Raw genomic sequence first — 56,056 nt, 5'->3', positions numbered from 1 at the left:
GCTCGGCGCCGGTCGCCGAACGGCCGGGCCACCCCGAACTGAACCGCACGATCTTCAACCTCGTGGCGACCCCTGCTGCCCTGATCGCCATCGGCAGCGGCACGGCGCTGTTTCTACGCGACGGCACCTTCGGTATCTGGCTGGTGGCCAAGCTTTCCACCGTGGCGGTGATGGTCATCTGCCACGCGCTCTGCGGGTTGCTGATCCTGCAGTGCGAACGTCATCCGCGACCGGCTTTCATCGTGGCCTGCGCCACGCTGGGCGCGATCACCACAAGCATGATCGCCACCACGTTGTGGCTGGTGCTTGCCAAACCCTTTTGAATGAAGAGTCACTCATCCATGAATGCAGGCGGGCGCAAGCCGAAATCAATCGACATCCACGCCCACGGCATGCTCGTAAACGAGGCGCCCGCCGAGGTATGCAGCTATCGCGATCAAGCCCGCGGTGAACAACGACAAATAGAACGCCCACATTTCGAAGCCGTCGTCGCCGTGGCGGTAGCGCAGCATCCAGTTCAGCGAGGCCAGGGAGAGCATCATCACAGCGATGATGGCGTGACACCAGGCGCTGATTTTCTGGCGGATACGTTTCACGGTGAGCAAGTCGATCATGCCGGCAATGCTGGCGATCCAGCCACCCGCAGCGCCGACGCCGGCCAACCACAAGCTGGCCCGCGCCCAGAACGGGTCGGTGGTCCAGAAGTAGGCGAAATCGGTCGCCACCAGGCCCAGCAAGGCAGCGACCGGGAAATGGATCATCATCGGATGCAGCGGATGCCCGGCAATGGCCGCGCGACTGATGATGGATTCTTGTTGCTCAGCCATGGCGGCCTCCCTGTCGATTGCAAAAAGAGCCGAGGTGTCTCGGCTCTACTCAAGTTGACCGCACTGGCGTCAGCAGTTCCGCTTATCTCCGCCTGCAGTGGTGACCAATCAATTCTGGCCCCCGCCGGCCCTGTCGCTCGCGATATCGTCCTACTGTGGTGGGCCATGTGCGGTTTCTTCACGCTGGTGCTGGTGGTGGTCAGCGCAATATGGATCTACGCCATATGGCGCAGGCCGCGCGAGTATTCGCTCGCTGACGCCCGGCGAATCCAGAACCGCTGGCTGATTGGTGGCGGTATCGTACTGCCGTCGGTGACCATCGTGCTGCTCCTGCTGTTCGGCATTCCGGTCGGGACGCGCATGATGCAACTGCCGATTCTGGGCGAGCAACCGCTGCAAATCGAGGTGATCGGCCATCAATGGTGGTGGGAGGTGCGCTACCCGGACAGCGGTGTGGTGACGGCCAACCAGTTGCATCTCCCGGCCGGTCGCCCGGTGGATATCACCGTGACCAGCGCAGATGTAATCCACTCGTTCTGGGTACCGCGCCTGGGCGGCAAGATCGACATGATTCCCGGCCGCGAGAACCGCATTCGCCTGCAGGCTGACGCGCCAGGCACCTTTCGCGGGCAGTGCACGGAGTTCTGCGGCACTCAGCACAGCCATATGATTCTCGACGTGCAAGCCCACAGCGACGAAGACTTCGCAGCCTGGATCGACGCTCGCCGCGAACCGCAGATCGAGGCGCTGCAGGGCGAGGCAGGCGCTACGTTCATGGCCCATTGCGGCACCTGCCACCGGGTCGCCGGCGTCAGTGCGGGCAACCGTGCACCAGACCTCACCGATCTGGCCAGCCGCCGCACCCTCGGCGCTGGCCTGCTGCCGAACGAGCCCGGCGCGCCGCTGACCTGGCTGCGCGAACATGGCCGGATCAAGTCTGGTACCGGCATGCCATTGACCGACGATCTCGATGCCGAGCACCTGCAGGCCATCGCCACCTGGCTGGAGGGCCTGGAACCATGAATGACCCGCGCGAAGCACAATGCAAGGACGACGCCGATGCGCTGCACGGGCAGTTCGATGATGTCTGGGGCAACCCGCGCGGCTGGCGCGCACTGACCATCGTCAACCACACCACCCTGGGCCTGAGGTTCATGGTCACGGGGCTGTGCTTCTTCGTGTTCGGCCTCCTGCTGGCGATGCTCATCCGCACGCAACTGGCGCTGCCGGGCAATGCATTCATGGGCCCGGAAACCTTCAACCAGGTGTTCACCATGCACGGCACGGTGATGATGTTCCTGTTCGCCGTACCGATGATGGAGGGCCTGGCGGTCTACCTGATTCCCAAGATGCTCGGCGCCCGCGACCTGGTGTTTCCACGCCTGTCGGCCCTGGGCTACTGGTGCTATCTGTTCGGTGGCTTGATCATCTGCTCCAGCCTGCTGCTCGGCATCGCCCCGAATGCCGGCTGGTTCATGTACACACCGCTGTCCAGCGCCGCCCACTCGCCCGGTATCAATGCCGATATCTGGTTGATCGGCATCACGTTCGTGGAAATTTCCGCGGTGTCCGCTGGCGTCGAACTGGTGGTGTCGATCCTGCGCACCCGCGCCGAGGGCATGGCACTGAACAAGATGCCGATCTACGCCTGGTACATCCTGACCATGGCGATGATGATCGTCATCGGCTTCCCGCCGCTGATCCTCGGCAGCATCCTGCTGGAGCTGGAGCGTGCCGCCGGCCTGCCCTTCTTCGAGGTGGCGCGTGGCGGTGATCCGCTGCTTTGGCAGCACCTGTTCTGGCTGTTCGGCCACCCCGAGGTGTACATCATCTTCCTGCCGGCCGCCGGCATCGTTTCCACCCTGCTGCCGGTATTCTGCGGCCGCCCGCTGGTGGGCTACCGCGCGGTGGTGCTGGGCGTGCTGAGTACCGGCTTCATCAGCTTCGGTCTGTGGGTGCACCACATGTTCACCGTGGGCATCCCGCAGCTGGCCCTGGCGTTCTTCTCGGCGGCGAGCATGCTGGTGGCGATTCCCACCGCCATCCAGGTGTTTTCCTGGATCGCCACGCTGTGGCTCGGCAAGCCGCGCTACAACGTGCCGATGCTCTGGCTGGTGGGCTTTCTGATCATCTTCGTGTGCGGCGGGCTGACCGGGGTGATGCTGGCCCTGGTGCCGTTCGACTGGCAGGTCCACGACACCCAGTTCGTGGTCGCGCATTTCCACTACGTGCTGATCGGCGGCATGCTCTTCCCGCTGATCGCCGGGCTGTATTACTGGCTGCCACACTTTTCCGGGCGCATGGCCTCCGAGCGCCTCGGCAAGTGGGGTTTCTGGCTGGTATTCATCGGCTTCAACATGACGTTCCTGATCATGCATTGGACCGGTCTGCTGGGCATGCCGCGGCGGGTGTACACCTACGAAACCGGTCTGGGCTGGGACATGCCCAACCTGATTTCGTCGATTGGCAGCTTCATCATGGTGATCGGTATTGCCACCCTGCTACTCGATCTGATCCTGCATTACCGCTACGGCAAGCCCGCGGGGCAAAACCCCTGGCAGGCGGACACCCTGGAATGGGCGACCAGCCTGCCGCCCAACCCTTACAACTTCGTGAGCCTGCCGAAAATCACCGATCGCCATCCCCTGTGGCGTGACCCCAACCTGCGCGAAAGCATTGCGCGCGGTGACCATGCCCTGACGGTGATCGATCACGGTCGGCGGGAAACCTGGGGCGTCGACCCGTTGACTGGCAAGGTGCGGGAAATCATCCACTTGCCCGGCAACAGCTGGTTGCCCTTTATCGCCGCCTGCTGCATCGCCGTACTCTGCCTGAGCCTGCTGACCAAGGTCTACCTGCTGGCATTGGTCGCCTGCTTCGCCTCGGTGGTGGTGCTCCTGCGCTGGAGCTGGGAGAACGGCGCCCATCCCAAGGCCGCGCCGGACGCCAAGACCCAACCGCACGAGCCGCCCCTGCATTCACGCACCTGCGATGGCCCGGGGCTGTGGGGCATGGGCGTGACGCTGCTGTCCAATGGTGCGCTGTACCTGTCGCTGCTGTTCGGCTGGTTCTACCTGTGGACAGTGGCGCCCAACTGGCAGGTACCGGACGCCCCGGTGTTCAACCATTGGCTGCTGTTTGCCAGTGCCCTGCTGCTGTCACTGGCAATCCCCTGGCAACGGCGAGTCAACGGCAGGCTGCGCCAGGGTCGTGCACAGGGGTTGCTGGCCTGCCAGGTAAGTTTTGCGGTGATTGGCCTCGTGCAGGCAGCGTTGCTGCTCTGGGCACTGCGCAGCGAGGCCCTCGAACCCACCGTGCGCGCCCATGATGCGGTGATCTTCGTGATGCTCGCCTACAGCTTCGGTCATGCGTTGCTCGCCGGTATCCTCAGCGCGCTACAGGCCCTGCGCGTGCGTATTGGCTACGTGGGTGCCGAGGCGCCGTACGAGCCACTGGTGGTGGCGCAATTCTGGTACTACAGCCTTGGTGTGCTGTGGGTCAGCTACTTCGCCATCGTGTTGTTCCCACCTGCTTTCGGAGTCGCGTGATGCAAAGCCTGCGCAGCGTCTACAACCCGGCGCACATCGTCACCGGCCTGAGCATCTGGAGCCTGTGGTTCATCGCCCTGTATGGCGGCCAGGGCGCTGGCTGCTCGGTGGCGCCCCCGCCCCTCGAAGATGGCCCCTGGACTTGGCTGAACCTGGCCTTGGGCCTCCTGTCCGTGCTCACTGCTAGCCTGCTGCTGGTGCTGGCGCGCGTGTTCCAGCAGGCCGCGCGCCGCCCTCACCGCAGCGACCGCGAGCGCTTCGTGGCCAGCGTGTCCGCCGCGGGCAGCCTGATCGGTGCGATCTGCGTAGTATTCATCGCGTTGCCGCTGATGGCCTTGCCACCGTGCGCCTGAGGTCCGCCAGGCAGTCATTGGGAAACCTGCTGAAACAGCTGCGAAGCCCCTGATAGAGCGCCAGCGGGCATAGTTCTCCCCGAATCTGAAGGAACGAGAACAAAACAATGAGCAAAATAAAACAAACCAATGGCGCACTCGTCGCCGCACGTATCGGCCTGTTCCTCGGGCCTCTTTTACTGCTTGCCTGCGTCGTCAGCGAGCCACCCGCCGGCCTCAGCCAGGAGGCCTGGCTGACCGCCGGCCTCATTGGCCTGATGGCCACCTGGTGGGCAACCGAAGCCATTCCCATCCCTGCTACCGCCCTGCTGCCTATCCCCATGATCCCGCTGCTCGGCATCGGTACCGTTCAGCAGGCTACCTCTCCCTATGCCAACCCGACCATCTTCCTGTTCCTCGGCGGTTTCCTGCTGGGGCTCGGCATGCAGCGCTGGAATCTGCACAAGCGCCTGGCCCTGCGCACGCTGATAGCCGTCGGCAACCAGCCAGCGCGGCAGGTCGGTGGTTTCATGCTGGCCACGGCACTGGTGGCCATGTGGGTCAGCAATACCGCAACCGCCATCATGATGCTGCCAATCGGCCTCTCGGTCATCGCCATGCTCACCCAGCAGGGCGACGAGCGCGAGCATGAACGCTTCGCGACCGCGCTGCTGCTGGGTATCGCCTACGCAGCCAGTATCGGCGGCATTGCCACGCTGATCGGCACGCCGCCCAATGCGCTGCTCGCCGCCTACCTGCGCGAGAACCACGATGTGCATATCGGCTTTGGTCAATGGATGCTCATCGGCGTACCGGTGTCGAGCTGCATGCTGCTGTTCACCTGGTGGTGGCTGACCCGCGGCGGCTTTCAGCTGGAGGGCGGCGATAGCCGCGCGATGCTGCGCCAGGAGCTCGACGAACTCGGCAGCTGGTCGGCGGGTGAAAAGCGCGTGGCCCTGGTGTTCGGCTGCACCGCAATCGCCTGGGTCACCCAACCGCTGCTGTCGCAGTATGTCACCGCTCTCGACGACACTTTGATCGCCATGATCGGTGCCATGGCGCTGTTTCTGATTCCGGCAGAACGGGATGGATCGAAGCGCGTATTCCTGATGGACTGGGACACAGCCAACAAGGTGCCATGGGGCATCCTGCTGCTGTTCGGCGGCGGTTTGTCGCTGGCGAGTACCATCACCTCCACAGGGCTGGCGGGCTGGATCGGCGAAGGTCTGCAAGGCATCGGCGTTCTGCCCCTGGTGCTGATCATCGGCGTCGTGGTGTTGACCATCAACATGCTGACCGAGATCACCTCCAACACCGCCACGGCTGCGGCGTTCCTGCCTCTGGTAGGCGCCCTGGCGGTTTCCCAGGGGCTCCCCCCGGAGCTGCTGGCCATCCCTGCGGCCATCATTGCCAGTTGCGCCTTCATGATGCCGGTGGCGACGCCGCCCAACGCATTGGTGTTCGGCACCGGGCTGATGCGCATCCAGTCGATGATCAAGGCGGGCTTCGTGATCAACATTTACAGCGTGGTGCTGGTGACCATGCTGTGCTACCTGCTGATCGGCATCATCTGGAGCCACTGAGGCCGTGACAGCCACCCTGCCTGGCCGGAACCTCGGCCAGGCGGTATCTGCTCAACCCCGCTCGGCCGGTGCCGAGGTCAGCTCGAAGGGGTTGTTGTTGCGCCGCTGGTTGCGATCCTCGCGCGGCGTAGCGCCGAAGAAGTTGCGGTAGGCGCTGGAGAAATGTGGACCCGAGGAGAAACCACAGGACAGGCCGATCTGAATGATCGATTTGCTGGTCTGCATCAGCAGCTGCCGCGCCTTGTTCAAGCGCAGTTCGAGGTAGTACTGGCTGGGTACGCGATTGAGATACTGCTTGAAGATGCGCTCCAACTGCCGCCGCGACACGCACACGTGCTGGGCGATCTCGTCGGTGGTCAGCGGCTCTTCGATATTGGCCTCCATCAACAGCACGGCCTGGGTGAGCTTCGGATGGCTGGAGCCGAGCCGATTCTGCAGTGGGATACGCTGGCGCTCGCCGCCTTCACGAATACGCTCGACCACCAACTCTTCGGATACTGCACCGGCCAGCTCGGCGCCGTGGTCACGGGCCAGCAGGGCCAGCAGCATGTCCATCACCGCCATACCGCCGCAGGCCGTGAGACGATCACGGTCCCAGTCGAACAGATGGCTGGTGGCGATCACCTTGGGAAAGCGCTCGGCGAAATCATCCTGCCAGCGCCAGTGCACGGCCGCTCGGTAGCCGTCGAGCAGGCCAAGCTGCGCCAGCGGATAAACGCCTGCGGCAATCGCCCCCACGCTGCAACCACTGCGCGCCACTTGCTTGAGCGCGGCGGCCAACGCCGGCGCGACGGTCGCCGGTGGCTCGTCGGCAAGCAGAAACAGCTTGCGGTAGCCCTCCAGGCCGCCGGCCCAGGGGCTGCCCGGCAGGCGCCAGGCACCCTCCATCGGCTCCTCGGCCTGCAGGAACGACACCTCGTAGACCACTTCCGGGTGTACGCGCTGGGCGACACTCAACGCCTCTTCCGCCAGCGCCAGGGTCAGGGGCTTGGTGGAAGGCCAAAGCAGGAAGCCGATTCGGGGAGCAGTCATGATGGGCAGGTCGGGCTCTGGAGGCAGTAAGGGGTAAGGGATGATAACGCCAACTACTTGAGACTACCGCTGAGGAACTGCTGCAGGCGCTGCGATTGCGGATTGGCCAGCACATCGCGCGGGTCGCCCTGCTCCTCGACCAGACCCTGGTGCAGGAACAACAATTGATTGGAAACCTCGCGGGCAAACCCCATCTCGTGGGTCACCACCACCATGGTACGCCCCTCCTCGGCCAGATCACGCATGACCTTCAACACATCGCCGACCAGTTCCGGATCCAGCGCCGAGGTGGGCTCGTCGAAGAGCATCACTTCCGGCTCCATGGCCAGGGCTCGGGCAATCGCCACCCGTTGCTGCTCGCCGCCGGACATGTGCGCCGGATAGGCCTCCTTGCGGTGCGCCACGCCGACCTTGTGCAGGTAATGCTCGGCCTTGTCGCGTGCCTCGGCCTTGCCCATGCCGAGCACGTGCACCGGCGCTTCCATGACGTTCTCCAGGACGTTCATGTGCGACCACAGGTTGAAGTGCTGGAACACCATTGCCAGGCGCGAGCGCAGGCGTTGCAGTTGCCTGGGGTCGGCAGCGCGCAGTGCACCGTCCTTGCCGGGCACCAGCTTGAGCGCTTCGCCATTGAGCAGGATCTGCCCGGCGTGGGGCTGTTCGAGCAGGTTGATGCAGCGCAGGAAGGTACTCTTGCCGGAGCCACTGGAGCCGATGATGCTGATCACGTCACCCGCCCTGGCCGCCAACGACACGCCCTTGAGCACCTCGTGGCTGCCGTAGCGCTTGTGCAGATCCTTCACTTCGAGCTTGTACATGCTTTCCACTCTCTTGAATGCGATGTCGTGCCGCTACTTGTAAACACAGCCTGCTAACTACGCCGCGGTGCCAGATAGGCCAGCCAGCGGCGCTCGGCCAGCTTGAACAGGCGCACCAGGACGAAGGTCAGGCACAGGTAGAACAGGCCCGCGGTGATGAACGCCTCGAACGGCAGGTAATACTGGGAGCTGACGGTACGCGCCGCGCCGGTGATGTCGATCAGGGTGACGATCGACGCCAGGCTGGTGGTGTGCAACATCATGATCACTTCGTTGCTGTACTGCGGCAGCGCGCGGCGCAGCGCCGAGGGCAGCAGGATGCGCCGGTAAAGCTTGGCTCGCGACATGCCCATCGCCCTGGCCGCCTCGATCTCGCCATGGGGCGTGGCCTTGAGGCTGCCAGCAAGGATTTCGGCGCTGTAGGCGCTGGTATTGATGGCGAAGGCCAGGCAGGCGCAGAAAGTCGCGTTGGACAGGTACGGCCACAGCAGGCTGTCGCGCACCGCCTCGAACTGCGCCAGGCCGTAATAGACCAGAAACAGCTGCACCAGCATCGGCGTGCCACGGATCACGTAGGTGTAGAGCCACGCCGGGCCGTTGACCCACGGCGAGCGCGAGGTGCGCATCAGCGCCAGGGGCACGGCGACCAGCAGGCCGAAGAACAGCGCGATGGCCAGCAGCTCGAGGGTCACCAGCATGCCGCCAAGGTACAGCGGCAGGCTGTCCCAGATCACGGTGTAATCGAAGATCATTGCGCGCCCCTCACAGTTCGGCGGCCTTGACGCCGGCCGAATAGCGTTTTTCCAGATAACGCAGGGCCAGCAGCGAGACACTGGTGATCAGCAGGTACAGGCCGGCCACGGCCAGGTAGAACGTGAACGGCTCGCGGGTGGCGTCGGCGGCGCTCTTGGCCTTGAACATCATGTCCTGCAGGCCGACCACGGAGATCAGCGCCGTGGCCTTGGTCAGCACCAGCCAGTTGTTGGTGAAGCCGGGAATGGCGAAGCGGATCATCTGCGGCACCAGAATACGCAGGAACACCTGCAGGCCGCTCAGGCCGTAGGCCATACCCGCCTCTGCCTGGCCCCTGGGAATGGCCATGAAGGCGCCTCGGAAGGTCTCCGACAGGTAGGCCCCGAAGATGAAGCCCATGGTGAACACCCCGGCGATGAAGGGGTTGATGTCGATGTAGTCGTCGTAGCCGAGCATCGGCGCGGCCCGGTTCACCAGGTCCTGCCCACCGTAGAAGATCAGCAGGATCAGCACCAGGTCCGGAATGCCGCGAATCACCGTGGAATAGGTTTCACCCAGCACCGCCAGCCAGCGCACCGGCGACAGGCGAAACGCGGCGCCAATCAGCCCGAGTACGATCGCCACCGCCATCGAGGTCAGGGCCAGAATCAGGGTGAGCCAGGCGCCATCGAGAATGGACGAGCCGTAGCCGTTGAGCATCCGCTTACCTCATGCGGGCGCCATCAGGCGCCGGAAATGCAACGCAAAAGTGGCACACGCCGGTAGATCAGCGTGTGCCACCTCCAACAAGAAATCACGATATCGCGAGCTGGAGCCATGCAAGTGCTCGGCTTGCCCGCGAAAACGGGCGAGGAAGCGGAGTTTACGCATTACTCGCTTCGCTCGCCCCTTCGGGGCCGCACTAAAGTGCGTTAACCGCGAGCGGCTTGCCGACCGGGCTGGCGAGCCAGCCTGCCTTACGCTGCATGGTCGACACGCGGCAGATCGTGGTGTTACTTGCCGTAGACGTCGAAGCTGAAGTACTTGTCCTGGATGCTCTTGTAGGTGCCATTGGCGCGGATCGCCAGGATGGCGGCGCTGATCTTCTCGGCCAGCGCCTTGTCACCCTTGCGCACGGCGATACCCTGACCCTCGCCAAAGTACTTCTCCTCGGTGAAATCCGGGCCCACGAAGGCGAAGCCCTTGCCGGCATCGGTCTTCAGGAAGCCGTCGTCGATGTTGACCGAATCGGCAATGGTGCCATCCAGGCGACCGGCACTGAGGTCCAGGAACACTTCATTCTGCGAGCCATAGCGCACGATCTCGGCGCCCGCCGGGCCAAACACGTCGGTGGCGTAGCGGTCATACACGGAAGAACGCTGCACGCCGATCTTCTTGCCCTTGAGGTCGGTGGCAACGTCGTTCATCACCGCGCCGCTCTTCATTGCCAGCTTGGCGGGCGTGGCGTAGTACTTGCCGGTGAAATCCACGGCACGCTTGCGCTCTTCGGTGATCGACATCGAAGACAGCACGGCGTCGAACTTGCGCACCTTGAGGGCCGGGATCAGGCCGTCGAACTCCTGCTCGATCCACTTGCACTCGACCTTCATTTCTTCACACAGGGCCACACCGATGTCGTAGTCGAAGCCGGTGATGTTGCCGTCGGGAGTCTTGTAGGCGAACGGCGGGTAAGCCGCTTCGATACCGATACGCAGCGCCTTGGCCTCCTGGGCCATGGTCAGCGGTGACAGCAGGGATAATGCCAGCGCGCCGAGCAGTGCGATCTTTTTCATGAAGGAAACTCCTGACAAGGATAGGGTTTCACTGGCCGCAAGCGGTAAGGCCGGGCCATGGAGAAGTGACGTCGCCAGCGTAGCGCAGGGCTGCGGGCGGCGCACGGAAGTGCGGCATTCTAGCGATAGCGTCGCGGTCGATATTTCCCAGATGCGACAACTAATTACAGATGCTAGAAGAGCCCGACACGGGCATCTTGACAGAACGAAAACTTCCGGAACACGGGCGCGATACAGACGCAAACGCCCCGGGCAGCAGAGCGGCCCGGGGCGTTTGCTTCAACGGCGCGGCACAGTCAGGCGCAGGCGCTTTGCATCGACTTGTGAGTATCGATCAGGTGCTGCACCACGCCCGGGTCGGCCAGGGTGGAGATATCTCCGAGGGAATCGTACTCGGCCGTGGCGATCTTGCGCAGGATACGCCGCATGATCTTGCCCGAGCGGGTCTTCGGCAGCCCCGGCGCCCACTGGATCACGTCCGGTGTCGCGATCGGGCCGATTTCCTTGCGCACCCAGGCCTTGAGTTCCTGGCGCAACTGCTCGGACGGCTCCTGCCCCTGGTTCAGGGTCACGTAGACATAAATGCCCTGCCCCTTGAGGTCGTGCGGCACGCCAACCACGGCGGCTTCGGCCACCTTCGGATGGGCGACCATGGCACTTTCCACTTCGGCGGTGCCCATGCGGTGGCCAGAGACGTTGAGCACATCGTCGACACGGCCGGTGATCCACCAGTAGCCGTCTTCGTCGCGGCGCGCGCCGTCACCCGTGAAGTACATGCCCTTGAAGGTCTTGAAGTAGGTATCCACGAAACGGTCGTGGTCGCCATACAGGCTGCGCGACTGGCCAGGCCAGGAATCGAGAATCACCAGGTTGCCTTCGGCAGCGCCCTCGATGATGTTGCCCAGGTTGTCGACCAGCGCCGGCACCACACCGAAGAACGGACGGGTCGCCGAGCCCGGCTTGAGCGCGGTGGCGCCCGGCAGCGGGGTGATCATGAAGCCGCCGGTTTCGGTCTGCCACCAGGTATCGACGATCGGGCAGCGCGACTGCCCGACCTTCTCGTAATACCAGTTCCAGGCTTCCGGGTTGATCGGCTCACCCACCGAACCGAGCAAGCGCAGGCTGGAGCCATCGGCGCCTTCGACGGCGGCGGTGCCCTGGGCCATCATGGCGCGGATCGCCGTCGGCGCGGTGTAGAGGATATTGACCTTGTGCTTGTCGATGATCTTCGACACGCGGGTCACGTCCGGATAGTTGGGAATGCCTTCGAACAGCAGCGTGGTCGCGCCGTTGGCCAGCGGGCCGTAGACGATGTAGCTGTGGCCGGTCACCCAGCCGACGTCGGCGGTGCACCAGTAGATCTCGCCCGGTTTGTAGTCGAACACCCGCTCGTGGGTCAGCGCGGCGTACAGCAGGTAGCCACCGGTGGTGTGCAGTACGCCCTTGGGCTTGCCGGTCGAGCCGGAGGTGTAAAGGATGAACAGCGCTTCCTCGGCGCCCATTTCCTTCGGCGCGCACACGCTGCCGGCCACTTTCATCAGGTCCTCGAACCAGATGTCGCGGTGCTGGTTCCACTTGATCTCGGAGCCTGTGCGCTTGACCACGATGACTTTCTGGATGCTGCGGGTCTCGGGGTTGGTCAGGGCATCGTCGACGTTGGCCTTGAGCGGAATCTTCTTGCCACCCCGCAGGCCTTCATCGGCGGTGATGACGACTTTCGAGGCGCAGTCGATGATGCGCCCGGCCAGGGCCTCCGGCGAGAAGCCACCGAACACCACGGAGTGGATCGCGCCAATACGGGCGCAGGCCAGCATGGCGACCACGGCCTCCGGGATCATCGGCATGTAGATGGTCACCACGTCGCCGCGGTGCACGTCCTGCCCACGCAGGGCGTTGGCGAACTTGCACACCTGCTCGTGCAACTGGCGGTAGGTAATTTCCTTGTGCTCGGACGGATCGTCGCCTTCCCAGATGATCGCGATCTGATCGCCGCGCTCGGCCAGGTGACGATCCAGGCAGTTGTAGGAGACGTTGAGGGTGCCGTCGGCGAACCACTTGATGTCGACATGGTGGTCGTCGAACGAGGTCTGTTTGACCTTGGTGAAGGGCTTGATCCAGTCGAGGCGCTGGGCCTGCTCACGCCAGAAACCGTCCGGGTTGACCACAGACTGCTGGTACATGGCTTTGTAGGTGGCTTCGTCGGTCAATGAATTGTCCGCCACCTCGGGGCTCACGGGATACAGGGACGCAGCACTCATTGAATCACCTCGGTTATTGATGTTGTTCTTCTATACGCTCATTTGTAACCATCCGCCCCGCCCACAACCATTCGACCATGGTCTTACCGCCCGCAGCGCGGCTCGCGCCCCGCTGTCGAGCGCAACACAAACCGAAGAATCGGACGCAATGCCGACCCGCACGAGCAATTCGAGACGCAGCGGACATTCTTGTCGTGCGACTTTCGCTAAGCTCGCCACCGTGATCCGGACCCAGTGACCTCCATGCCCTTTTCCACCCTTCGCTCCCGCGGGCGGGCGCTGCGCCTGTGCACCTCGCTCAGCGTGGCGGCACTGCCCCTGCTGCTCGGCTTTCCGCTGATGTATTGGCAGGCGGCAAGCCTGCTGGAAAGCCGCGCGCAAAGAAGTGCGAGCGATGCCCGCCTGCAACTGGACGTCATGCTCGACGATGCCGCCCGGGCCGCCAGCGCGGTGATCGGCTACGCCGGGCAGCCCTGTGCAGACGTCGAGCAGACACTGCGCAGCCAGGTGGCGGTCAGCCCGTTCTCGCGGTCGGCCAACCTGGTACATGACGGAGTGATCTACTGCACCTCGCTGATGGGCCCCTACGACAACCGGGAAGACCCCGAGACCTACATCCAGGGCCAGTTGCGCCTGATGGCCGGCAACGCCGTGACACCGGATCGCGCCGTGCTGGTCTATCGCCAGGCCGCAGCCGGCCACGGGGTACTGATCGGTATCGACGGCCAGCACCTGATCAACCTGCTGCGCATCAACGGCCAGGAGGTCGCGCTGCAGATCGCGGTGGGCGGAAACTGGATCACCGCCAGCGGCGCCGTGACCACGTCGAACTGGGGCGCGAAAACCGAATACGCCGTCGAGGCCGCCTCCTCGCGCTACCCCTTCCAGGTGTTCGCCGGCTACCCGCCAGGCGCCACGCTGCAGTACATGCAGGCGCACTATCAGCCGCAGTGGCTGCTGTTCGTGATACTTGGCGCGCTGGCGGGCGCCGGAAGCTTTCGCCTCGGCCTGCGCTCGACGTCACCGGGTACCGAACTCAAGCGCGCCCTGGAAGCTGCCGAGTTCATACCCTATTACCAGCCCGTGGTGGATACCGCGAATGGCCGCTGGCATGGCGTCGAAACGCTGATGCGCTGGCAGCACCCGAGCGAGGGGCTGGTGCCGCCGGACCAGTTCATCCCGCTGGCCGAGCGCCTCGGCCTGATCGTAGCGATGACCCGGGCACTGATGCGCCGGATCCGCGAGGATTTCACCGCACGCGTCGAGCAGATTCCCGCCGGCTTTCACCTGAGCATCAATATCACTGCCGCCCATTGCCACGACCTGCAACTGGTCGAGGAATGCCGCGAGTTCCTCGCCGCCTTCCCTGCCGGACACATCGTGCTGATTCTGGAGCTCACCGAACGGCAGATGATCACCCCCACCGAGGTCACCCGTCGGTTGTTCAGCGAGCTGCGCCAGCTCGGCGTACGCATTGCCATCGACGATTTTGGCACCGGCCATTCGAGCCTCGCCTACCTGCGCGAATTTCATGTCGACTTTCTGAAGATCGACCGCAGCTTCATCGCCATGGTCGACTCCCACGCGCTGTCGCGCCACCTGCTCGACAACATCCTCGACCTGTCCATTCGCCTGCAGTTGCCCCTGGTGGCCGAAGGCGTGGAAAGCCATGAACAGAGCCGCTACCTGAGCCAGCGAGGCGTACGCTACCTGCAAGGGTATCTGTTCGCCCTGCCGATGCCGGCGGACGAGCTGTTCAGCGCACTGCAAACCCCACCCGCAGCAAACGGCAGGGTATGAAATCCCGGCCGAAGCCGGGTCGAGGAAGCCTCGCTACCTCAGCTCATGCCTAGCCAGTTCGGCAGCGCCAGCGACACGAACGGCACGTAGGTCACCAGCATCAGGAACGCCAGCATCACCAGCAGCCACGGCGACACCGCGCGGACCACGCGGGTCAGTGGCATGCCGGTGACCGCCGAGGTGACGAACAGGTTGAGGCCGGTCGGCGGGGTGATCAAACCGATTTCCATGTTCACCACCATGATGATGCCCAGGTGGATCGGGTCGATGCCCAGCTGCATGGCGATCGGGAAGAGGATCGGTGCCAGGATCAGGATGATCGCCGACGGCTCCATGAAGGTACCGGCGATCAGCAGCACGATGTTCACCACGATCAGGAACTCGATCGGGCTGAAGCCCTGCTCGACTACCCAGGCGGTGATCGACTGCGGGATCTGCTCGGTGGTCAGCACGTGGGCGAACAGCATGGCGTTGGCGATGATGAACATCAGCACCACGCTCAGCTTGCCGGCCTCGATGATCACCTTCGGGCACTCGCGGACGGTCATGTCCTTGTAGACGAAGATCGCCACGAACGCGGCGTACACCGCGGCTACCGCAGCGGCTTCGGTCGGTGTGAAGGCGCCCGAGTAGATGCCACCAAGGATGATCACGATCAGCAGCAGGCCCCAGCCGGCTTTGCGTCCGGCCACCAGGATCTCTTTCATCGAGGCGCGCGGCAGCGACGGCATGTTCTGCACGCGGGCCATGATGTAGATGACCACCATCAGCACCAAGCCGAGCAGCAGGCCTGGCACCACACCGGCCATGAACAGCTTGCCCACCGAGGTTTCGGTCGCGGTGGCGTACACCACCATGACGATCGACGGCGGGATCAGGATGCCCAGGGTACCGGCGTTACACACGATACCGGCGGCAAAGTCCTGCTTGTAGCCCGAGCGCACCATGCCGGCGATGACGATCGAACCGACCGCTGCCACCGTGGCCGGCGACGAGCCGCTGAGGGCGGCGAAGAGCATGCACGCCATGATCGCGGCGATGGCCAGGCCACCCTTGATGTGACCGACGCAGGCGTTGGCGAAGTCGATCAGACGACGAGCCACGCCGCCGCTGGTCATGAACGCACCGGACAGCAGGAAGAACGGAATCGCCAGCAGGGTGTAGTGCTCGCTGGTTTCGAACAGTTTGATCGCCAGCGAACGCACCGAGTCGTTGCTGAAGAACAGGATGGTCATGGCCCCGGACAACCCCAGGGAAATGGCCACCGGAATGCCGATGAACATCAGCACGAACAGCGCAACGAACAGGAAGACAATAGTCATTTGGTGGTCTCCGCCTTGTCGGTTTCAGCCAGCTTCACGGCGTCGTCCACTTCGCTGTGCAGGCCCAGGCCTTGTTGCTTGCCTTGCAGCACGCGAATGAAGATTTCCAGGAATCGCAGGAACATCAGGGAAAAGCCGATCGGCACGATCATCACGATGTGCCACTGCTGGATGCCGAAACGGTCCAGGTCCTCGGCACCGGTGCCCACGCTGTACAGCACGGCCACCCACTGCTCGCTGGAATAGGCCATCAGCACGCAGTAGCCGAGGCAGATGATCAGCGCCAGGATGGCCATCAGACGCTGGTTGGCGGGGTTGAACTGGCGCACCAGCAGGTCGACACCGATGTGCGCGCCGATGCGCACACCCCAGGCCAGGCCGACAAAGATCAGCCAGCCGAACATGGCCTTGGTCAGGGCCACGCTCCAGGTCATTTCCTGAGCGACATAGAGAATGCCGTCGCCGATGCTGAACATCGCATCGTTGGCGAACGGCAGGGAATCTCCCAGGCTGTAGAAAACGCCGTAAAGGTTGTTGAACACCACATACGAGAAGGTGACCAGGGTCATCGCGGCGAGAAGAAAAGCGATGGCGACTTCTTCGAAGCGATTCCACAGGCGCTGCAAGGCTGTCATCAGCGGTCTCCCAGAGGATTGTTGTAATTGTTTTGGCAAGCCGACTCTAACTCCCGACGTTAGCGGGCAGATATTCACGATTAGTAAACGCGGCCTTCGGTCTTGGCGAATAGCTCACGCCGGACGGCGCTCAGTGCTGTCGAAGCGCCAGGATCGGCAAGATCAAGGCAGAAGCAGACGTTCGGTGATTCATTGTGGGAACGGGCCATGCTCGTGATTATTCGCGGGCACGGCCCGCTCCCACAGTCGTAGGGTGGATGACGCCTCACCTACGCGGCCCGACCCGTCCACCGATCACAATGGTGGATGAAAAGAGCGTCATCCACCCTACGACGGCCCCTATCGCCTTCTAGCAGCCTTCAAACATCGCAAAACTCACACCTGCTCGGAGATTTCGATCAGGTTCAAATCAGGGTCGCGCAGGTACACCGAACGGATCGGCCCCGTAGCGCCGGTGCGCATCACCGGCCCTTCGATGATCGGCCAGCCGACACGCTGCAGGTGCGCGATCACCTGATCCAGAGGCTGGCTGGCGATGAAGCACAGGTCCAGCGCACCGGGTACCGGTAGATGAGCCTTGGGCTCGAACTCCTGGCCGCGCACGTGCAGGTTGATCTTCTGGTTGCCGAAACAGAACGCCCGGCGCCCACTGCCGAAGGTTTCCAGGCGCATGCCCAGTACCTTGGTATAGAAGTGCGTGGCCGCCTCGGCGTCGGTGGCGGTGAGTACCAGATGGTCCAGGTGGTCGAGCATGCCAGCCTCCTCTTTGCGCTCTGCTTACTGGCCGGCAGCGTTGGCGGCCTGAGCGGCCTCGATCAGGTCGCTGCCGATCTTGCCTTCGTACTCTTTCCATATCGGGCGCATCACCTCGCGCCACTGCTGGCGCTCAGCATCGGTGAGCACGATCAGCTCGCGCTTGCCGTCGGCGAGAATCTGCTGCTTGTCCCGTTCGTTCAGCGCCAGCGCCTGCTTGTTCACCTCGGTGGTGACCTCGTCGATGATGGCCTTGAGCTCACCGCGAACATCGTCTGGCAAACCGTTCCAGAACTTCGCATTGGTGATCAGCATGTAGTTGCCGACCGCATGGTTGGATTCGATCATGTACTGCTGCACTTCATAGTGGCGCTGGCTGTAGATGTTCGACCAGGGATTGTCCGAGGCATTGATGACCCCCGTCTGCAGGCCCTGATAGATCTCGGCGAAGGCCATCTTGCGTGGCACCGCCCGCAATGCGCTGATCTGTGCAGCCTGCAGGTCCGATGGCTGCACGCGGAACTTCATGCCGCGGGCATCGCCTGGTACATGCAGCGGCTTGTTCGCGGTGAACTGACGCATGCCGTTGAGCCAATAGGCCAGGCCCAGAATGCCGTTGTTCTCGAAACTGTGCAGCAGCTCCTGCCCCTTGGCCGACTGTTCGAAACGCTGCGACGCAGCTGCGTTGTCGAACAGGAACATCAGGTCGAAGATCTGTACCCGCGGCTGGTACTTTTCCAGTTTTACCGGCGCCGGCGCCAGCAGTTGCACGTCACCGAGCAGCAGGGCTTCCATCTCCTTGCCATCGCCAAACAGCGATGAGTTCGGATAGACCTCCACCCGCGCCTTGCCGGCCAGGCGTTCCTTGACCAGTTTTTGCAGCATCAACGCGCCCTGCCCCTTGGGCGTCTGATCAGAGGCGACATGGGAGAACTTGATGACGATTTCTTCGGCGTGCACGGCGGCACCGAACGCCATGGCGGTGGACAGCAGCACGCAGGACAGGCTGCGACGAAGGACGCGGGACATGAGGCGATCTCCTGTTGTTGTTAGTACGGAGGGCCAACGCCCGTCCGGATGCCTTTGTTCACGACGAACTCTACTGCAGCCTTGAGGCTGACTACATTCTTGATTGGCCAAGCCTGCCTTCGCCATTGCCGAAGGCAAGGTGATCGACCATCTGCCGCGCGATCAGTGACAGGTTGTCGTAATGGCGTACGCAGATGTTCAACTCGCGAATCGCCCAGGGGTCTTCGATTTCCACCGCACGCACCGCCATGCTCGGCAGGTAGGTGTGCACCGCCTGCTCGGGCAGAATGCCGATGCCCAGGCCGGTGTGGATCATCCGGCAGATCGCCTCGAAGCTGCGCACCTGGATGCGCACCCGTAAATGCGCGCCGACCTGCTGCGCTGCCTCGCTGATCAGCGCGTGCAGCGAGGCCTCCTTTTGCAGGCCGATGAAGTCGTAGCCGATGGTATCCAGCAGCGTGACCCGATCGCGTGTCGCCAGCGGGTGCTCGCTCGGCACCACCAGTACCAGGCGGTCGCTGCGGTACGGGAACACCTGCACGCCGTCAGCCTGCACGTGGCCGGCGAAGATGCCGATGTCGGTCAGCCCCTCGCGCACCGCATGGATGATCTCGCTGCTGACCCGTTCTTCCAGGTCGATGCGGATCTGCGGATGCAGGGCCGTGAAGGCGCTGAGGTCCTCGGGCAGAAAGGCGATCACCGCCGAGGTGTTGGCGTGAATGCGCACATGACCATTGATGCCTTCACTGAATTCGCTGAGATCGGCCTGCATGTGCTGAATATTGTCGAGCAGGTTGCGCGCATGGTGCAGCAGCGCATCGCCGGCCGGCGTCAGCGCCACGCCCTTTGGCTGGCGATACAGCAACGGCGTGCGCAGATGCGCTTCCAGATCGCTGATGCGCTTGCTCACCGCCGCCAGGGCCAGGTGCTCGCGCTCGGCAGCGCGCGTCAGGCTGCGCTCGTCGGCAATGGCGACGAATAGTTTGAGGGTCAGGAAATCCACACGCATGGCAGGCTCCGCTTCGTGATTGGCGAAAGGCAGGCGACCCCCGCGCAAAGGCGGGAGCGACGGCCTCACCTTAAGCCTTCGCAGGACGCGAAGCCAGGCTTGCCGATTGACTGATTGCCGCCAGGCCCGCCATGGGCGATGCTCGCCGTCATCGACCCAAGTGACCGGGAATTCAGCTCATGTCTGCCAACTTCACTGCCGCACCCATGGCCCTGGCCGGGCTCAAGGTCATCGAAATGGGCCAGCTGATTGCCGGCCCCTTCGCCAGCAAGATGCTCGGCGAGTTCGGTGCCGAGGTGATCAAGATCGAGCCGCCGGGTATCGGTGACCCGCTGCGCAAATGGCGCAAGATCAAGGACGGCACGTCACTCTGGTGGCACGTTCAGTCACGCAACAAGCGGTCGCTGACCCTCAACCTCAAGGAGGCCGAAGGCCAGGACATCGTCCGCCGCCTGGTCGCCGAAGCCGACATTCTGGTGGAGAACTTCCGCCCTGGCACCTTGGAAGAATGGGGCCTGGGCTGGGATGAACTGTCCCGCATCAACCCGCGACTGATCATGCTGCGCATCTCCGGCTACGGGCAGACCGGCCCCTACCGCGACCTGCCGGGCTTCGGCGTGATAGGTGAAGCGATGGGCGGCCTGCGCCACCTGTCGGGCTACCCTGGCCAGGCGCCGGTGCGCGTTGGCGTAAGCATCGGTGACTCGTTGTCGTCACTGTACGGGGTGATCGGTGTACTGCTCGCCCTGCAGGAGCGCAACCGCAGCGGCCAGGGCCAGCAGATCGACGTCGCACTGTACGAATCGGTGTTCGCAATGATGGAAAGCCTGGTGCCCGAATACGACGCCTTCGGCTACGTTCGTGAACCAGCCGGCAGCGCCCTGCCCGGCATTACCCCCTCCAATTCCTACCCGTGCAATGACGGCAGCTACGTGTTGATCGCCGGCAATGGCGACAGCATCTACAAGCGCCTGATGAACCTGATCGACCGTACCGATCTGGCCGACGACCCGCGCCTGGCGCAGAACGACGGTCGCAGCCAGCACGCCGAGATGATCGATGCCGCCATCGGTGAATGGACGGCGCAACGCGGCCGAGACGAGGTGATCGAGGCGCTCAAGGCCGCCCGCGTGCCCGCCGGTTATCCCTACACCGCCGCCGATATCGTCGGTGACCCGCATTACCTCGCGCGGCAGATGATCGAGACGGTACAGACCAGCGCCGGCCCACTGAAGGTTCCCGGCGTGCTGCCCAAACTCAGCCGCACGCCGGGCCGCATCGGCGAAGGTGGCCCGCAACTGGGCGAACACACCGATGACGTATTGGCCGGCTTGGGCCTGAGCGACGAGCAGGTTCGCGGCCTGCGCGAACGCGGAATTATTTGAGGCAGCTATTGCAGATAGCTCCCACGCTCCAGCGTGGAAGATCAGATTCGTAGGGTGGATGACGCTTCACCCATCCACCGTTATGCAAACCAGTGGTGGATGAAAAGAGCGTCATCCACCCTACCCAGCTGTCAGGGCCGTAGGGTGGACAACGCGAAGCGTGTCCACCAAGGCGCAAGAGCAACGACAACCCTCAGAGCGCTATCCAGACTGGCGCTCAAACGGAATCCAATCATGACCAAACGCCTCTATATTCAGGACGTCGCCACCCGTGACGGTTTCCAGATCGAAGCGGCCTTCGTGCCGACCGAAGACAAGATCGCGCTGATCGACCAACTGTCGCAGACCGGCCTGGCAAAGATCGAAGTCACCTCGTTCACCTCGCCCAAGGCGATCCCCAACCTGCGTGATGCCGAAGAGGTGATGCGCGGCATCAAGCGCGTACCGGGCGTGGAATACACCGTGCTGGTGCCCAACGTGCGCGGCTGCGAACGGGCGCTGTCGTGCCAGGTGGACGAGATCAACCTGGTGATGTCGGCCAGCGATACCCACGGCCTGGCCAACCTGCGCATGACGCCGGAGCAGTCGCTGGCGCAGTTCCGCGAGATCATCGAGGTCAGCCGAGGCAGCGGCGTGTTCCTCAATGCCTCGCTGTCGACAACATTCGGTTGCCCCTTCGAGGGCACGGTGCCCGAGGCACGCGTCCACGAGCTGACCCAGCGCCTGCTCGAACTCGGCGTGCAGGGCGTTACGCTCTGCGACACCACCGGCATGGCCGATCCGGCGCAGGTCGAACGCATCTGCCGCGAATCACTGCAACGCTGGCCCGAGGCGGTGTTCACCGCGCATTTCCACAACACCCGCGGCATGGGCCTGGCCAACGCGCTGGCAGCGTTGAATGCCGGCATCGACCGTTTCGACGCGTCCCTCGGTGGGCTGGGCGGCTGCCCCTATGCGCCAGGCGCCAGCGGCAATATATGCACCGAGGACCTGGTGCACATGTTCCAGCGCATGGGCCTGGAGACGGGTGTGAACCTCGACGCCCTGCTCGAAGCAGCCGCTACACTGCCCGAGCTGATCGGCCATGACGTACCCGGCGCAATCCTCAAGGCCGGCAAGTCGGATCGTCGCTACCCGAAACCGAAATGGATGAGCGAAGCAGGCGCCTGATCGAACGACCGTAGCCTGCGGTTGAGCGCAGCGATACCCAGGAAACCAGCCCCGGGTATCACTTCGTTCAACCCGGGCTACCTGGGCAGGGTCACCAGGACGTCCGCGAACAGTCAGTCATCAATGCCCGCCGCCGGCTTCCGCACCCTTGGCCGAGAACGGCGGTTTGGCCAGGTAGATGATCAGGATCAGGCCGAGGAACAACCAGCCCATCATCGTGAAGTAATCCACCGTCGAGAGCATGTAGGCCTGGCTTTCCACCACCCGGTCGACCTGCAGGTACGCCGTTTGCGAGGCACCGCCCAGGTGTTCCAGGTACTGCTGGGTGGCCGGGTCGTAGGCGGTGACGTGCTCGGTCAGTTGCGCGTGGTGGTAAATCTCCCGGCGGTGCCAGATCCAGGTGGTCAGCGACGAAGCGAAGCTGCCGCCCAGCACACGCAGGAAGGTCGCCAGGCCGGAGCCGTCGGCAATGTCCTTGGGCGGCAGGCTGGAGAGCAGAATACTGGTGGTCGGCATGAAAAACAGCGCGATGCCCAACCCCATGAATACCTGCACTTCGGCGATGTGCCGGTAGTCGACTTCCGTGTTGAACGAGGCACGCATGAAACACGAGGCGCCGATCACCAGGAACGAGCCGCCCGCCAACAGGCGCAGGTCGAACTTGTGGGCGTACTTGCCCACCAGCGGCGACAGGAACAACGGCAGGATGCCGATCGGCGCCGCCGCCAGCCCGGCCCAGATCGGCGTGTAGCCCAACTGGGTCTGCAACCACTGCGGCAGCAGCAGGTTGATGCCGAAGAACCCCGAATAACCCAACACCAGCGCCAGGGTGCCAAAGGTGAAGTTGCGGTACATGAACAGGCGCAGGTTGATGATCGGGTGTTGGTCGGTCAGCTCCCAGATCACCAGGGCCACCAGGGAAACCACCGAGATGGCGGTGCCGATCTGGATGAAGGTCGATTCGAACCAGTCCAGGTCGTTGCCCTTGTCGAGCACCACCTGCAGCACGCCGACGCCCAGCACCAGCAACATCAGCCCGACGTAGTCGATGGGCTGGTGCTGGGTGGTTTCCGGGCGGTTGCGCATCTGCGTCCAGACCACCAGGGTGGCGAGGATGCCGATCGGCACGTTGATGAAGAAGATCCACGGCCAGCTGTAGCTGTCGGTGATCCAGCCGCCGGCAATCGGCCCGATGATCGGCGCCACTACCGTGACCATCGCCAGCAGCGCCAGGGCCATGCCGCGCTTGGCACTGGGAAAGATCGCCAATAGCAGGGTCTGCGCCATTGGATACAGCGGCCCGGCGACCAACCCCTGCAGGGCACGGAACACCACCAATTCCGGCATCGAGCGGGCGATGCCACACAGGAACGAGGTGATCACGAACAGCACCACCGCGGCGAGAAACAGCTTCACCTCGCCGAAGCGCCGCGCCAGCCAGCCGGTCAGCGGCAAGGCGATGGCGTTGCACACGGCAAACGAGGTGATCACCCAGGTGCCCTGCTCCGAGCTGACGCCCAGGTTGCCGGAGATGGTCGGCAGGGCGACGTTGGCGATGGTGGTGTCGAGCACCTGCATGAAGGTCGCCAGGGAGATGCCGATGGTGGCCAGCAACATGCTCGCCGGGCGAAAGTTGGCGTCGCTCATGTCAGCCCTGCTTCGTCGAGCGGCTGGCCTGGCCGAGGGTCGGGCCATTGGCGTGGATGATCTGTTCGATCAGCGCATCGGCCTCGACCAGCGGCGCGTCGTACACGGCAGTGGTGAAACGCGGCTCGCTCGGCATCTGCGTGGACAGCTGCGCGCCGCTCTGGTCGTGCAGGTCGACGGTCACCGCGGTGGACAGGCCGATACGCAGCGGGTGGCTCTGCAGCGCTTGTTCGTCGAGACGAATGCGCACGGGCAGGCGCTGCACGATCTTGATCCAGTTGCCGCTGGCGTTCTGCGCCGGCAACAGCGAGAACGCACTGCCGGTACCCACGCCGAGGCTCTCGACGTGGCCCTGATAGGTCACCTCGTCGCCATACAGATCAGCCTCGACGGTCACCGGCTGGCCGATGCGCATCTCGCGCAGCTGGGTTTCCTTGAAGTTGGCGTCGATCCAGATCTCGTGCAGCGGCACCACGGCCATCAGCGCGGCACCGGGTTGAATGCGGCTGCCGACCTGCACGGAGCGCTGTGCCACGTAGCCGCTGACCGGCGCTACCAGGGTGCTGCGGGCGTGATTGAGAAAGGCCTGACGCAGCTGCGCGGCGGCACTTTTCACATCCGGGTGCGAGGCGATCACGGTGTCGTCGACCAGTGCCTGGTTGGTATCCAGTTGCTGCTGGGCGGAGGTCAGTGCGCTCTGGGCACTGCTCAGGGTGTCTTGCGCATGGGCCAGTTCCTCGCGGGAAATCGCCCCGTTGCGAGCCAGGGTCACGCGCCGCTGGTAGTCCGCCTTGGCGCGTTGCACATCGATCTTGCGCGATGCCACCTGGGCCTTGTAACTGTCGACGTTGCTGTACAGCCCGCGCACCTGGCGGACCGTGCGGGCCAGGTTGGCCTCTGCACTCTGCTGGGCCACTTCGGTGTCGGCCGGGTCCAGCCACACCAGCGGCTGGCCGGCTTCGACGTAGTCACCGTCATCCACGGCGATGCGCGTGACGGTGCCGGTGATCTGCGGGGTGATCTGCACCAGGTTGCCGCCGACATAGGCGTCGTCGGTTTCTTCATAGAAGCGGCCGTACAGCTCGTGGTAGGCGAAAATTGCCGCGCTGCACAGCACGACGATGACGCCCAGGCCCAACAGCAGGCGTTTGCGCTTGCCCGAATTCGGGTTGGCGGCGTTGGCTTGAGATTCGGTCATGACAAGGACTCAGCGTGCGGAAGTGGATGACGGAGCGGTAGCTTCGAAGCCACCACCCAGGGCCTGCATCAGCAGCACCGAGGCGTCGATACGCTCGGCACGCAGATTGGCCAACTGGCGTTCGCTCTGCAGCAGTTGCTGCTCGACGCTCAACGCGTCGAGGTAATTACCGATGCCATCGGCGTAGCGTTGCATGGCGATGTCGTACGAACTGCGGGCGATATCGCGGGCCCGTTGCTGCTGTTCTATCTGCTGCTCGAGGGAACGGATGCGGCTGATACCATCGCCGATGTCGCCCAGCGCGCCGACCAGGGTCTGGTTGTACTGCGCCACGGCCACGTCGTAATCGGCATTGCGGCCGGCCAGGGTGGCACGGCGGCTGCCACCATCGAAGATCGGCAGACTGAGCGCCGGGCCAACACTGAAGAAGCGACTGGCGCCACCGAACATGGCGTCACCGAGCAGCGACTTGCTGCCCGCGGCAACACTCAGGTTGAGGTTGGGATAGAAGTCGGCCTTGCTGGCATCGATGTCCCGGGTAGCCGCTTCGACGCGCCAGCGCGCAGCGACCAGGTCGGGACGACGGCCGAGCAGTTCGGCCGGCACGTTGGCCGGCAAGCTGACCGCCGTGGGGGCGATCAGCTGGGGCCGCGGCAGCGTAGCGCCGCGATCCGGGCCCTGGCCGAGCAACACCGCCAGGCGAATGCGCGCGCTGTCGACCTGCCCAGTGGCGGCGGTCAGGCTGGCTTCGGCGGCGGCTTCCAGGCTCTGCGTCTGTTGCAGTTGATATTCGCTGTCCAGGCCGGCGTCGACCCGGCTGCGGGCCAGGCCGAGCATGTCGCGGCTGCGCTTGAGATCCTGCCGGGCAAGCTCCTGGGTGGCGTAGGTCAGGCCCAGATCGTTGTAGGCGCGGGTCACCTCGGCGGCCAGGGTCAGGCGTGCGCCCTGGCGATCCACTTCACTGGCACGGGCACGGCCCAGGGCCGCTTCCCACGCAGCGCGCTCACCACCCCACAGGTCGAAGCGGTAACCGCCGTCCAATGACAGAGTGCGCAAGGTGCCGTAGCGGCCGCCCTGCCCGCTGGGGTCATCGACCCGGGCGGAGCGTGAGCGGGTCACATTGGCATTGGCATCCAGGGTGGGCTGGCGCTGCGCGTCGGCGGCCAGCACCGCGGCACTGGCCTGCCGGGCACGGGCATCGGCAACCTGGAGATCCGGGCTGCTGCGCAGGGCTTCGTCGATCAGCGCGTTGAGCTGGGGGTCGCCGAGACGGTTCCACCAATCGGTGGCCGGCCAGGCGGCTGGCGACAGGTTGCCGGTGAAGGTCTGCCCTTTCAGGCTGGTGGCATCCAGCGTGTGGCCTTCGGTGTGCAAGCCGTCCTGCGAGGCACAGGCGACCAGCAACAGCGCGCTGAAAATCAGGGACAGGGGGGTACGCAACGGCATGGTCTTCATCATTCTCCTGGCATATAAGGCAACGCATCGGCGGCCATCAGCATCTTTTTCAGCAGGCGCTGGAATTCGTCGAGCTCGCCTGGGCTCAGGCAGCCCGTCAGTTCATTGGTGGCGTCTGCCGCGATCTGCGGCACCTGCACACCAAGCGCCTTGCCGGCCTCGGTGAGCGTGAGGCGCACCTGACGGCGATCCGCAACGCTGCGCTCGCGGGTCAGCAGGCCCTTTTGCTCGAGGCGGTCGAGCATGCGGGTCATCGCCCCGCTGTCGAGGCTGAGCAGTCGCACCAGATCAGCCGAGCTACTGGCTCGCTCCTGGCTGATCAACAGCACGATCTTGAATTGCGCAGCCGTGACGCCGTGGTCCAGCAAATGGCGGTCGAGCAGGCGGTCCTTGAGCTGGTTGATCAAGGCGATCAGGTGACCCGGTGAGTGCTGGAGCGAAAAACGCTCCCGGTCGAAATGTCGCATCGCAATTACCTGCCCAGGCAGTGAATGCCATGCAGATTACTGCCCAGGCAGCGATCAGCCCAATTACATTTCGTAATACTTGTTATCAATTTCAGAAATACTTTGAAATGTTTAGGGGTTTTAAAAGGACTTTCTGGAGGCTGGGTGGGTTCAGGGGATTTGTGGGGCGCGGTTGTTACGGGGGGTTATTGGAAGGGCTTACAACAAGGGCGACGGCCCTGGGTTTCGCGGGCTCAACCCAGGCTACGGTCAGGTAGCCCGGCGTCGAGCGAAGCGACACCCGGGATCATGGTAGATGCGATTCAGTTGCGCCGTTGCGCATTCGAATGGCCCTCCTCATTCCACAAAGGTGCAGAAAGCCTCGAGGGGCAGGCGCTCGCTGGCCAGCCGATTGACCGGCGCCTCGGGGTCGGCATAGCCCACGGCGATAGCGCAGTGCAGCATGTACTCGGCCGGCATCTGCAGAAACGCTTCGACGCTGTGGTGATAGCGTGTCCAGCAGGCTTGCGGGCAGCTGTCCAGGCCGTGCTCCTTGAGCAGCAACATCAGGCTCTGCTGATACATACCCAGATCGGCCCATTGCCCGGGCCCCATGCAACGGTCCACGGAAAAGAACAACGCACAAGGCGCCTCGAAGAAGCGAAAGTTGCGGGCGAACCAGTCCAGGCGCCCGGGCTTGTCCTCGCGGCCAATGCCTAGCAGTGCGTACATCTGCTCGCCCACCTCGAACCGCGAGGTGCGGTAAGGCTCCTGCAGGGGCTGCGGATACACCGCGTAATCGGCGAGATCGGGCTCTGGATCACTCGCCAGCCGCCTGCCGATATCCGCGACGAAACGCGCCAGCGCATCACCTTGCAGCACATGGATTCGCCAGGGCTGCAGGTTGCCACTGGACGGCGCCCGCGCCGCCTGTTCCAGCAGCTCGCGCAGCAACGCCAACGGTACCTGCAGGTCGAGAAAGGCGCGCACGCTGCGACGCTCACGCAAAGCCTGGCTGACCTTCATGCTCTCTCCTCGCTTGTGATTAACGTCGCCATCAAAACAAAGGCCACCTCCCGAGGGAAGCGGCCTCCGTTGTGCGCGATTCAACGCCCCATCACTGGGCCTGGTTGGCGGCCTCCGCTGCCTTGATCAGGTCGGCGCCGATATCGCTTTCGAACTTCTTCCACACCGGGCGCATGGCTTCGCGCCATTGCTCACGCTCTTCAGGGGTCAGCTCGATGATCTTGCTGGTGCCCGCCTTGACGATGGCGGCGCGGGCTTCCTTGTTGAGTTCATCGGCCTGGCGATTCACCTCGGCGGTGACCTCGACCATGATCTTGTCCAGCTCGGTACGCACCTCTGCCGGCAGTCCGTTCCAGAACTTGGTGTTGGTTATCACCATGTAGTCGATCAAGCCATGGTTGGACTCGGTGAAGAACGGCTGCACCTCATGCACCTTCTGGCTGAAGTAATTGGACCAGGTGTTCTCGGTGCCATTCACCACGCCGGTCTGCAGGCCCTGGTAGACCTCGGCGAAGCTCATCTTGCGCGGTGCCGCACGCAGCGCCTTGAACTGCTCGTCGAGTACCGCAGAGGCCTGCACGCGGAACTTGAGCCCGCGGGCATCCTTGGGTTCGCGCATTGCCTTGTTGGCCGACAGTTGCTTCAGGCCGTTGTGCCAGTAGGCCAGGCCGGTAATGCCTTTGCCTTCCATGCTGGTCAGCAGCGCCTTGCCCTGCTCGCTGCTCTGGAAGCGGTCGACCGCCGCCATGTTGTCGAACAGAAATGGCAGGTCATAGATCTGGATTGGCTTGGCGTAATGCTCGAACTTGGCCAGCGATGGCGCCAGCAACTGCACGTCGCCAAGCAGCAACGCTTCCATTTCCTTGCCGTCACCGAACAGCGACGAGTTGGGGTACACCTCGACCTTCACACGCCCCGGCAGGCGCTCTTCGGCGAGCTTCTTGAACAGCAGCGCGCCCTGCCCTTTGGGCGTGTGATCCGCCACTACGTGGGCGAATTTGATGCTGATAGGAGCGGTCGGCCTGGAATCGGCGGCGTGCAATACGCCAGCCACGGAGAGTGAGACGGCGCAGACCAGCGCCTTCATGGAAAGCTTCAGCATGGGGTAACCTCATTTTGTTTTTGTAAGTAGGTACAAGCTGTTTATCGCGCTCTCGCCATCCGTGGAATTCGTGATTCTCCAAAGCTGCCTTCGGCACTGCCGAACGCTCGCTCATTCAGTTGCCGGCACGCTCGACGATGCGTCTGGCGCGGCCGACGACCGGCGCGTCGACCATCTGTCCATCGATCACGAAAACACCGTCGCCGCTTTCGCCCGCCTGCAATACCCGGCGTGCCCAAGCCAGTTCTTCAGCCGAAGGCGCCAGCGCCTGATGCACCACGACAACCTGGCTGGGATGGATACATAGCAGGCCGCCGAAGCCCATATCTCGCGCGTCGCGGCTGACGCGGTCGAGGCCGGCCTGATCCTGGATCGCCGGAAATACGCTATCCAGTGGCGCGGCCAACCCGGCCAGGCAGCTGTGCAGCAGGATCGCGTAACGCGCCTGGTCGAGCATCCGCTCGGCCGCCGGCGTGCCGCTGTTCAGGCCAAGGTCGAGGCCCAGATCCAGGCCGCCGAATGACAGCCTTTCAACGCCTGGCGCGGCGGAGATGGCCGGCAGCTCATGCAAGCCACGAGCGCTTTCGATGATTGGCCAAACCGGCTTTCCTGCCTCAGCGACTCGTGCCACCTGCGCGGCATTTTCCACCTTGGGCAATAGCACGCCGATAACGCCGGCGTGACGCCTGCACAGCGCGATGTCATCGCTGTGGCCAGCATGTTCGGGCGAGTTGATGCGCACCAGCAGGCGCGCGTCAGGGTTTTCGGTCAGAAAACGGTCGAGGTTGCCGCGGGCCTCCACCTTGAGGCTTTCCTGAACGGCATCTTCGAGGTCGACGATCACCGCGTCGGCCCCACTGGCCAGGGCCTTGGGGATGCGTTCAGGTCGCGAAGCGGGCACGAATAATGCGGTACGAATGATGGAGGTCGTCATGGCATCTGCTTCCTGACGTGAAATTGGTTAATTGGAAGGGAGCATTCAGGGGCTAAGCTGATCGCGATCTGAATGTGGGAGCGGGCGGGGCCGCTCCCACAGAAACTCCCGATCATGGCATCACCACAACCTCACACCGCCCCGCTGACCTTCAAGCCGGCTATCTGCGCCTCGCCATACCCCAGCTCGACGAGCAGCGCCTCGGTGTGCTCGCCCAGTGCCGGCACCGCATCCATCCGCGCCGTGAAGGCACTATTGCTGCCGGGCGGCAACAAGGCCGGCAGCGCTCCGGCCGGGCTGTCGACCTGGCGCCAGCGGTCACGTGCCTTGAGCTGCGGATGATTCCATACACCGGCCATGTCGTTGACGTGGGCGCTGGCGATCTGCGCCTGCTCCAGCCGCTCGATCACTTGCTCGGCGGTCAGCGCAGCAAAGGTTTCGACGATGATCGCGCGCAGTGCTTCGCGGTTGGCCGAGCGCTTCGAGTTGGTGCTGAAGCGCTCATCGCCGGCCAGTGCCGGCTGTAGCAGCACGCGCTCACAGAACGCCTGCCATTCGCGCTCGTTCTGCAAGCCGAGCATCACTGTGCCGCCATCGCCGGACGGAAAAGGCCCGTAAGGATAGATGGTCGAGTGGGCGGCCCCGGCACGCGGCGGCGGCGTGGCACCGTCGTACGCGTAATACAGGGGATAACCCATCCACTCGACCAGGCTCTCGAGCATGCTCACGTCGATGCGGCTGCCCAGGCCGGTTCTGCCGCGCAGCAGCAGCGCCGTGAGGATGTTGCTGTAGGCGTACATGCCGGCAGCGATATCGGCGATCGAGCAACCGGCCTTGGCCAGCTCATCTTCACCCGCGCCGCCGGTAACCGAGAGAAAACCGCCCTCGCTCTGAATCAACAGGTCATAGGCTTTCTTCTTCTCGTAGCTGCCGCCATCGCCGTAGCCGGAGATGTCGCAGACGATCAGTTTCGGGAAACGCTCATGCAGCGCTTCGAACGACAGCCCCATCCGCGCAGCCGCGCCGGGAGCGAGGTTCTGCACCAGCACGTCGGCCTTGGCCAGCAGGTTGTCGAGCACCTCGCCGGCATCGTCCTGCTTGAGGTCCAGGGTCAGGCTTTCCTTGGAACGGTTGGTCCACACGAAGTGCGAGGCCAGGCCGTTGACGCGCTCGTCATAACCGCGAGCGAAGTCGCCGCTGCCGGGGCGCTCGACCTTGATCACGCGGGCGCCCATGTCGGCCAACTGGCGGGTGCAGAACGGCGCCGCGATGGCGTGCTCCAGGCTGACCACGGTAATGCCGTCCAGTGGCCGGGGTTGTTGTGCGTTATTCATGTCCAGATCCTGTTCCGTAGGGTGGATCGGGACGCGTAGTCCGCGCTTTACCGATCCACCGGAAAATCGAAGCGAGCCGTCAGGCCAGGTTGCTCAACTCATCGGTGTCACGCAGGCGCCAGACGCGGGCGATCAACTCGCCCGCCTGGTCGCTGCTGCGCTTGCCGGCGAAGGCCAGCAGGCGGCGGAACTTGTCTTCCAGCTCGCCGCGGCTGAGGGTGTTGCCAGGATCGCCCTTGGGCTCGTCGATGGCACCGCGCAAGGTGCGGCCGTCGGTGGTGACCACTTCGACCCGGCCCAGCCAACGCGCCGGGTAAGCGCCATCCACCTCGGGATCGAGGCGCATGCTGACCTTGTCGCGAAAGGCCGCAACATCGGCATCGCTGAGCGACAGGTTTTCGAATTCGGTGAGCTGCGCCTTGCCATGCACGGCGATCAGACCAAGCACAGTGCCCATGGAGAACTTCGCCTGGTGCACGGTCTGCGGCACCACCACTCGGCCGAGCACATCGATGGCGCCCTGGTGCACATGGGTGATCACCTGCCTGATGTCGCCATGCCGCAGGCCTTCGCGCCGCATCAGGTCCAGTAGCGCATCGGCGGCCGGGTGGGTGTGGCGGCACGAGGCGTGGAATTTGAACGAGGTTTCCACCAGCGCCCAGCGGCTGCCGAGACGATCCGACAATTTACTGGGATTGGCATCGCTGGACATGCCGGCAGCCATGCCCTGCTCGCCTTCGAGAATGTTCTGTGCGCCGGTCAGGCCCTGCTCGGTGAAATACGCGGCCAGCAGGCCATCGGCTGCGGCCTTGGCGGTGTGCAGCTGCTTGGAGTCGGCGGCGTCACGCAGGAACTCCCACAACCCGGCAGCCTGGGTGCCGGCATTGCCGAGCAGGTGCACGAACTGCTGTTTGTCGAAGTCCAGCAGCTTGCCCACCGCCACGGCAGCGGCCAGGGTGCCGACCGTGGCCGTGGTGTGGAAGATGCGGTAATGGGAGCGACCAAGGAATTCACCAATGCGAATGCCCGCCTCATAGCCCGCCACCGAGGCCAGCAACAGCTCGCGGCCGGACTTGCCCAGGTCCTGCGCCGCCGCCAGGGCCGCCGGGAATACCACGGTAGCCGGGTGCAGCACCGAACTGTTGTGCAGGTCATCCTGCTCGACCAGATGGGACGAAGCGCCGTTGACCAGCGCCGCAAAGTACGCCGAAGTGCCGCGGCCGTTGACCAGGATGCGCGCCGGGCCATCGGCCGGGCCCATCTTCTGCGCATAGGCTTCGAACAGCGGAATCGGCCGAGCGCCTTCACTGGCCAGCGCCGACCCGAGCCAGTCGAGGAACAGGTCTTCGGTGCGATCGAGCACGCTTGCGGGAATCTGCCCGTAATTGAGGTCGGCGAGAAAGCCCGCCAGGGCCTGGGTATGGCTCATGACGTGCTCCTCAGAAACTGCGTGGCAGTTCGAGCAGGTGCTCGGCCACGTAGGACATGATCAGGTTGGTGGAGATTGGCGCCACCTGGTACAGGCGGGTCTCGCGGAACTTGCGTTCGACATCGTATTCGTTGGCGAAACCGAAACCGCCATGGGTCTGCAGGCACGCATTGGCCGCCGCCCAGGACGCTTCCGCCGCCAGGTACTTGGCCATGTTGGCGCTGGCCCCGGCGTTTTCGCCGCGGTCGTACTGCTCGCAGGCGCGCCAGCGCATCAGGTCGGCGGCTTCGACTTCGATATGCGCCTTGGCGATGGGAAACTGCACGCCCTGGTTCTGGCCGATCGGGCGGCCGAATACCACGCGATCACGGGCGTAGGCACTGGCTTTCTCGATGAACCAGCGACCATCGCCGATGCACTCGGCGGCGATCAGCGTGCGCTCGGCATTCAGGCCGTCGAGGATGTAGCGAAAGCCCTTGCCCTCCTCGCCGATCAAACTGCTGGCCGGGATTTCCAGGTTGTCGAAGAACAGCTCGTTGGTCTCGTGGTTGACCATGTTGGCGATCGGCTGCACGGTCAGGCCGTTGCCAATGGCCTCGCGCAGGTCGACCAGAAAGATCGACATGCCTTCGGATTTCTTCTTCACCTCGGCGAGCGGCGTGGTGCGCGCCAGCAGGATCATCAGGTCGGAATGCTGGATGCGCGAGATCCACACCTTCTGGCCATTGATCACGTACGTGTCGCCCTGGCGCACGGCGGTGGTCTTGATCTTGGTGGTATCGGTACCGGTGGTGGGCTCGGTGACGCCCATGGACTGCAGGCGCAGCTCGCCGCTGGCCAGTTTCGGCAGGTAGTAGCTTTTCTGCTCGTCGCTGCCGTTACGCAGCAGGGTGAACATGTTGTACATCTGCCCGTGGATGGTGCCGGAGTTGCCGCCGCAGCGGTTCACTTCCTCGAGAATCACCGAAGCCTCGGCCAGGCCCAGGCCAGAGCCGCCGTATTGTTCCGGGATCATCGCCGACAGCCAGCCAGCTTCGGTCATGGCCGCCACGAAGGCTTCCGGAAAGCCCTTCTGTTCATCGATCTTGCGCCAGTACTCGGCAGGGAATTCGGCACACAGACCGCGTACGCCTTCGCGGATGAAATTCAGTTCTTCGCTCTGTTCCGGAGTCATCTCGGTTCCTCGCTTGTTCTTGTAAGAGCCTGCCAACGATCGTTAGCTGTGTAGGGTGGACCGGGGCGCGTAGCTAACGCTCTTTTTGTCCACCATTGCGATTGCAGAACGGTGGACGGATCGCGCCGCGCAGGTGAAGCGACGTCCACCCTACAAAGCGTCTATTAGTCGAATTCCACGTCGGCCTGCTGGGCCATGCCGGCTTCGTTGCCAGCCCATAGCTGCGCCGTGCCCGCGTCGGTGATTCGCCCGGCCACCTCGAAAGGCTCTGGCGCCACCAGCGGACGCAAGCCTCGATAGGCGAACCGGCGCAGGCGGGCCTGCGGGTTGGCACGGCAGAAGGCACGAAGGTTGAGGGTGGCAATCAACGGGCCGTGCACCACCAGCCCGGTGTAGCCCTCGGTGCCGGTGACATAGGGCCAGTCGTAGTGAATGCGGTGGCCGTTGAAGGTCACCGCGCTGTAGCGAAACAGCAGGGTCGGGCTGGGCACCACGCCCTCGCGCCAATCGCCGGCCGGCAGCGCTTCGCCGGTACCGCTCTTGGGTGGGCTGGGTTCGCGGTAGACGATGTCCTGCTCCTCGCGGATCGCCAGCTTGCCATCCTGCAGGTAGTCGTGCTGCACGGTGACGAACAGCAGCGCGCCGGTACGACCGTGCTTTTCCTCGATGTGGGTAATGGTCGATACCCGGGTGGCTTCGCCGCCCACGCGCAGCGGCGCGATGAACTCGACACGACCGCCGGCCCACATGCGGTTGCGGTTGTCGGCCGGAGGCAGGAAGCCCCCGCGCGCCGGGTGGCCATCGCCGCCCAGGCCGCCTTCGGCGATGGGCTCCTGAAAGAACGCCCAGTGCCACAGCGGTGGCAGCGCTTCGCCGTGAGCCGGCGTGTCCTCGCCGAGGGTCGCGGCGATACGCTTGACCAGGTTGCGGCTCAACTGATCGTGGGCCTCTTCGCTGCGGCCTATCCAGGCGGTTAAGGCGGAGTCGCTCATGTGCATGTCCAGCTGTCTGGTGAGTAACGCCAGCATGCAATCCGACAAACGTTCCGGGAATCCGCATTTATTTAAGCCAGCGTTCGGATAAGCTGAACGCCGCTTTTAACTGATTGCAGAGCTGCCATGCATTTCGATCTGCCGGATTTGCGCCTCTTCATCCATATCGCCGAATCACCCAGCCTCACCCAGGGTGCGCGGCGTGCCTCGCTCTCACCCGCCGCCGCCAGCGCACGCATCAAGGCACTCGAAGGCCAGTTGGGCACGCGCCTGCTGTACCGCGACAGCCGCGGCGTGGAGCTGACACCCTCCGGCCAGCGCCTGCTGCAGCATGCGCGGCTGATCATGCGCCAGGTCGATTACCTGAAAAGCGAATTCACCGAATACGGCAGTGATTCGGCCGGGCATATCCGCATCTTCGCCAACACCACGGCGGTGACCGAGTTCCTGCCCGAAGTGCTGGCCAGGTTTCTGGCAGAACGCCCCGGCGTGACGGTGGACCTGCAGGAACGCCTGAGCCGCGACATCGTGCGTGGCGTGCTCGACGGCGGCGCCGACCTGGGCATCATCGCCGGCCCGGTGGAGGCCGCCGGCCTGCAGGTGCTGCATTTCAGCACCGACCGCCTGGTGCTGGTGGTGCCCGACGGGCATCCGCTGGCCGAGCGCGAGCGCGTCAGCCTGCGCGACACGCTGCAATACCAGCACATCGGCCTGCACGACGGCAGCACCCTGCTGACCTTCCTGCGCGAGCATGTGGAAACCCTCGGCGGCACCCTGTCGCTGCGCATCCAGATGTCCGGCTTCGAAGCGATCTGCCGGATGGTCGAGGCCAATGTCGGCATCGGCATCATCCCCGAATCCGCCGCCAGCCGGCACCGCCGCACCATGAAACTGCACACCATCGAGCTGGACGAGCCCTGGGCGGTACGCGAGCGCAGCATGCTGGTGCGCGACCTGGAAGCCCTGCCCGGTAGCGTGCGGGCGCTGATCGCCACCCTGCTGCCGGAAAGCACGGTCGGTTGACCAGGCACAAGGAGCACCACGAAGCGAAGCGCGTCACACCTGGGGTCGCCATTGCTGGCAAAACGCCTTGATGCGCTCTAGAATCGTCGCCGCAGGAAGCACCCCGCACCCGCTCCAGGGTCAGCGTCATGGATCGACTCTTCAAGCGCCTCGCGTTACCGCGCGTCGCCATTCCATGCCGCATCCCTCGTGAAAGTGCCGGGCTGATTCCTGTCCGTTACAGGCTCCCCCTGCCCACTTTGCAAACGAGATTCGTATGAACAAGCTCATTACCGCTGGCCTCGCCGGCATGCTGGTGCTGCTCGCCGGCTGCGCCACGGAAAGTTCGCGCACCCTGGAAGTCGCCAAGGTCAATACCGCCAGCAGCCAGTACAGCGGCCCGCGCAGCCCGATCGCCGTTGGCAAGTTCGACAACCGCTCCAGCTACCTGCGCGGTATTTTCAGCGACAGCGTCGACCGCCTTGGCGGGCAGGCCAAGACCATTCTGATCACGCATTTGCAGCAGTCCAACCGCTTCAACGTGCTCGATCGCGACAACCTCAGCGAGCTGCAGCAGGAGTCGGGCTTCTCCAAGCAGGCTCAGCAGATCAAGGGCGCCAATTTCGTGGTCACCGGGGACGTGACCGAGTTCGGCCGCAAGGAAGTCGGCGACCACCAGCTGTTCGGCATCCTCGGCCGCGGCAAGCAGCAGATCGCCTACGCCAAGGTGAACCTCAACATCGTCGATGTCGCTACCTCCGAGGTGGTGTACTCCAGCCAGGGCGCCGGCGAATACGCCCTGTCGAACCGTGAAATCATCGGTTTTGGCGGCACCGCCAGCTACGACTCCACCCTCAATGGCAAGGTGCTCGACCTGGCCATCCGCGAGGCCGTCAACAAGCTGGTCAGCGGCGTCGACAGCGGCGCCTGGCGCCCGGTCAAGTGAGCGAGGAGCGAACGATGAAATCCCCACTTCTGCTCACCAGCGTACTGGCCAGCGCGCTGCTGGCCGGCTGCGCCCAGCAACCCAAATCCCTGTACTACTGGGAGGGTTACCAGCAGCAGGTCTATCAGCGCTTCGAGAACACTACCGGCACCGAAGAGCAGATCGCCGCGCTGGAAGCCAGCGCCCAGAAAGCCCGCGCCGCTGACCGCACGCTGCCGCCCGGGTTCCATGCGCACCTCGGCATGCTGTACGCGGAGATCGGCAAGCCCGATCAGGTGCGCCAGCAGTTCGAAACCGAGAAAGCCCTGTTCCCCGAGTCCGCGCAATACATGGACTTCCTGATGCGCAATATGGCCAAGTGATCGACATGCCCCTACTGACCTCCCTCAGAACACTCGCGGTACTGGCCGCGCTCGCCCTGCTGGCCGGTTGCGCCACCCAGCAGCCCTACGACTACAGCGCCTTCAAGGAAAGCAGCCCGGCCTCCATCCTGGTGCTGCCGCCGGTCAACAAGTCGCCGGACATCAAGGCCACCTTCAGCCTGTACTCGCTGATCACCGCGCCGCTCAGCGAAGCCGGCTACTACGTGCTGCCGGTGGCGGTGGTCAACGAGACCTTCAAGCAGAACGGCATGCTCAACGCCGAGGAAATTCGCGAAGTCTCGCCGCAGAAGCTCTACGAGATATTCGGTGCCGACACCGTGTTGTATATCGACGTGACCGAATACGGCAGCAGCTACAAGGTGATCAGCAGCGAGGTGGCGGTGGCCGCCAGCGCCACCCTGGTCGACCTGCGTACCGGCAAGGAGCTGTGGAAAGGCATTGCCCGGGCCAGCACCGCCGAACAACAGCAGAACAGTGGCGGCGGCCTGGCGGGGATTCTGATTACCGCCCTGGTCAACCAGGTGATGAACAGCCTCAACGATCGCGGCCACGAGATCGCCGGCATCACCAGCGCCCGCCTGCTGAGCAGCAACCCGGTCAACGGCATTCTGCCAGGGCCCCGCGCGCGGCCCGTCAGCGCCCGCTGAAACCCGCCAGGCGAGCCAGGGGCTCCTGGCTCGCCTCTTGGTTTCCCCGCTACGCCTTGCCCAGGCCGTGCTCGCGCAACTTGTTGGCGATGGTGGTGTGGGAAACGCCGAGCCGCTTGCCAAGCAGACGACTGCTCGGAAACTCCCCCTGCAAGCGCTCGAGCACGGCTTTTTCGAAGCGCCCGACGATGGCATCCAGCCCACCTTCCAGCGAGAAATCACCCAGCGGCTGCGCAGCGCCGTAACCTGGCAGACGAATGTGCTCGGGCTTCACCACCCGCCCATCGCACAGTGATACCGCCTGGAACAGCACGTTCTCCAATTGCCGTACATTGCCCGGCCAGTGATAGCGACTCAGCTTTTCCAGCGCGGCCGGTGCCAGGCTCGGCAGCGGGCAGCCTATCTGCCGGCTGGCGCGATCGAGAAAGTGTTCGGCCAAGGGCGGCAGGCCATCCAGGCACTCACGCAGCGGCGGGATGTGCAGGCTCAACACGTTGAGGCGGTGATACAGGTCCTCGCGAAACTCGCCACGGGCGCACAATTCCGAGAGGTCGACCTGGGTGGCGCAGGTGACCCGCACGTCCAGGTACACCTCCTCGTCACTGCCAACCCGGCGGAAGCACCCATCCTGCAGAAAACGCAGCAATTTCGCCTGTAGGCGCTGGCTCATTTCGCCCACGCCGTCGAGAAACAGCGTGCCCCCTGCCGTCAGTTCAAGCAGCCCCAGCTTGCCCTCGGCGCGAGCGCCCTCGAAGGCACCCGGTCCGTAGCCGAACAGCTCGGTTTCGGCCATTGATTCCGGCAGGCCGGCGCAGTTGAGGGCCATGAACGGCGACTGCCCCCGCGGGCTGGCCAGGTGGCAGGCGCGGGCCAGCAATTCCTTGCCGGTGCCGGTCTCGCCCTCGATCAGCAGCGGCGCGTCCAGCGGAGCCATGCGCCGCGCTTCACGCACCACGGCAGCCATCATCCTGGAGCTCTGGAAGATGCTGTCGAAACCACGCAGCTCCTGTTTGCGCACCTGATAAATGCGCTCGCCCACCCGGTCGGCGCGGTGCAGGGTCAGCACCGCGCCAGCCATGGCTTCGCTGTCTTCCTGCTCGGCCTGCAGCGGCGCGATGTCGGCGAGATACACGTCACCGCAGACCTTGATCCGCAAGCCATTGATGCGCGAGCGATTGGCCCGCACCAGCTCCGGCAAATCGAAATCCTCGGTGTAGCGCGACAACGCGATGCCCGGCACCTCGTCGACGCGTACGCCGAGCAACTGGGCGGCTGCACGGTTGGCTGCAACGATGCTGCCGCTCATGTCGATCGACAGCACCGGAAACTCCAGAGCACCCAACAGCGCATTGAGCTCCAGATGGCGGCGCTCACTGGGCATCAGCCCCACGCGCTTGACCCCGAACACGCCGGTAATCGCTTCAAGCTTGGGACGCAAGGCCTGGAATTGCAGGTTGATGAGGTTGGGGCAATGCAGGTAGATGGCGTTGCCCTGCTCGCCGCCGACTTCGCCGCGTGCCACGTTGGTGCCGTAGCTGACCAGCAGCTCGAGGATGTCGCGCAGAATGCCCACGCGATTCTGGCAATGGATCTTGATACGCATGACGGCCGCTCTTGTTATTTTCGTCAAGGTTTCTTGCCAGTCTAGAGGAATCCTCTGAGCCAAGAACAGCGCTTGGCGCGAGACGTAACTCTTTCTTTACGAAAACGTGCGTCTCTCCGCTCGCACGGCTCGCGACCGCCCGCGCAAGGCGTACGGACCTGATGCATGCTCGGGGCAGACATGAGCAGATCGGATGTGCAGGGAGATCGCCGGATGAAAGCCAGCCAGTACGTTGCCAGGCAGCCTGACAGCAACGGATTCATCGACTACGACGAGGTCGAGCATCGCATCTGGCAAACCCTGATCGAGCGTCAGCTCAGGGTGATCGAATCACGGGCCTGCCAGGAATATCTGGACGGCCTCGACACCCTCGCCCTGCCCCATGATCGGATTCCCCAGCTGCCTGACATCAATCGCGCGCTGCAGGCCACGACTGGCTGGCACGTTGCCCAGGTGCCGGCGCTGATTCCGTTCCAGCGTTTTTTCGAGCTGCTCGCCAACCGGCAGTTTCCGGTGGCCACTTTCATCCGCAGCGAAGCGGACCTGGACTACCTGCAAGAACCGGACATCTTTCACGAGATCTTCGGCCACTGCCCCCTGCTGACCAACCCCTGGTTCGCCGAATTCACCCATACCTACGGCCGCATGGGCTTGGCCGCCAGCCCGCAAGAGCGCGTGTTTCTCGCGCGCCTCTACTGGATGACCATCGAGTTCGGCCTGGTGGACACCCCCGCCGGCCGGCGCATCTATGGCGGCGGCATCCTCTCCTCGCCCAGGGAAGCGGTGTACAGTCTGTCCGGCGAGCCGGAATACCAGCCGTTCGATGCCGTGGAGGCCATGCGCACGCCGTATCGCATCGATATCCTGCAGCCGCTGTATTTCCTACTGCCGGATTTGCAACGGCTGTTCGCCCTGGCCCGAGAAGACATCATGGGCCAGGTCAGGCAGGCCATGACGCTTGGTCTGCACGCGCCGAAATTCCCACCGAAAGCGGCGTAACCGCGCCGTATCGATCAACGCTACGAGGAGCCCCCATGTCCGCATTGTCCCAAGCAACCTGCGAGGCCTGCAGCGCCGATGCGCCAAAAGTCAGCGAGGCCGAACTGGCGGAGCTGATCAGGCAGATCCCCGACTGGAACATCGAAGTTCGCGATGGCGTGATGCAGCTCGAACGGGCCTACGCCTTTCGCACCTTCAAGCATGCGCTGGCCTTCACCAATGCCGTGGGCGAAATTGCCGAAACCGAGAACCATCACCCGTCGCTGCTCACCGAATGGGGCAAGGTCACCGTGACGTGGTGGAGCCATTCGATCAAGGGCCTGCACCGCAACGATTTCATCATGGCGGCGCGCACCGATGTGCTCGCCAGCGCTGCCGAGGGTCGCAAGTGAGCAGCCACCCCGCCCCGCTAGGCGCGCCCTGGCTGGATCAGCTGGCCGCGCCAAAACCAATTCGAGGGTGAACTGGGTGGGCACCAGGCGGTCATTATGACCTGCCGCGCATGCACGCCCGAAAGCTACAGCGCGGTCAACGCCATCCAAGACGGATTCGCCAATGGCCGTGCCCAGCAATGTCCTGTTTCGCGCCTATCAGCGCATTACCCACAGCCTGGCGTTTTACCCAACGCTGATCGCCATCGGCTTCTTTCTCTTGTGCGTGCTGACCATGGCACTCGAATACCGTCCCTGGATGCTGGCGCTCAAGCAGAACGTCGACATCGGCATGGTACGCAACGCGGAGAACGCCAGGCTTATCCTTGCCACCCTGGTGACCGGCATCCTCTCGCTGATGGTGTTCAGTTTCTCGATGGTCATGGTGGTGCTCAACAATGCCGCAGCCTCGCTCTCGCCGCGAGTGATCCCGGGGTTGATCAGCAGCAAAGGGCACCAGAAGACACTGGGCATCTACCTTGGCAGCATCCTCTATGCGCTCCTGCTGATTACCACCATCGAACAAGGCGACACCGATCGGGTGCCGAGCCTCGGCGTGCTGATCACCCTGGCCATGGGCATCACCTGCCTGGGCCTGTTCGTGCACTTCATCCGCTCGATTTCGCAGTCGATCCAGGTCGAACACATTCTCAACAATCTCTACCTCGCCAGCCTGGCAAAGCTTCACACCTGCAGCAGCAAACTGGCCGCCAGAGAGCAGCAGGTGTCCTGGCCGGATGACAGCGACTGGGTAACGGTCAATGCGCAACGCAACGGTTACTTCAAGGCGCTCAACGTCAGCGAAGCCAATACCCTGCTACGCCGCCATCAGGTGCGCATGACGGTGATGGCCCATCGTGGCTTCTTCGTCAGCGAAGGCCATCCGCTGTTTCGCCTGGAGCGGCGACTGGACGAGGACACCTGCCAACAACTGCTCGACTGCTTCGACTTCTTCATCGAGGAGTACGCCAGCAACCACTATTTCTTTGGCTGTCGGCAGATGTCGGAGATTGCGGTGAAGGCGCTCAGCCCCGGCATCAACGACCCGGCCACGGCAATCAAGGCCGTCGACCTGCTCAGCGTGCTGCTGGGCAAACGCCTCGAGCTGGGCGACAGAGACTTCGCCCGCCTGCCCGACGAGCCCCCTCGCCTGTCGTACCAGGAGCTCTCGCTGGACCAATTGCTGTTGCAACTGCTAGGGCCTATACGAGCCTATGGCGCGACAGACGTCAGCGTTCTGGTGAGTCTCCTGCAAGCCTTCAAGAACTTGCTGCATCGTCCATGCAGCACCGCGCAACGCGGCGAGCTGCTGCGCCATGCACGCAGCGTGCGCGACACCGCAGACCGCTGCCTGCACGAGAGCCGCGAACGGCAGGAAATCAATGACTTCATCGCCCGCCTCAACCGTACCCTCGGTGCCGAGCAACGCCCGCTAATGCCGCTGCTGGAACGAGCGCTGCCCCATGACGGGGCATGATGAACCCCGAAAAAACTGGCGAACCGTTTATCAGCAAAAATATTCGATTTAAATCAATGACATAGAAAACACCCCTGGGATCACTGGCGCGCTTCGTGCTTGCCATCACCGGCATAGTCCCCTAGGGTTGTTCGCCATGTGGTCCTTGATTTCCCCTATCAGCTCGTTGCTGGGTGGGGTCGCGTTACTCCTCCTTGGCAACGGTCTGCTCAACACCCTACTGACTCTGCGTGGCGTCGCCGAAGGCTACTCCACCGGGATGCTCGGCCTGATCATGTCCGGGTACTTCGTCGGTTTTCTTCTCGGCACCTGGCTGGCTATCCCGCTGGTTCGTCGCGTTGGGCACATCCGTGCATTCTCCTTTTGCGCCGCCCTCGCGGCGATCACCGCGCTGCTGCACGTGCTGATCGTCGACCCCTGGGTCTGGCTCGGCCTGCGGGTGCTTTACGGGCTGGCGCTGGTCAGCCTGTACATGGTCATCGAGAGCTGGCTCAACGCTCAGGTGCCCAACGACAAGCGCGGGCAGATGTTCGCCGTGTACATGGCTGTCAACCTGGGCGCCCTGGCGGCGGCCCAGCAACTGCTGAACCTGGCCGACCCGGCTGACTTCCTGCTGTTCGCCCTTGCCGCGATGCTGATCAGCGCGGCGCTGATGCCCATTACACTGACACGCCAGCCGCAGCCCAGCGTACCGGACACCCTGCACACCAATCTGCGCGCGATCGCCGGCATCGCGCCGCTGTCGATTGCCGCCGCGGGCCTTTCCGGCCTGGCCCTCGGCGCGTTCTGGGGCATGGCGCCGGTGTATGCCAGCCTCAACGGTTTCGATGCTGCGGGCGTCGGTTTGATGATGAGCGCGACCATTCTTGGCGGTGCCCTGCTGCAATGGCCGATCGGCCGCTTTTCCGACAACCATGATCGGCGCTGGGTGCTGTTCTGGGTGGTCAGCGCGGCCGTGATCGTCGCCCTGCTGATGAGCCTGCTGCCAGCCGGTCGCCCGTTGCTGGCGCTGATGTTCGTGTTTGGCGGGCTGTCGTTCGCCATCTACCCGATTGCCGTGGCGCAGTTGATCGACCAACTGCACCGCGACGAGATTCTGTCCGGCTCCAGCAGCCTGCTGATGGTCAACGGCGTGGGCTCGGTATGCGGGCCGCTGCTCGCCGGGTTGCTGATGCAATACACCGGCGCCGCCGCCCTGCCGCTGTACTTCGCCGCCACGCTGGGCCTGCTGGCCGCCTACACCTTTTATCGCCTGCGCCATGTCAGCGACCTCGTCGCAGGCGAGCAGGCGCATTTCGTGCCGATGCTGCGCACCAGCCATACCGTGCTGGAGTTGATGCCAGACGCGCCGCCATCCGAGGATGACAACGGTTCCGATAGCGATAACCAAGGTGACGAGCAGGAGCCCGTCACCGCTTCACCGTAGGCGATCGCCTGCATAACAGAGGCGCCAGCAAGGCGCCCGCTTTGCCCGTCGGCTGATGTCGGCGCTTGGACAGGGAGACAGCGCATGCTACTTGCAACCGATCTTGATGGAACCTTTCTCGCTGGTGATCCCGAAGATCGCCTGAGCCTTTACCAGACCATCGCCGCCCACCCGGAAATTCAGCTGGCCTATGTCACCGGTCGCAGCCTTGAGGCAGTCCTGCCGCTGTTGGCAGACCCGACCCTGCCACAACCGGACTTCATCATCGCCGATGTCGGCGCCACGTTCGTGCATGGCGACAGCCTGCAACCGATCCAGCCGCTGCAGGGCCAGGTGGATGCCCGCTGGCCGGGTGAAAGCCTGGTGGCTCAGGCGCTGGAAGGCCTCGGCCTGGAGCGCCAGGATGTGCCGCAGGCGCGCCGCTGCTCGTATTTCTGCACGCCCGAACAAGCGGCAGACCCGGCGCTGGCGGCCGTGGCAGAAACCCTAGGTTGCGACCTGCTGTACTCCGCGGATCGCTACCTCGACTTTCTGCCCAAGGGCGTCAACAAGGGCACCAGCCTGCAGGCGCTGGTCGACTGGCTCGGCATCGATGCCGGTGAAGTGCTGGCCTGCGGCGATACCCTCAATGACCTGCAGATGCTCGACGGCACCTACAAGGGCGTCTGCGTCGGCGAGTCGGAGCCGGACCTGATCAAGGCCACCGAACATCAATCATGGATTCTGCAGGCCGACCGCAGCGGCTGCGGCGGCATTCTGCAGGCCTTCGTGCACTTCGGTTTTCTGGGCGAGCACGGCATCGCCGCGGAAAGACGCAACGCCACCCAGCCGGGCCAGGCCGAGCTGGTGATGGTCTATCATCGCCTCCCCTACGAGGAGCACCGCGTCGACGGCAAGGTGCAGCGCCGCCGCCCCACTTCGCCGAATGGCATCATCCCCACGCTGATGAGCTTCTTCGGCGATTCGCGCCCCGGTTCCTGGGTCGCCTGGGCGGTGAAAGAGGACGACGAACCCTTTGAAACCCACACCACGGTCGACGCCGAGCGCTATCCGAAACTCACCGCCGCCCGGGTGGCGCTGAGCAAGCAGGAAGTCGACATCTTCTACAAGCGCTTCTCCAAGGAAGCCTTCTGGCCGACGCTGCACACCTTCTGGGAGCGCGCCCGCTTCGACGAGGATGACTGGCAGGTATTTCTCAAGGTCAACCGCGCCTTCGCCGAGCGCACCGCCAAGGAAGCCGCAGAAGGCGCCGTGGTCTGGCTGCATGACTACAACCTGTGGATGGTGCCCGGTTACCTGCGCGAACTGCGCCCGGACCTGCGCATCGCCTTCTTCCACCACACCTACTTCCCCTCGGCCGACGTGTTCAACGTGCTGCCGTGGCGCCGGCAGATCATCGGCAGCCTGCTGCAGTGCGACTACATCGGCTTTCACATCCCGCGCCAGGTGGAGAACTTCGTCGACGTGGCCCGTGGCGTCACCCCGCTGCAGACCGTCAGCCGGCAGAACTGCGCCCCGCGCTTCATCACCTATGGCTGCGCCGTGGGCCTGGAGCGCATGACCACCGCCGTGGACACCGGCAGCCGTGTGGTCAAGCTTGGCGCCCACCCGGTCGGCCTGGATATCGACCGCGTGCGCAACGCCCTCGCCCAGGACAAGACCCGCGAACAGATGGCCAACCTGCGCGATGAGTTGCGCGGCATCAAGCTGGTGCTGTCGGTAGAGCGACTGGATTACACCAAGGGCATCCTCGAAAAACTGCAAGCCTATGAGCGGCTGCTGGCCGACAACCCGGAGCTGCACAAGAAGATCACCCTGGTCAGCATCTGCGTGCCGGCCGCTCGCGAGATGACCATTTACGATGAGTTGCAATCGCAGATCGAGCAGGCAGTCGGGCGCATCAACGGCCGCTTCGCACGGGTCGGCTGGACGCCGGTGCAGTTCTTCTTCCGCAGTTTCCCGTTCGACGAAGTAGTGGCGTGGTACGCCATGGCCGACGTCATGTGGATCACCCCGCTGCGTGACGGCCTCAACCTGGTGGCCAAGGAGTTCGTCGCCACCCAGGGCCTGCTCGAAGGCCAGGGCGTGCTCGCCCTGTCCGAATTCGCCGGTGCCGCGGCGGAGCTCAAGGGCGCACTGCTGACCAACCCTCACGACACCGCGGACCTGGCGCAAACCTGCTACCTGGCGCTGAACATGCCGAAGAACGAAGCCCGTGCACGCATGCGCGAGCTGTTCGATATCGTCGCCTACAACGACATTCGCCGCTGGGGCGACGAGTTCCTGGCTGGCGTGGCAGAGCCATCGGCAGAAGAGGAAAATGTCCTGCGCCTAGCGGCTGGTTAAACACCAGTAGCCTGGCGTTGAGCGAAGCGATACCCAGGGGAGCATTTGGCCTGCCGACAACTCGCTCCTGCGCATCGCTTCGCTCAGCAGCAGGCTACGGTCAGCTGTCATGACGAACTGCTATGCTGCGCGCCATCGCAAGAACGAGACACCCAGCATGAAAGACATCCTGATCATCGGCATCGGCGCCGGTGACCCCGACTATCTCACCACCCAGGCGATCAGGGCGCTCAACCAGGCCGACGTGTTCTTCATCCTCGACAAGGGCGAGGCCAAGGACAAGCTGATCGCCCTGCGCCGCCTGATCCTGGATCGCTACATCGAGCCCGGCCGTCATTACCGCGTCCTGGAGGCGACCAACCCGGAGCGCGAGCGCGACGTCGCGGACTACGACGCCAGCATCGACAGCCTCAACCGCGACAAGCAGGCGGTATTCGAACAGTTGATCGGGCAATTGCAGGACGGCGAAACCGGCGCCTTCCTGGTCTGGGGCGACCCCTCGTTATACGACAGCACCCTGCGCATTCTCGACGGAGTGATCGCCGGCGGGATGCCGCTCAGCTATGAGGTAATCCCCGGCATCACCAGCGTGCAGGCGCTCACCGCGCGCCACCGTATTCCCCTGAATCAGATCGGCCGCGCCGTGCAGATCACTACCGGCAGGCGTCTACGCGAAGGCTGGCCAGAGGGCGTTGACAGCGTGGTGGTGATGCTCGACGCACAGGACAGCTACCGCCATGTCATTGGCGAAGATCTGCACATCTACTGGGGCGCCTACGTCGGCACGCCAGACGAGATTCTCATCGCCGGCAAGCTGGCCGAGGTGGCCGACCAGATCGCCCGGACGCGCGCCGCCGCACGTGAGGCCAACGGATGGATCATGGACAGTTACCTGCTGCGCCGCGGCGGCCGCGAAGCCTGATCGCAGCAAGGCGCAAGCAGACGTCGGGTGGATGACGCTCTTTTCATCCACCATTGCGATCGGTGGACGGGTCGGGCCGCGTAGGTGAGGCGTCGTCCACCCTACGACTGTGGGAGCGGGCCGTGCCCGCGAATAATCACGGGCATGGCCCGTTCCCACAATGAATCACCGACAGGCCGCTTGCGCCACGTAGCGGCCTGCGGGTGCCCCATGCCTCAAGCTAACAGATCGTAAACATCGACTCAGAGGCGCTCGCGAAACAGCGCCTGGTGCTGGCGGCACTGTTCGGCCGACAGCATGAACACGCCGTGGCCGCCACGGGCGAATTCCAGCCAGGCGAAATCCACCTCGGGGTACAGCGCTTCGACATGCACCTGGCTGTTGCCCACCTCGACGATCAGCAGGCCCTTGCCGGTCAGGTGATCGGCTGCATCGGCCAGCATCCGGCGCACCAGATCCAGGCCATCGGCGCCACAGGCCAGGCCCATTTCCGGCTCATGCTGGTACTCGGCTGGCATGTCGGCAAAATCTTCGGCATCCACGTACGGCGGGTTGGACACGATCAGATCGAAGCGCTGCCCAGGCAGACCGGCAAAGCCGTCTCCCTGCACGGTATACACCCGCTCGTCGAGGCCATGGCGTTCGATATTGCGGTTGGCCACCTCCAAGGCCTCGAAGGACAGGTCGCCCAGCACCACCTCGGCATCGAGGAATTCATAGGCGCAGGCAATGCCGATGCAGCCCGAGCCCGTGCACAGGTCGAGAATCCGCGCCGGCTCGGCGGCCAGCCAGGGACTGAAACGTTGCTCGATCAGCTCGCCAATCGGTGAACGCGGCACCAGCACGCGCTCATCGACGATGAACGGCAGGCCGCAGAACCACGCCTCGCCCAGTAGATAGGCAGTCGGCTCCCGGTTCTCGATACGACGCTTGAGCAAATCCTGCAGATGCCGGTGCTCGTCATCTTCGAGGCGGCAATCAAGGTAGCTATCAGCGATTTCCCAGGGCAGATGCAAGGCGCCTAGTACCAGTTGGCGGGCTTCGTCCCAGGCGTTATCGGTGCCATGACCAAAGAACAGTTCCTCTGCCTGAAAACGGCTCACGGCCCAGCGAATGTAGTCGCGCAGAGTGCGCAGGCGAGTGTTCAGGGCTGGGTGGGCATCGGTCACAGCGTGGCTCCGGGCAAAAGCCGTTAGTCTAGCAGGCCTGTCCTGGCAATCCAGCGCCGGCCCACCGCGCCTGCGTTGAACAGGCGCAAGAACACCTCGAGAGCTGAAACGATTCACTTGGCGTCGTCGAGCGTTGGCGCAGCAATACCACCAACAGAGAGGTTCACAGCAGCGTCATACAGGCGGACAATATGCACCGTTAACCGCGCCAGCAAGGAGCCGTACATGTCGTCCCACCCGCAAACGTTCTATCAGCTCACCGGTCGTGGCCACGCGCCTGCCAACCTGAGCAATGCGACTCTGCTGGTCATTGATGCCCAGGAAGAATACCGCAGTGGCGTGGTGCAACTGCCTGGCCTGGATGCTGCGCTGGCAGAGATCGCCAAGCTGCTGGACGCCGTGCGCGCCCAGGGTGGCGCCATCGTTCATGTCAAGCACCTGGGTATCCCCGGAGGCCTGCTCGACCCGCGCGGCCCGCGCGGTGCGCACCTGCCGGAAGTTGCGCCGCTGCCTGGGGAGATCGTCGTCGAAAAACGCATGCCGAACGCGTTTTCCGGCACCGACCTGCATGAAAAGCTGCAGTCACTGGGGCATCTGGACCTGATCGTATGCGGCTTCATGACCCATTCGAGTATCAGTACCACCATCCGCGCCACCAAGGACTACGGCTATCGCTGTACCGTGGTCGACGCCGCCTGCGCCACCCGCGACCTGCCGACGCCCGACGGCAAGGTGATCAGCGCCGCCGAAATGCACCGCATTGAAATGATCGCCCTGGCCGACAACTTCGCCGCCTGGGTGCCAGACGCCAGCGCGCTGGTCTGAGCGTAGACAGGCGGCGCCTGGCGCCGCATTGTTTTGAACCCGCCAGGCTCCAGCCAGTCTTAGCGGAAACGATCCAGCAAGGAATGTCGCTACCATGAAGCTTTCAGACGGTTTCGATGCCCGCCGCCTACGCCCGAAAAAACCGTCGGGCAACTGGCGTTTGCGCGTCACGGCCGCCCTGGCGGCGCTGTTCGCGACATTCGGCATATTGCTGGCGATGGCCGGCACGGCCACCCTGCTGGGTCGGCCGCCGGCGCTCGGCAGCTTCAACGACTCTATGGCCGACGCCAGTACCCTGCTGGTACTGGGCTTGATTCTGCTCTGGGGTGGTGTGGTCGGCTGGCGTAAATGCCGCCGGCGCCTGCGCCAACGCAAGGCCGATCTGGCCATGTCCCCCGGCCTGATGAAGAAACGCGACTGACCCGCCCTGCCGTGCTTGGTAAACTGGGCGCTCCCGCGGAGGCTCAGATGCAAGACGACGACTTTTCCCTGTTCAAGGCTCAACTGCATGGCGTCAAGCCGATCAAGCATGATCGCGCCGACACCGGCAAACCGAGAAGCGACCGCGCTCGCCTGGCCACCCTGCGCCAGGCCGCAACGCTGCGCACCGACACGCTCAAGGTCGATGGTCTGTCTGACCAGTTCGTCATCGACGTAGGCCCCGAAGACGCCCTTTACTGGGCCGGCAACGGCGTCCAGGAAGGCCAGATGCGCAAGCTCAAGCTTGGCCAGATCCCCTTCGACGGCAGCCTGGACCTGCACGGCATGAGTGTCGAGAAAGCCCGCGATACGCTGTGGGAATTTCTTGCCGAAGCCACCCGCCTGGAAGTTCGCTGCGTGCGCGTGACCCACGGCAAGGCGGTACGCACCGACGGGCGCCGGCCGATGATCAAGAGCCACGTCAACACCTGGCTGCGCCAACACCCGCAGGTGCTGGGCTTCAGTTCCTGCATCGCCAAGCACGGCGGCACCGGCGCGGTGTACGTGATGCTCAAGCGCACCATGATGGATGGCCGCGACGAGTAGGTTCGCCTGCCTTGCCGCGCCGGTTTCAGCCGAGCGGCAGGCACAAAAAACCCGGCGCTGAGCCGGGTTTTCATGACGCTGCAAAGCTTACGATCAGACCGGCGCCTTGGCGCGCGACTTGTATTCGCCGGTACGGGTGTCGATCTCGATCCAGTCGCCGATTTCGCAGAAGTCAGCAACCTTCACTTCGGTACCGTTGTTCAGCTTGGCAGGCTTCATTACCTTGCCGGACGTGTCGCCACGGGCGGAACCTTCGGTGTAGGCCAACTGACGCACGATGGTGGTCGGCAGGTCGACGGAGATTACCTTGCCTTCGAAGAACACCGCTTCACAGACATCGTTCATGCCTTCTTCGATGAACGGCAGAACGCTTTCCAGGTCTTCGGCGCGCAGCTCGTAGGAGTTGTATTCCGGATCCATGAAAACGTAATCGTCGCCGCTGATGTAGGACAGGTTCACTTCCTTGCGCTCAAGGATGACCGGCTCCATCTTGTCGTCGGCTTTGTAGACGGTTTCAGTCTTCGAGCCGTTCATCAGGTTCTTGAGCTTCATCTTGACGATGGCGCTGTTACGACCGGACTTGGTGAACTCGGCCTTCTGGATCAGCCATGGCTGGCCATCGATCAGGGCCACGCTGTTAGGCTTCATTTCTTGTGCGGTTTTCATACGAATATCCGGATCTGAATGGATTTACAAAATTCGAGGCCGCGTATCATAGCCAATTTCGGTAAAACAGCACCAGCGCCGCGGCAAGATCTGCACGTACCGCCTGGCGCTTCGCCCATGCCTGGGCATGCTCAGCCAGCTCATCGCTGCATTGCAGCCACGCATTCCAGCCAGCATTCAGTGGCTCGCCGGCATTCCAGGATCGCCACACGGCCTGCAGCGCCGCTGCGGCGTCGCGAGAAAGCCCCTGGCAGTAAAGCGCCATGAATGCCTCCAGCTTGTCCCAGTGGGCATTCTCTTGCTGCGGGTAGATATGCCAGACCAGCGGTCGTGCGGCCCACTGCGCACGCACGAAGGAATCTTCGCCGCGTACCAGGTTGAGGTCGCAGCAGCAGAGCAGCGCGTCGTACCCGTCCTGCTCCATGAAAGGCAGCACCTGCACGCTCAAAGCACCACGGCGCAGCGTCACACCCGCCTCGACAGGCTGCCCCAGCCAACGCTGCAGATCACCGAGAATCCGCCCCTCGGGCACCAGCAGATGGCTGGGCGAGGCATCGCTCGCCAACGCACCCAGCCAACCGGGCAGTGCGGCGTTCTCATAGGCGAACAGGGAAATCAGGCGCGCACCGGCGGCCGGGCGCACCCCCAGCGATGCGAGATAGCGCCCGCGGGCGCCAGCATCCTGCTGCAGCGCGTCACGGGCGTCGAGCAGACCGCCTTCGCGCAACAGCCCACCAGTACCTGCGGTGAAGCCGGGAAAGAAGAAGAATTTCTGCAGGCCGTTGCCCTGCAAAGAAGGCAGCCCGTGGCAGCCTTCGACCCAGTCCTCGGCGCTCAGGTATTCGAGGTTCAGCCAGAGAATGCGTGCGCGTGACGCCGCCATGGCCGCTACGTAGTCATCCGGCAGCTCGCAGGCGAAGGCTTCGATCACCACATCCGCCGGCTCGACCTGCTGCCAGGGTTGCGCCCAGCGGCGCACCTCGACGCCGCGCAGGCGCTGGCAGGCCGCCTCGCCATCGGCCTGCGGGCAGATGCGGGCAAGCGCCGCCAGGTCATCGACCCACAAGCGCACCTCGGCGCCCTGCTCGGCCACCAGTTGCCTGGCCAAGCGCCAGGTCACGCCGATATCGCCGTAGTTGTCGACGACCCGGCAGAAAATGTCCCATTTCATCGCACCACATCCCTCACTGGGCTCGGGTCATTCAGGCCTGAAGCCCACCACTGCCCCGCTGTGGGTCGCCAGCGCCGCAATCGACCGTCGGCTCGGCGACCTCGACGCCGGGCACCACGTCGGAAAGGTCCTCCATGCGCTCGTGCTCGAGAGCGCCCTGCAGCAGATCCTCGGTCACCCGCAGCTCGGCGCCGACCATCGAGGCCGGAGTCGCCGGCTCGAATGGTGCCACAGGCTGCGGCGCCGGGCGCAATTGGCGCCGCCAGACGAACAGCAGCACCAGGCTGCCATTGAGCAGACTGAAGGCCAGGAACAACCCGGCGTCACCGTCGCGCTCCATCAGTGGCGAAATCATCAGCGGGCTGATCGCCGACCCCAGCGAATTGATCAGCAGCAGGCCCTGCACCATGCGCACCAGCGCGCCGGCAGGTGCCCGGTCCGCCGCGTGGCTGACCGCTACCGGGTAAATGGCAAACACCCCGCCGCCAAGCAGAAACAACAGCACCATCAGCAACAACGGCGAAGACGGCAACGCCATGATGGCCAGGGAAATCGCCAGGCAGAAGATGCTCAGCGCGATCAGGACCACCTGGCGGTCATACTGATCCGACCAGCGCCCCACCGGGTACTGCAACAGCATGGCACCGAGAATCACGCTGGCCATCATCTGTCCGACTTCACTGACGCTCATGCCCACGCGCTGCAGATACAACGGCAGCAGCGAATACACCGCGGCGATGGCGATCCCGGAGCCAAAGCAGCCAATCACCCCGGTCGGGGTCATGCGGATCAGTTGCTGCGGCAACAGCGGCTCGACCTTCTCGACCAGGGGCGTCACCCGCGGGATGATGCCCATTGGCAGTACCGACAGCGAAGCCAGCAGGCCAGCCACCATGAAAGGCGCAGTCTCACCCCAGGCGTCGATGGCACCAAGCTGCAACTGCCCGAGCATCCCCGAGCCGTACAGCGCCATCATGTACAGCGCCAGCAGGCGGCCTCGCATCTTCTGGTCGCCAGCCAGGAGCATCCAGCTCTCCACCACCAGAAAGACGCCGAGAATGGCCCAGCCGCTGATCAGACGGAAAACGAACCACGCCCATGGATCGAAGAACAAGCCCTGCAGCAGCACGCTGACCGCCGTCAACGAGGCAAAGCTGCTATAGGCACGGATGTGCCCGATACGCAGGATCAAGCGGTCGTTGAACAGCGCGCCCAGGGTCAGGCCGATGAAATACGACGCGGACACGAAGCCGATTACCGTCGCCGACACCCCGGCCGCATCCAGGCGCAGCGTGGTCAGCGAGGAAATGAAACCGTTACCGATACTGATGATGAACAAACCGAGCAATGGCCCCAGCGCCATGCCAAGCAGTTGCGACATAAAAACCTCGAAGAACCATGACCACGATCCGCCGCACAGGCCTGCGCTGGTCGCAGGGCCTGATGGCTGACGAGTTGGAAAACCTGCAATGATCGGCGGTGAACAACGCCACCACTGCGCACACGACCGAGGCCCGCGCCAAGGCAGTCATGCCTGGTCGAGTCGGTAACGCCCGAAGAGGTGCTGCGTCGCCAAAGCCAGACGCCAGAACCCAAAAACCCCGAAAACCTGTCGGCTTTCGGGGTTTTTGGTTGTATTCGAAAGTGGCGGTGAAGAAGGGATTCGAACCCTTGATACGATTTCTCGTATACACACTTTCCAGGCGTGCTCCTTCAACCGCTCGGACACTTCACCGGATCTCGCCAGGCATTGCTGTCTGTCGAGGCGCGCTAATGTAATCGAACGATTGCGCAAAGGCAAAACTTTTTTCAGAAGATTCATGCGCTTAAGCTCAGGCTGGATTCATCCCACGGTTCTCGCAAGGCATCGCGGATAACGGTGATGTCGTTGGCGCATTATCGACACGTGCGAAGCCACGGGTTACGTCCACTGTCCCACGGTGCTCAGTACGGCCGGCCGCCTGCAGGAGAATGGCTGCGTGGTGACCTGTCGGTCACCCTTCGTGCTTTACCTCTGCGCGCACGGTGGGTAACGTCGGGCGCATGTCCAGAACAAGGAGTCGACCATGAGCGACCTGATCAGCTACCAACTCGACGACGGCGTCGCCACCCTGACCTTGAACAACGGCAAGGTGAATGCCATCTCGCCCGCCATGATCGAGGCCTTCAACGCGGCACTCGATCGTGCAACGCAGGACAAGGCCATCATCGTGCTGACCGGGCAGCCGGGCATTCTCTCCGCCGGTTACGACCTCAAGGTAATGACCTCCAGCCCCCAGAACGCCATTGACCTGGTGGCCGCCGGCTCCACCCTGGCGCGGCGCATGCTCGCCCATCCCTACCCGATCATTGCCGCATGCCCGGGCCACGCGGTGGCCAAGGGCGCATTCCTGCTGCTCTGCAGCGATTACCGCATCGGCGTCGAGGGGGCTTTCAGCATCGGTCTCAACGAAGTACAGATCGGCATGACCATGCACCACGTCGGTATCGAGCTGGCCCGTGATCGCCTGCGCAAATCGGCCTTTCATCGTTCGGTTATCAATGGCGAGATGTTCGACCCGCAAGGCGCCCTGGAGGCGGGCTTCCTCGACAAGCTGGTCGCCGTCGAGCAGTTGATGGCGACGGCGCACGCGATGGCCGCGCAGTTCAAGAAGATCAACATGAACGCGCACCGCAAGACCAAGCTCAAAGTGCGCGCGGCGCTGCTGGACACGCTCGACCGGTCCATCGAGCTGGACAAGCAGCAGGCCCTCTAACCACGCCCACTGCACCGCCAGGCCCCGGTAACCAGCGGTAATGGCCTGGCAATTGCCCAAAACCCGACCCACCCCTACACTGCGCGACCTTTTCGAGTAGGTCCGCAACCATGCTCTTCGTACTGCGCATGCTGATGATGAGCGTGCATTTCGTCATCGCAGGCATTCTGGGGTTGCTGTTGGGCCTGTGCCGCCCGTTCCATTCCGACAACAGCCGCCTGTGCGCGCGCTTCTATTCATTGCCGGCACTGCGCATGCTGCGCCTGAAGGTCGAAACCGATACCCGCAATCTCGCCGAGCACGACCGCCCCTGCGTGATCATCGCCAATCATCAGTCCAACTACGACCTGTATGTCATCGGCTGCGTGGTGCCGCGGCGCACGGTGAGCATCGGCAAGAAGAGCCTGAAATGGGTGCCCCTGTTTGGCCAGCTCTACTGGCTGGCCGGCAACGTACTGATCGATCGGGGCAATGCGCGCAAGGCCAAGCAATCGATGCTGACGACCACCCATACCCTGCAGCACGAGAACACCTCGATCTGGGTCTTTCCCGAAGGCACGCGCAATGGCGGAGGCCAGATGCTGCCGTTCAAGAAAGGCGCCTTCCAGATGGCCATCGCCGCGGGCGTGCCGATCATCCCGGTGTGCGTCAGCAGCTATGTACGCAGCCTGCGCCTCAATAGCTGGAACAGCGGCAACGTGACGATTCGCTCGTTGCCGGAGATTCCCACCGCGGGCCTGAGCATCGACGACGTGCCGCAATTGATCGAGACCTGTCGTGCACAAATGCAGGCCTGCATCGACACGATGGATGCGCAGCTGGCGCGCGCCTGACGGGCTGAGGACATCCGACGCCGGATGCGGGTAAGCTGCACGCATCATCTACGCATGAGGCAAGCCATGGGCGAAGTCGTCGCAGCAGCCGTCTACAGCAAGGGCAGCAAGGTCAGCGATATCGAGCTCGATGAAGGGCGCGACTGGGCCAGCAAGCCCGATCATTTCGTGTGGATCGGCCTGCACGATCCCGGCAGTGAGGAGCTCGGCAACTTGCAGCGGCAGTTCAACCTCCATGAACTGGCTCTGGAAGACGCCCTGCAGCGCCATACCCGCCCCAAGCTGGAGACCTTTGGAGACGCACTGTTTCTGGTGCTCTATTCACCCGTGCAGGATGGCGACGAGCTGACCTTCGTGGAAACCCAGCTTTTCGCCGGAAAGGGCTACGTGATCAGCGCCCGCTATGGCGAATCGGCGCCCTACTCCAGGGTACGCCAACGCTGCGAAGCCAGGCCCCTGCTGCTCGAGCACGGTGAAGATTTCGTACTCTATGCCCTGCTCAGCTTCATCATCGAAAACTACCGCCCGCTGATGGACATCTACTACGCCGAGCTCGAGGACCTTGAACAAGCGGTGCTGGAATGCGCCATGAGCCACGCCGAGGTGGTGCGCATCCAGCACCTGCGGCGCAACCTGCTGCGGTTGCGCCGCAACATCGGCCCGCT

The 56,056-nt window shown here is 63.7% G+C and carries 52 protein-coding genes and 1 tRNA gene (2 of these 53 cut by a window edge); 24 read left to right on the top strand and 29 right to left on the bottom strand.

Annotated elements, in window-relative coordinates:
• Positions 1–323, top strand: partial view of a CopD family protein gene (locus ACZ0AV_RS23430; protein ID WP_499153227.1) — the 3' portion only. Its footprint begins 91 nt before the window's first position; the window shows 323 of its 414 coding nt (coding positions 92–414); its start codon lies off the left edge, out of view; its stop codon occupies positions 321–323.
• A 45-nt stretch (positions 324–368) separates the two neighbouring features.
• Here the strand turns inward: ACZ0AV_RS23430 and ACZ0AV_RS23425 are convergent, their stop codons facing one another.
• Positions 369–827, bottom strand: a complete 459-nt coding sequence (locus ACZ0AV_RS23425) for a DUF2231 domain-containing protein (RefSeq protein ID WP_499153226.1) — start codon at positions 825–827, stop codon at positions 369–371.
• An 84-nt stretch (positions 828–911) separates the two neighbouring features.
• Here ACZ0AV_RS23425 and coxB point away from each other — a divergent pair, with 84 nt between their 5' ends.
• From coxB to ACZ0AV_RS23405, 4 genes are all read left to right on the top strand, one after another.
• Positions 912–1,850: a cytochrome c oxidase subunit II gene (gene coxB / locus ACZ0AV_RS23420; protein ID WP_499153441.1), complete on the top strand. Its 939-nt coding sequence runs from the start codon at positions 912–914 to the stop codon at positions 1,848–1,850.
• Complete coding sequence (ctaD, locus tag ACZ0AV_RS23415) at positions 1,847–4,375, top strand: cytochrome c oxidase subunit I (protein WP_499153225.1); 2,529 nt, start codon at positions 1,847–1,849, stop codon at positions 4,373–4,375. The genes coxB and ctaD overlap by 4 nt, the downstream gene beginning before the upstream one ends.
• The gene (locus ACZ0AV_RS23410; RefSeq protein ID WP_499153224.1) at positions 4,375–4,728 is read left to right on the top strand and encodes a hypothetical protein; all 354 of its coding nucleotides are present in this window, start codon (positions 4,375–4,377) and stop codon (positions 4,726–4,728) included. Before ctaD ends, ACZ0AV_RS23410 begins: the two co-directional genes overlap by 1 nt.
• Positions 4,729–4,835: 107 nt before the next feature.
• Positions 4,836–6,290, top strand: a complete 1,455-nt coding sequence (locus ACZ0AV_RS23405) for an SLC13 family permease (protein ID WP_499153223.1) — start codon at positions 4,836–4,838, stop codon at positions 6,288–6,290.
• A 51-nt stretch (positions 6,291–6,341) separates the two neighbouring features.
• Here ACZ0AV_RS23405 and argR read toward each other — a convergent pair whose 3' ends face one another.
• From argR to acs, 6 genes are all read right to left on the bottom strand, one after another.
• Positions 6,342–7,322, bottom strand: a complete 981-nt coding sequence (gene argR / locus ACZ0AV_RS23400) for a transcriptional regulator ArgR (protein WP_499153222.1) — start codon at positions 7,320–7,322, stop codon at positions 6,342–6,344.
• 53 nt (positions 7,323–7,375) lie between these two features.
• Positions 7,376–8,140: an ABC transporter ATP-binding protein gene (locus ACZ0AV_RS23395; protein WP_499153221.1), complete on the bottom strand. Its 765-nt coding sequence runs from the start codon at positions 8,138–8,140 to the stop codon at positions 7,376–7,378.
• Between the two features lie 53 nt (positions 8,141–8,193).
• A complete protein-coding gene (locus tag ACZ0AV_RS23390; protein WP_499153220.1) occupies positions 8,194–8,892 on the bottom strand; it encodes an ABC transporter permease in 699 nt (232 codons plus the stop codon).
• A 10-nt stretch (positions 8,893–8,902) separates the two neighbouring features.
• Positions 8,903–9,592, bottom strand: a complete 690-nt coding sequence (locus tag ACZ0AV_RS23385; protein ID WP_499153219.1) for an ABC transporter permease — start codon at positions 9,590–9,592, stop codon at positions 8,903–8,905.
• A gap of 293 nt (positions 9,593–9,885) precedes the next feature.
• Positions 9,886–10,665 carry an ABC transporter substrate-binding protein gene (locus ACZ0AV_RS23380; RefSeq protein ID WP_499153218.1) on the bottom strand — a complete coding sequence of 260 codons (780 nt, stop codon included), beginning with the start codon at positions 10,663–10,665 and terminating at the stop codon, positions 9,886–9,888.
• Positions 10,666–10,961: 296 nt separating this feature from the next.
• A complete protein-coding gene (gene acs, locus ACZ0AV_RS23375) occupies positions 10,962–12,923 on the bottom strand; it encodes an acetate--CoA ligase (RefSeq protein WP_499153217.1) in 1,962 nt (653 codons plus the stop codon).
• Positions 12,924–13,166: 243 nt separating this feature from the next.
• Here acs and ACZ0AV_RS23370 point away from each other — a divergent pair, with 243 nt between their 5' ends.
• A complete protein-coding gene (locus tag ACZ0AV_RS23370; protein WP_499153216.1) occupies positions 13,167–14,723 on the top strand; it encodes an EAL domain-containing protein in 1,557 nt (518 codons plus the stop codon).
• Between the two features lie 38 nt (positions 14,724–14,761).
• Here the strand turns inward: ACZ0AV_RS23370 and dctM are convergent, their stop codons facing one another.
• From dctM to ACZ0AV_RS23345, 5 genes are all read right to left on the bottom strand, one after another.
• The gene (dctM, locus tag ACZ0AV_RS23365; RefSeq protein WP_499153215.1) at positions 14,762–16,045 is read right to left on the bottom strand and encodes a C4-dicarboxylate TRAP transporter large permease protein DctM; all 1,284 of its coding nucleotides are present in this window, start codon (positions 16,043–16,045) and stop codon (positions 14,762–14,764) included.
• On the bottom strand, positions 16,042–16,680 hold the full coding sequence (locus ACZ0AV_RS23360; protein ID WP_499153214.1) for a TRAP transporter small permease: 639 nt from the start codon (positions 16,678–16,680) through the stop codon (positions 16,042–16,044). The genes dctM and ACZ0AV_RS23360 overlap by 4 nt, the downstream gene beginning before the upstream one ends.
• A gap of 375 nt (positions 16,681–17,055) precedes the next feature.
• A complete protein-coding gene (locus tag ACZ0AV_RS23355; RefSeq protein ID WP_499153213.1) occupies positions 17,056–17,433 on the bottom strand; it encodes a VOC family protein in 378 nt (125 codons plus the stop codon).
• Positions 17,434–17,457: 24 nt separating this feature from the next.
• Entirely contained in the window at positions 17,458–18,462 is a 1,005-nt protein-coding gene (locus tag ACZ0AV_RS23350) for a DctP family TRAP transporter solute-binding subunit (protein WP_499153212.1), read from the bottom strand.
• A 91-nt stretch (positions 18,463–18,553) separates the two neighbouring features.
• Positions 18,554–19,471, bottom strand: coding sequence for a LysR family transcriptional regulator (locus tag ACZ0AV_RS23345; RefSeq protein ID WP_499153211.1), 918 nt, complete (start codon positions 19,469–19,471; stop codon positions 18,554–18,556).
• Between the two features lie 179 nt (positions 19,472–19,650).
• Between ACZ0AV_RS23345 and ACZ0AV_RS23340 the strand changes: the two genes are divergently transcribed.
• Both ACZ0AV_RS23340 and ACZ0AV_RS23335 read left to right on the top strand, forming a co-directional pair.
• Positions 19,651–20,856 carry a CaiB/BaiF CoA transferase family protein gene (locus ACZ0AV_RS23340; RefSeq protein WP_499153210.1) on the top strand — a complete coding sequence of 402 codons (1,206 nt, stop codon included), beginning with the start codon at positions 19,651–19,653 and terminating at the stop codon, positions 20,854–20,856.
• Positions 20,857–21,090: 234 nt separating this feature from the next.
• Positions 21,091–22,026 (top strand): hydroxymethylglutaryl-CoA lyase, encoded by a 936-nt coding sequence (locus ACZ0AV_RS23335; protein ID WP_499153209.1) that lies wholly within the window; start codon positions 21,091–21,093, stop codon positions 22,024–22,026.
• Between the two features lie 120 nt (positions 22,027–22,146).
• Here the strand turns inward: ACZ0AV_RS23335 and ACZ0AV_RS23330 are convergent, their stop codons facing one another.
• From ACZ0AV_RS23330 to ACZ0AV_RS23280, 11 genes are all read right to left on the bottom strand, one after another.
• Entirely contained in the window at positions 22,147–23,673 is a 1,527-nt protein-coding gene (locus tag ACZ0AV_RS23330) for a DHA2 family efflux MFS transporter permease subunit (protein WP_499153208.1), read from the bottom strand.
• 1 nt (position 23,674) lies between these two features.
• Entirely contained in the window at positions 23,675–24,871 is a 1,197-nt protein-coding gene (locus ACZ0AV_RS23325; RefSeq protein WP_499153207.1) for an HlyD family secretion protein, read from the bottom strand.
• Between the two features lie 9 nt (positions 24,872–24,880).
• A complete protein-coding gene (locus tag ACZ0AV_RS23320; protein WP_499153206.1) occupies positions 24,881–26,326 on the bottom strand; it encodes an efflux transporter outer membrane subunit in 1,446 nt (481 codons plus the stop codon).
• A complete protein-coding gene (locus ACZ0AV_RS23315; RefSeq protein WP_499153205.1) occupies positions 26,326–26,793 on the bottom strand; it encodes a MarR family winged helix-turn-helix transcriptional regulator in 468 nt (155 codons plus the stop codon). Before ACZ0AV_RS23315 ends, ACZ0AV_RS23320 begins: the two co-directional genes overlap by 1 nt.
• A gap of 336 nt (positions 26,794–27,129) precedes the next feature.
• Complete coding sequence (locus ACZ0AV_RS23310) at positions 27,130–27,798, bottom strand: nitroreductase (RefSeq protein WP_499153204.1); 669 nt, start codon at positions 27,796–27,798, stop codon at positions 27,130–27,132.
• Positions 27,799–27,889: 91 nt separating this feature from the next.
• The gene (locus ACZ0AV_RS23305; protein WP_499153203.1) at positions 27,890–28,900 is read right to left on the bottom strand and encodes a TRAP transporter substrate-binding protein; all 1,011 of its coding nucleotides are present in this window, start codon (positions 28,898–28,900) and stop codon (positions 27,890–27,892) included.
• Positions 28,901–29,015: 115 nt separating this feature from the next.
• Complete coding sequence (locus tag ACZ0AV_RS23300; RefSeq protein ID WP_499153202.1) at positions 29,016–29,834, bottom strand: HpcH/HpaI aldolase/citrate lyase family protein; 819 nt, start codon at positions 29,832–29,834, stop codon at positions 29,016–29,018.
• Between the two features lie 131 nt (positions 29,835–29,965).
• On the bottom strand, positions 29,966–31,168 hold the full coding sequence (locus ACZ0AV_RS23295) for a CaiB/BaiF CoA transferase family protein (protein WP_499153201.1): 1,203 nt from the start codon (positions 31,166–31,168) through the stop codon (positions 29,966–29,968).
• Between the two features lie 79 nt (positions 31,169–31,247).
• A complete protein-coding gene (locus ACZ0AV_RS23290; RefSeq protein ID WP_499153200.1) occupies positions 31,248–32,597 on the bottom strand; it encodes an MmgE/PrpD family protein in 1,350 nt (449 codons plus the stop codon).
• Positions 32,598–32,607: 10 nt separating this feature from the next.
• Positions 32,608–33,771, bottom strand: a complete 1,164-nt coding sequence (locus ACZ0AV_RS23285; RefSeq protein ID WP_499153199.1) for an acyl-CoA dehydrogenase family protein — start codon at positions 33,769–33,771, stop codon at positions 32,608–32,610.
• Positions 33,772–33,935: 164 nt separating this feature from the next.
• Positions 33,936–34,763, bottom strand: coding sequence for an HTD2 family dehydratase (locus tag ACZ0AV_RS23280; protein ID WP_499153198.1), 828 nt, complete (start codon positions 34,761–34,763; stop codon positions 33,936–33,938).
• A gap of 126 nt (positions 34,764–34,889) precedes the next feature.
• On the opposite strand from ACZ0AV_RS23280, the gene ACZ0AV_RS23275 reads away from it, so the two are divergent.
• The 4 genes from ACZ0AV_RS23275 to ACZ0AV_RS23260 all read left to right on the top strand — a co-directional run bounded on the left by ACZ0AV_RS23275 (position 34,890) and on the right by ACZ0AV_RS23260 (position 37,741).
• Positions 34,890–35,786 carry a LysR substrate-binding domain-containing protein gene (locus ACZ0AV_RS23275; RefSeq protein WP_499153197.1) on the top strand — a complete coding sequence of 299 codons (897 nt, stop codon included), beginning with the start codon at positions 34,890–34,892 and terminating at the stop codon, positions 35,784–35,786.
• Positions 35,787–36,042: 256 nt separating this feature from the next.
• Entirely contained in the window at positions 36,043–36,711 is a 669-nt protein-coding gene (locus ACZ0AV_RS23270) for a CsgG/HfaB family protein (RefSeq protein WP_308838919.1), read from the top strand.
• 14 nt (positions 36,712–36,725) lie between these two features.
• The gene (locus tag ACZ0AV_RS23265) at positions 36,726–37,073 is read left to right on the top strand and encodes a DUF4810 domain-containing protein (protein ID WP_499153196.1); all 348 of its coding nucleotides are present in this window, start codon (positions 36,726–36,728) and stop codon (positions 37,071–37,073) included.
• A 5-nt stretch (positions 37,074–37,078) separates the two neighbouring features.
• On the top strand, positions 37,079–37,741 hold the full coding sequence (locus tag ACZ0AV_RS23260; protein WP_499153195.1) for a DUF799 domain-containing protein: 663 nt from the start codon (positions 37,079–37,081) through the stop codon (positions 37,739–37,741).
• A gap of 49 nt (positions 37,742–37,790) precedes the next feature.
• Here ACZ0AV_RS23260 and ACZ0AV_RS23255 read toward each other — a convergent pair whose 3' ends face one another.
• On the bottom strand, positions 37,791–39,344 hold the full coding sequence (locus ACZ0AV_RS23255; protein ID WP_499153194.1) for a sigma-54-dependent transcriptional regulator: 1,554 nt from the start codon (positions 39,342–39,344) through the stop codon (positions 37,791–37,793).
• Positions 39,345–39,557: 213 nt separating this feature from the next.
• On the opposite strand from ACZ0AV_RS23255, the gene phhA reads away from it, so the two are divergent.
• From phhA to cobF, 6 genes are all read left to right on the top strand, one after another.
• Positions 39,558–40,343 carry a phenylalanine 4-monooxygenase gene (phhA, locus tag ACZ0AV_RS23250; protein ID WP_499153193.1) on the top strand — a complete coding sequence of 262 codons (786 nt, stop codon included), beginning with the start codon at positions 39,558–39,560 and terminating at the stop codon, positions 40,341–40,343.
• 35 nt (positions 40,344–40,378) lie between these two features.
• The gene (locus ACZ0AV_RS23245) at positions 40,379–40,735 is read left to right on the top strand and encodes a 4a-hydroxytetrahydrobiopterin dehydratase (protein ID WP_499153192.1); all 357 of its coding nucleotides are present in this window, start codon (positions 40,379–40,381) and stop codon (positions 40,733–40,735) included.
• 163 nt (positions 40,736–40,898) lie between these two features.
• A complete protein-coding gene (locus tag ACZ0AV_RS23240; protein ID WP_499153191.1) occupies positions 40,899–42,251 on the top strand; it encodes a DUF2254 domain-containing protein in 1,353 nt (450 codons plus the stop codon).
• Positions 42,252–42,387: 136 nt separating this feature from the next.
• Positions 42,388–43,677 (top strand): MFS transporter, encoded by a 1,290-nt coding sequence (locus ACZ0AV_RS23235; RefSeq protein ID WP_499153190.1) that lies wholly within the window; start codon positions 42,388–42,390, stop codon positions 43,675–43,677.
• 84 nt (positions 43,678–43,761) lie between these two features.
• Positions 43,762–46,023, top strand: a complete 2,262-nt coding sequence (gene ggpS / locus ACZ0AV_RS23230; protein ID WP_499153189.1) for a glucosylglycerol-phosphate synthase — start codon at positions 43,762–43,764, stop codon at positions 46,021–46,023.
• 157 nt (positions 46,024–46,180) lie between these two features.
• The gene (gene cobF, locus ACZ0AV_RS23225) at positions 46,181–46,945 is read left to right on the top strand and encodes a precorrin-6A synthase (deacetylating) (RefSeq protein ID WP_499153188.1); all 765 of its coding nucleotides are present in this window, start codon (positions 46,181–46,183) and stop codon (positions 46,943–46,945) included.
• Between the two features lie 242 nt (positions 46,946–47,187).
• Here the strand turns inward: cobF and prmB are convergent, their stop codons facing one another.
• Positions 47,188–48,093: a 50S ribosomal protein L3 N(5)-glutamine methyltransferase gene (gene prmB / locus ACZ0AV_RS23220; RefSeq protein WP_499153440.1), complete on the bottom strand. Its 906-nt coding sequence runs from the start codon at positions 48,091–48,093 to the stop codon at positions 47,188–47,190.
• A 246-nt stretch (positions 48,094–48,339) separates the two neighbouring features.
• Here prmB and ACZ0AV_RS23215 point away from each other — a divergent pair, with 246 nt between their 5' ends.
• The 3 genes from ACZ0AV_RS23215 to ACZ0AV_RS23205 all read left to right on the top strand — a co-directional run bounded on the left by ACZ0AV_RS23215 (position 48,340) and on the right by ACZ0AV_RS23205 (position 49,965).
• The gene (locus ACZ0AV_RS23215; RefSeq protein ID WP_499153187.1) at positions 48,340–48,939 is read left to right on the top strand and encodes a cysteine hydrolase family protein; all 600 of its coding nucleotides are present in this window, start codon (positions 48,340–48,342) and stop codon (positions 48,937–48,939) included.
• A gap of 94 nt (positions 48,940–49,033) precedes the next feature.
• On the top strand, positions 49,034–49,360 hold the full coding sequence (locus ACZ0AV_RS23210) for a hypothetical protein (protein ID WP_499153186.1): 327 nt from the start codon (positions 49,034–49,036) through the stop codon (positions 49,358–49,360).
• Between the two features lie 47 nt (positions 49,361–49,407).
• Complete coding sequence (locus ACZ0AV_RS23205) at positions 49,408–49,965, top strand: Smr/MutS family protein (RefSeq protein ID WP_499153185.1); 558 nt, start codon at positions 49,408–49,410, stop codon at positions 49,963–49,965.
• 93 nt (positions 49,966–50,058) lie between these two features.
• Here the strand turns inward: ACZ0AV_RS23205 and efp are convergent, their stop codons facing one another.
• From efp to ACZ0AV_RS23185, 4 genes are all read right to left on the bottom strand, one after another.
• On the bottom strand, positions 50,059–50,631 hold the full coding sequence (gene efp / locus ACZ0AV_RS23200; protein WP_042556123.1) for an elongation factor P: 573 nt from the start codon (positions 50,629–50,631) through the stop codon (positions 50,059–50,061).
• Positions 50,632–50,677: 46 nt separating this feature from the next.
• Positions 50,678–51,802, bottom strand: a complete 1,125-nt coding sequence (gene earP / locus ACZ0AV_RS23195) for an elongation factor P maturation arginine rhamnosyltransferase EarP (protein ID WP_499153184.1) — start codon at positions 51,800–51,802, stop codon at positions 50,678–50,680.
• 31 nt (positions 51,803–51,833) lie between these two features.
• Positions 51,834–53,183 (bottom strand): MFS transporter, encoded by a 1,350-nt coding sequence (locus ACZ0AV_RS23190; protein WP_499153183.1) that lies wholly within the window; start codon positions 53,181–53,183, stop codon positions 51,834–51,836.
• A 264-nt stretch (positions 53,184–53,447) separates the two neighbouring features.
• A tRNA-Ser gene (locus ACZ0AV_RS23185) sits at positions 53,448–53,537 on the bottom strand.
• Between the two features lie 331 nt (positions 53,538–53,868).
• Here ACZ0AV_RS23185 and ACZ0AV_RS23180 point away from each other — a divergent pair.
• The 3 genes from ACZ0AV_RS23180 to ACZ0AV_RS23170 all read left to right on the top strand — a co-directional run.
• Positions 53,869–54,558: a crotonase/enoyl-CoA hydratase family protein gene (locus tag ACZ0AV_RS23180; protein WP_499153182.1), complete on the top strand. Its 690-nt coding sequence runs from the start codon at positions 53,869–53,871 to the stop codon at positions 54,556–54,558.
• Positions 54,559–54,668: 110 nt separating this feature from the next.
• Positions 54,669–55,391, top strand: a complete 723-nt coding sequence (locus ACZ0AV_RS23175; RefSeq protein WP_499153181.1) for a lysophospholipid acyltransferase family protein — start codon at positions 54,669–54,671, stop codon at positions 55,389–55,391.
• Between the two features lie 66 nt (positions 55,392–55,457).
• Positions 55,458–56,056, top strand: the 5' portion of a protein-coding gene (locus tag ACZ0AV_RS23170) for a magnesium and cobalt transport protein CorA (protein ID WP_499153180.1). 373 nt of this gene lie beyond the right edge of the window; the window shows 599 of its 972 coding nt (coding positions 1–599); its start codon is at positions 55,458–55,460; its stop codon lies beyond the right edge, outside the window.

This window comes from Pseudomonas sp. AC532 (assembly GCF_979258965.1).
Note: the sequence above shows the minus strand (reverse complement) of the source record. Positions and strands in the feature narration are given on the sequence as shown.

What these genes read in the sequence shown, in the direction of transcription:
- ACZ0AV_RS23330 (WP_499153208.1), bottom strand. Translation starts at nt 23,673, where the DNA reads ATGAGCGACGCCAACTTTCGCCCGGCGAGCATGTTGCTGGCCACCATC.
- ACZ0AV_RS23235 (WP_499153190.1), top strand. Translation starts at nt 42,388, where the DNA reads ATGTGGTCCTTGATTTCCCCTATCAGCTCGTTGCTGGGTGGGGTCGCG.
- ACZ0AV_RS23355 (WP_499153213.1), bottom strand. Translation starts at nt 17,433, where the DNA reads ATGCTCGACCACCTGGACCATCTGGTACTCACCGCCACCGACGCCGAG.
- ACZ0AV_RS23315 (WP_499153205.1), bottom strand. Translation starts at nt 26,793, where the DNA reads ATGCGACATTTCGACCGGGAGCGTTTTTCGCTCCAGCACTCACCGGGT.
- ACZ0AV_RS23265 (WP_499153196.1), top strand. Translation starts at nt 36,726, where the DNA reads ATGAAATCCCCACTTCTGCTCACCAGCGTACTGGCCAGCGCGCTGCTG.
- ACZ0AV_RS23360 (WP_499153214.1), bottom strand. Translation starts at nt 16,680, where the DNA reads ATGACAGCCTTGCAGCGCCTGTGGAATCGCTTCGAAGAAGTCGCCATC.
- acs (WP_499153217.1), bottom strand. Translation starts at nt 12,923, where the DNA reads ATGAGTGCTGCGTCCCTGTATCCCGTGAGCCCCGAGGTGGCGGACAAT.
- ACZ0AV_RS23305 (WP_499153203.1), bottom strand. Translation starts at nt 28,900, where the DNA reads ATGCTGAAGCTTTCCATGAAGGCGCTGGTCTGCGCCGTCTCACTCTCC.
- cobF (WP_499153188.1), top strand. Translation starts at nt 46,181, where the DNA reads ATGAAAGACATCCTGATCATCGGCATCGGCGCCGGTGACCCCGACTAT.
- ACZ0AV_RS23175 (WP_499153181.1), top strand. Translation starts at nt 54,669, where the DNA reads ATGCTCTTCGTACTGCGCATGCTGATGATGAGCGTGCATTTCGTCATC.
- ACZ0AV_RS23240 (WP_499153191.1), top strand. Translation starts at nt 40,899, where the DNA reads ATGGCCGTGCCCAGCAATGTCCTGTTTCGCGCCTATCAGCGCATTACC.
- dctM (WP_499153215.1), bottom strand. Translation starts at nt 16,045, where the DNA reads ATGACTATTGTCTTCCTGTTCGTTGCGCTGTTCGTGCTGATGTTCATC.
- ctaD (WP_499153225.1), top strand. Translation starts at nt 1,847, where the DNA reads ATGAATGACCCGCGCGAAGCACAATGCAAGGACGACGCCGATGCGCTG.
- ACZ0AV_RS23275 (WP_499153197.1), top strand. Translation starts at nt 34,890, where the DNA reads ATGCATTTCGATCTGCCGGATTTGCGCCTCTTCATCCATATCGCCGAA.
- efp (WP_042556123.1), bottom strand. Translation starts at nt 50,631, where the DNA reads ATGAAAACCGCACAAGAAATGAAGCCTAACAGCGTGGCCCTGATCGAT.
- ACZ0AV_RS23310 (WP_499153204.1), bottom strand. Translation starts at nt 27,798, where the DNA reads ATGAAGGTCAGCCAGGCTTTGCGTGAGCGTCGCAGCGTGCGCGCCTTT.
- ACZ0AV_RS23320 (WP_499153206.1), bottom strand. Translation starts at nt 26,326, where the DNA reads ATGAAGACCATGCCGTTGCGTACCCCCCTGTCCCTGATTTTCAGCGCG.
- ACZ0AV_RS23325 (WP_499153207.1), bottom strand. Translation starts at nt 24,871, where the DNA reads ATGACCGAATCTCAAGCCAACGCCGCCAACCCGAATTCGGGCAAGCGC.
- ACZ0AV_RS23245 (WP_499153192.1), top strand. Translation starts at nt 40,379, where the DNA reads ATGTCCGCATTGTCCCAAGCAACCTGCGAGGCCTGCAGCGCCGATGCG.
- ACZ0AV_RS23190 (WP_499153183.1), bottom strand. Translation starts at nt 53,183, where the DNA reads ATGTCGCAACTGCTTGGCATGGCGCTGGGGCCATTGCTCGGTTTGTTC.
- ACZ0AV_RS23350 (WP_499153212.1), bottom strand. Translation starts at nt 18,462, where the DNA reads ATGTCCCGCGTCCTTCGTCGCAGCCTGTCCTGCGTGCTGCTGTCCACC.
- argR (WP_499153222.1), bottom strand. Translation starts at nt 7,322, where the DNA reads ATGACTGCTCCCCGAATCGGCTTCCTGCTTTGGCCTTCCACCAAGCCC.
- ACZ0AV_RS23390 (WP_499153220.1), bottom strand. Translation starts at nt 8,892, where the DNA reads ATGATCTTCGATTACACCGTGATCTGGGACAGCCTGCCGCTGTACCTT.
- ACZ0AV_RS23405 (WP_499153223.1), top strand. Translation starts at nt 4,836, where the DNA reads ATGAGCAAAATAAAACAAACCAATGGCGCACTCGTCGCCGCACGTATC.
- phhA (WP_499153193.1), top strand. Translation starts at nt 39,558, where the DNA reads ATGAAAGCCAGCCAGTACGTTGCCAGGCAGCCTGACAGCAACGGATTC.
- earP (WP_499153184.1), bottom strand. Translation starts at nt 51,802, where the DNA reads ATGAAATGGGACATTTTCTGCCGGGTCGTCGACAACTACGGCGATATC.
- ACZ0AV_RS23425 (WP_499153226.1), bottom strand. Translation starts at nt 827, where the DNA reads ATGGCTGAGCAACAAGAATCCATCATCAGTCGCGCGGCCATTGCCGGG.
- ACZ0AV_RS23335 (WP_499153209.1), top strand. Translation starts at nt 21,091, where the DNA reads ATGACCAAACGCCTCTATATTCAGGACGTCGCCACCCGTGACGGTTTC.
- ACZ0AV_RS23260 (WP_499153195.1), top strand. Translation starts at nt 37,079, where the DNA reads ATGCCCCTACTGACCTCCCTCAGAACACTCGCGGTACTGGCCGCGCTC.
- ACZ0AV_RS23345 (WP_499153211.1), bottom strand. Translation starts at nt 19,471, where the DNA reads ATGCGTGTGGATTTCCTGACCCTCAAACTATTCGTCGCCATTGCCGAC.
- ACZ0AV_RS23205 (WP_499153185.1), top strand. Translation starts at nt 49,408, where the DNA reads ATGCAAGACGACGACTTTTCCCTGTTCAAGGCTCAACTGCATGGCGTC.
- ACZ0AV_RS23395 (WP_499153221.1), bottom strand. Translation starts at nt 8,140, where the DNA reads ATGTACAAGCTCGAAGTGAAGGATCTGCACAAGCGCTACGGCAGCCAC.
- ACZ0AV_RS23270 (WP_308838919.1), top strand. Translation starts at nt 36,043, where the DNA reads ATGAACAAGCTCATTACCGCTGGCCTCGCCGGCATGCTGGTGCTGCTC.
- ACZ0AV_RS23210 (WP_499153186.1), top strand. Translation starts at nt 49,034, where the DNA reads ATGAAGCTTTCAGACGGTTTCGATGCCCGCCGCCTACGCCCGAAAAAA.
- ACZ0AV_RS23295 (WP_499153201.1), bottom strand. Translation starts at nt 31,168, where the DNA reads ATGAATAACGCACAACAACCCCGGCCACTGGACGGCATTACCGTGGTC.
- ACZ0AV_RS23300 (WP_499153202.1), bottom strand. Translation starts at nt 29,834, where the DNA reads ATGACGACCTCCATCATTCGTACCGCATTATTCGTGCCCGCTTCGCGA.
- ACZ0AV_RS23180 (WP_499153182.1), top strand. Translation starts at nt 53,869, where the DNA reads ATGAGCGACCTGATCAGCTACCAACTCGACGACGGCGTCGCCACCCTG.
- ggpS (WP_499153189.1), top strand. Translation starts at nt 43,762, where the DNA reads ATGCTACTTGCAACCGATCTTGATGGAACCTTTCTCGCTGGTGATCCC.
- ACZ0AV_RS23285 (WP_499153199.1), bottom strand. Translation starts at nt 33,771, where the DNA reads ATGACTCCGGAACAGAGCGAAGAACTGAATTTCATCCGCGAAGGCGTA.
- ACZ0AV_RS23290 (WP_499153200.1), bottom strand. Translation starts at nt 32,597, where the DNA reads ATGAGCCATACCCAGGCCCTGGCGGGCTTTCTCGCCGACCTCAATTAC.
- ACZ0AV_RS23385 (WP_499153219.1), bottom strand. Translation starts at nt 9,592, where the DNA reads ATGCTCAACGGCTACGGCTCGTCCATTCTCGATGGCGCCTGGCTCACC.
- ACZ0AV_RS23280 (WP_499153198.1), bottom strand. Translation starts at nt 34,763, where the DNA reads ATGAGCGACTCCGCCTTAACCGCCTGGATAGGCCGCAGCGAAGAGGCC.
- ACZ0AV_RS23340 (WP_499153210.1), top strand. Translation starts at nt 19,651, where the DNA reads ATGTCTGCCAACTTCACTGCCGCACCCATGGCCCTGGCCGGGCTCAAG.
- ACZ0AV_RS23215 (WP_499153187.1), top strand. Translation starts at nt 48,340, where the DNA reads ATGTCGTCCCACCCGCAAACGTTCTATCAGCTCACCGGTCGTGGCCAC.
- ACZ0AV_RS23370 (WP_499153216.1), top strand. Translation starts at nt 13,167, where the DNA reads ATGCCCTTTTCCACCCTTCGCTCCCGCGGGCGGGCGCTGCGCCTGTGC.
- ACZ0AV_RS23255 (WP_499153194.1), bottom strand. Translation starts at nt 39,344, where the DNA reads ATGCGTATCAAGATCCATTGCCAGAATCGCGTGGGCATTCTGCGCGAC.
- ACZ0AV_RS23380 (WP_499153218.1), bottom strand. Translation starts at nt 10,665, where the DNA reads ATGAAAAAGATCGCACTGCTCGGCGCGCTGGCATTATCCCTGCTGTCA.
- ACZ0AV_RS23410 (WP_499153224.1), top strand. Translation starts at nt 4,375, where the DNA reads ATGCAAAGCCTGCGCAGCGTCTACAACCCGGCGCACATCGTCACCGGC.